Here is a 47736-nt window from a genome sequence, read left to right on the forward strand (position 1 = left end):
GTGGCATTCCCAGCCGGATTAAAGTTGTAAACGAGAAGGTGAGCGGTCCGGGAGTCTTCGCGATAGGCGCCGATTCCATCCACCTCATTAGCCTCATTCGCCGCTTGGGTTATCGTTTGAACCGGAATTCTGCTTGCACCTTCCATCCGGCAGCTCAAATTAGCAACATGGGTCCCCACGGGATCTACCCCGCTTGTTCCTCCCCATATACGTTCTGTATTCAAATACCAAGTGGAAAAATAATCGAGTCCGATATCATGCATATGCTTGAACAATCTCGCATCGCTCGCCGCTTGGTAACCCGAAGCTACCGTTCGTGGAAATAGCTCCTTGTCATCTTTTCCCAGCATCAACCTGCCCTCGTCTACGCCGTATTCCAGATCGGTCAAGCCGTTCACTACCGCCCGGTCGCGCAGTAATTGCAGGTTCGACTCCAGGCTGTAAGCGGACATTACCCCTGTTTGATGATCATAATAGGAGAATGTGAGGAAATCGAGCTGAGTGCCCTTCTTGCCGGTGTAGTAATTCGTGCCGTGCGCCACATGGTCAATAAATTCCCTTTCATCCCAGTACCCTTCCCCATTCGTCATGCTGTGGGCGCCAATGTACAGATGCTCCGCGCCGACGACTTCCTCCAATGCGGCAACCGTGTAATCGTACAATTTGAAGTACGCTTCCTTCGTCGTTTGGGGATCCCCGGCGTCGAACCAATCGATGTTTTCGTATTCGACCAATGCCCTCCAAGTCCACGTACGAACTTCTTCCAGGCCGAAGCGGCCGGCCATGTATTGCGCAAGCGCCTTGATGTAGTCGTAGTAAACGCTGTAATCATCCGGCGGTCGCACATTCACGCCGAATGCCCGGATAAGCGGATCAGAGCTGTATTTAAGCGGAACGTTGCCCGTAGCGATATGCGGGATCAATCCCTGCCGTATAATATTTTGCACGGCATCTCCCAGGCGGGTAAAGTTGTAATCGGTTAAATGTCCGCGGTCGCCCGGATTCAAGAACAGATCCCGCAATTCCGTGCCTCCCGTCGAAGTCATGAGCTGAATGCGTTTGACGAACGGGTAGTTCGTTCTAATATAGTCCTCCGGTTGATCCCCGGCCGTCGTCAACCAATCCATTCCTAATTCCCACTGGTTCAAATCCGTAAATTTATTTTCCAGCGTCCGGCCCGGTTCGGACAGGTTCACCTTCAAGCAAACGGCTGTTTGGAAATCGACATTCAGCGTTTCTGCCGGCATTTCTGATAATACATCCCTTGGCATTTCCTTCTGCAAAGCCATGTTCTGTTCCGGCGTAACCATCGTCCTTTCCTCCTCCTGATTCAGCAAGCTGCCTGGGAACATCGCGGCAGTGACGAGAAAGAGCGCCGTGATGCCTGGCCCTACTCTTGTATTTCCGTGCGTAAAAGCAGTTTATTTTTCTGAATTTTCACTCTATTTAGGGCATTGGAGGCATGAGAAAAGAGACCACCTTAGACGTTCGGCATATAACTTTACGTGTGCCAAGGAGGACTCTGTATCACAGTCACAGGCCATTAAAGGCGGGGCAATGCCGCCTTTAATACTGACTTTTCTCGATGCGCTCGATAATGATGTTCATAGCGTTCATAATGTGATGATCGAGCATTTGAATGGACTCCTCATTCTTCTGAATGATCATGTCCGCCAGCTCCCTGTGATCGTCGCAAAACTCCGCAAACGTCGGTCTCGTCATATTGGTGATTTCCAGAATCGCCTGAACGGTATTGGCCATCGTATTCCATGCTACCGTCATCGGGTTATTGTCCGCCATCAGAATCAGGCTTCTATGGAAGGAAATATCCAAATACGCCGTATCGTAGCTGGTAATCTCTTCTCCCTTAGCCTTGTAGGACTCAAGCAATTCCATGGCGTCGAACAGAGGCCTGTACCGGAAAGTAGGACTCTTGAATGTGCTTAGCAGTGCGGTCCGCTCCAGCAGAAGACGCAGCTCGAAAATGTCCCTCACGTCTTTTGCCGAGCACCCGATGACCTCCGTGCCGCCGTTCGTCAAGTTCATAACAAGCCCTTCCAGCGCGAGCATCTGGAGCGAAGTCCGAACCGGAGCGCGGCTAATCCCCATCTGTTCGGCAAGCTTCGCTTCTATCAATCGCGTACCGGGCTTATATTTACCAAGAATAATGTCCTTGCGCAATTGAGTAACGACTTCCTTGGTATGATGCGAACGCGATAGCGAGTCCGTGTAATTGCTCATTAGAATAAGCTTCCTTTATTTGTTTTTTTCGACGGGATCTTGCTCATCGATTGCATTTAGCATAGCAACTGCATATGTATCCTGTCAACATTAGGGATATTTTGAATATCAACTCTACAGTTCAAGTACAATCAGCAAATTACCCCTCGATACTAGCAATCCCTTCGAAAATAAAGGAAAGGTTAACTTGCCCGCAATCAGCAGGTTAACCTTCTTTCCTGGAGCTTTTCTGTCAAAGTCCATCGTATAGCACGCATTATAAGCTTTATTTATAATACTCGTCGACCTTCTGCTGCATGATCTTCGTCAGATTATCCAGGAACGTTTGCGGATCCTCGCTGGATGTTCCGTTGAGAACAGCCACGAAATCCGCTTCGAACGTTTCAGGTAAATCTACCGGCGTTTGCGGCGGGTATTTCTTGACTTTGCTTAAAATATCCAGAGCCAGTGCAAGATACGGATCCGATTGCGCCTTTTCCTGGAGGAACGGAAGGTCTTTCTTTGCCGGCATAACGCCGAGAATATCGTTGGAGATTTTTGCCGCGTTTTCGGTCGTTGTAAGCCATTTAATAAATTGGAATGCGGCATCTTTATTTTTGGAAGTCGATACGAGCGAGAACCCATATCCGCCTACCCATAGTCCTTCTTCCGGCATCGGGGTCAAGATAACGTCCATCTCTTCCCTCATCTTCTTCGTCGAGTAGAACGATACGGCCATCTTGTTTGCATCGAACAAATCCGTATTCTCAGGCAATGTCCCTTTCAGTTCATTAATCCGTTCAGGATTGATATTTTCTTGATAGAAGTCCGCCAACCACTCGACAGCCTCAACGATCTTCGGATTATTGTAGCCTACCTTGCGCGTCTTCGGATCGTAAATATCTTCGGCTGTCGCGCCATTGATCAGCGACCACGTCAACATTGCGGTACCACCGCCCCACAGGCTTGATGGATCGAAGGTCGTCATTTCCTGCTTGCCGTCCTTCACGACCCAGAACTGCTTCAGATAATTGCCCAGGTCCTCTAAACTATTCAGTTCCGGTACGTCTGTAACTCCGTATTGATCCAGAATTTTGCGGTTTGAATGAAGTCCGAAATTCGGATCGATGTTCCAGGGCAATCCGTACAATTTATCTCCTACGTAGTATTTGTTGAAGGATGGCGCGTAGAACTGATCAACATTCACTTCCGGATATTGTTCTAAGTACGGCGTTAAATCCTCCAGCAAGTTATCTTTCATAAAATTGGGTTGTGGGCTGTAAGTCATGACCACGTCCGGGCTGTCACTGGCCGCAACCATCGATTGCAACGCCGCCGTGCCTCCAGCGGTTACATATTCCAGCTTTACGTTAGGGTACTGTTCCATGAATGCGATACCCAATGCATCGAACATCGCTTTATTCGGCTGAGCATCTCCCCATTCGCGCAATACCTTTACCGTTCCGGAGAAAGACTTGTTGTCCGTGTTGTCCGCTTCCGGAGTTGTGTTCGGCTTGCCGGAATTCGAATTCGCTGGGCTTGGCGTGTTCTGACCCGCCTCGGGCGCATTGCCTGCTCCGTTGTTGTTACCGGATGAACATCCGGCAAGGAAGATGACGATACTAAGAACCATTAACGATAAAGGCTTGTACAATTTCGTCTTCATTCTTTTTAATCCCCTTCGCTCGTTTTTTAATAACGCTCTCATAATATATCCCAATTTTTTTAATGTCAACAATTTTTATTATTTGTATACTATTTTTATTTTTTTATAAATTTACAATATTTTGTATACATAAAATCACTGCTTATTTTACTCCTTTATTCGACAAGACTCGATTTTTCCACCCCCTGCATAAACCACTTCTGAACCACGAGATATAACAGGATCGGCGGCAGAATAACATAGAAGCTGCCTGCCATCTTCATGGATTCGTTATTGTCGTAGCCACCCGTCGCATACATCATCTCCAACGATTTCCACATGCTGTCCAGAGCGAGCGAAAGCGGCATATATTCGCCCCTTAGGAATAAACCGGTCAAATAAGTTTCATTCCAATGCCATACGAATGAGAAAATGAACACAATGATGATCGCCGGCTTCGCCAATGGGAGCATAAGCTTGTAAAAAATCCGGAAAGGACCCGCACCGTCGATATTAGCCGCTTCTTCATAAGCCTTGGGGATGGTCTGAAAAAACTGTCTGAAGATGATGACGAACAGCGCTCCCCGTATCCCGTGCCCAAATAAAGCGGGGCCGATTATGGCAATTGGCGAGCCGAGTAATCCAAGCTTGCTGAATAATATATAGAGCGGCAGCGTGAGCGTCGTCGGAGGAACCAGAAAACAAACGATGAGAATGCCAAACAACAGGTTCCGCCCGGGAAAGTTGAATCGGGCAAAACCGTAGCCGGCAACGGAGCAGGATATGACATGAAAAATCGCCCCAAACCCCGCGATAATCAAGCTGTTTATTAACGTCTCCGAGAAACGCATTCCGTACATGGCTTTCTCAAGAAACGAGAAATCGATCGTTCGCGGAATCCACCTGACCGTAGGGTCAAGAAGATCGGCCGTGCTCTTCACCATTGTCGAAAACATATAGAAGAGCGGATTTAAATACAGAAATACAATGTTCAAAAGCACGAAATAAATCAATAAGATTCTGAGCATGCCCAGCCGTTCGCTGTTTCCCAGCAGGGCATTCTTCACCGTTCTGATCACTTTAGGCATCCTGTCATCCCCTTCCTCTGGCCCCGCCAAGTCTTCTAAAGATGAAAAGAAAACCCATAATGATCATGAACACGACAAGAAAGTAGATCAACCCTATCGCGCTGATAAAGCCGAAGCCTCCCGTATTCATATTTGCAATCAAATAGTTCATAATGCCGTTAAATGGAAAGGTCGACATATCGACGATTGAAAAAATGATACTCAACAGGATGAACGGCTTCAGTCCGGGCAGCGTAATCTTCCAAAAAGTCATCCACATGGTCGATCCGTCGATGCGCGCTGCCTCGTAGACATGGGCGCCTATCGTTTGAAAGCCTACGAGAAACAGCAGGACTTGAACGCCTGAATACCAGAGAATAATAACGATCATATTCAATACGTTGAGAAGAGGATCGGCCAACACCTTCGGAAAATTCGCAAGAATAAAACCCGAAACATCGTATTGCTCCAGTACTTCCAGACCGCCCGCTCCCTGGAAAAAAAGTTGATTCAATACTTTTCCCGTCGAGAAGATGACCGGAAGGAAGAAAAAAGCCCGAAATACCGATCTTCCCGGAAACTTGATATTCAGCAGCGTCGCAACAAACAGAGCGAACATCACAATGAGCGGTATCGCAATAAGGGTCCGAACGAGCTCCTCTACCAGCAGGATCGGGAACTGATTATCCTTCAGAAAGGCATTGGTCAAATTTTCGAATCCGACCCATTTCATTTGAAGGCCCAAATTCGTGACTCTAACCTCATTAAAGCTCATGTAGATGGTAAACAGCAGCGGATAGGCAACGAACACGCCAAGACCGATCAGCCAGGGGGCGATAAAGAGATAACCGGAAAGGGCCTCTCTGCCGTTGATCGATATTCGATGTGCACGTCTCTTAAAGATCCAACGCATTATGACCGCCCCTCCTTCTCTACGACCGAATAGTTCTCAGGCTCAACGCTAACGCTATCCGCCACGTAAGGCTTCTTCGTATAATTGACGATAACCTTCGTTCCATTTTCGTAAGTCGTTTCAAACACGTCTTTGGCTAATTCGCGGTGGTTCACGATCATTTGATTGCTCAACCTGCCAAGGGACTTCTCACGCTCCGTATACTGGGCCGCAACTTGCTCCTTCCATTCCTTGAACTGACTGCTGTATATCCAGCGGCTCAGCGTATCCTTCAAGACGATCGGGTCCTCGAAAGTAAGCAAGTAAGACGGCAGTGCGCCGTACTCGATCGACTTTAAATAACTGATCCTGGGCTCGTCCTGCATATTCTGCGGGATGCCCGAATAGGACACGAGTCCATGAAGGGCGATCAGGTAAAAGGGAACCGTCTTCGCAGTCAGCATATCGTAGCTCGTATCAAATGGAATGCTGCCAATATGATCCGCGTAAGGCAGCACATAGGCGTTGCCATGCTTGACTCTCGCTTCGCCCAATTGCTCGGCTGTTTCTCTTAGCATGTCGCCAAAGATCGCCCCTGTCCGTTTGCGCGAAGTCAGATGCGACGGAGTTTCGTCGGAAAATACTGCTTCCCCGAGTCCGGTGTGATAAAGTCCGTCAATGCCTAGCAAGCGAAAGTCCCCAAAGCTTTCGAACAACATTTCCCTCGATAAATCCGGGTGGATCCAGTACTTCTGAAGCCCCGGCAATTCGACCGAGATCACCTTGCCGTTCAAGTCTCGGACCGCGTCATATTTCGGCTCGAATCCGTCATTAGCGCCGAAGGCGACATTGAAATTATCGCTTAAATACAGCTTCCCTCCGGACTCATGAACACGACCCGCAAGTCTGGACAAGCCTTCGGTACCGCCAAGCGCCTTGCTGGGGGGAAACCGGCCCGGCGTGTTTTGGAGATAGCCGTTTTTCTCCCAGCCCATTAACGTAACGTCAAGACTTTCGACGCCCGATTCCTTGAGAGACTGAACGATTTGTCCCGCCTGTTCGAACGTCGTCGCCGCAACAAGCTCTCTACCCAGCAAGGCCGGCTTCTGATCGCCCCCCATCAAATAAAGATCAAGCGGGTAAGCTGCGTCCTCTCTGCGCGCAAGCCCGTTCTTGTCCATTAAATATTGCCGGTAGGCTTTGGCCATACCCACATAATCCGCGTCTTCGCCGCTCAGGAAATAATATAGAATACGGCGGTCTTCCTTCATCATATTTTCCTGAAAAACATGGAACCCCTCGCCGAAGAGGTTGGTCCGTTTAAAATATCCTTGCCTGTAGACAAATTGAGCCGCAACCCAATTAAACGATGTATACATGCCGCCTGGCGTAGCCGAAATCCGGGACGTATACTCTCCTTCGTCGATGATGCTTACGAAGGCTTGATTGCCGCTTACTATGCCGAATACGGGATAAAGCGAATCGGCCGGGATTTCTTGATTGTAACGGCTGACCTTTTCCTTCTCGTAATCGATAGCCGAGATATCGCTCCCGTACATCTTGGAAGTGTATTGGGACGAATATTTGGTCGTCGGATCAAACGGGATCAGCGCGCCGACGCCATCCGGTACGAACATATACCCGGTGTTCGTCAATCCTTGCATGGCACCAAAGAGAGGCATGACGGAGATGCTGACTACTTTTGCACTTCCTGTTTCGCTGATCCGGTCATAAGGGACCTCAACTTCAAGATGATCGTCCGCCAGTTTTACCAAATAAGAAAATCGGATTTGGACCTTGCTCAAGTCAAATACGATTTCCACGCCGTCCTTCATTTGATGGAAGGATACACTCGTTTCCAAATCCTTCGCATTGGCCGTAATGACCTCCGTACTGATTCCATTCAGATCGATATAATCGATCATGAAAGGAGATTCCAACGAATTTCTCCAGAAGCCTTTGACCGTCTCCGACCGAAGCGCTTCTTCGGATGGATTGCTGAACCAGTCATGCCCGCCGAGATGATCGGTCAGCCGCAGTTGGCCGGCGGCGTTGACGGCAAGAGAAATCCGTTCATTCTTGGCAACCGGCGTATACGCCGAACCGACCTTCAATGGCATCCCCGCAGTAGGCGTAGTCTGAACGGCCGAAGTCTCCGCCACCGGGGTGATGTTGTTATCCGTTTTATTCGCGTTAAGCAGCATGGCTGCGATGAGAACCACCATGCAGAAGGTGACGAATGCAACAACGGTCCACCATTTCCTGTTTAATCTAGACACGGAATTTCAGCTCCTCGAAAATCTGCGAAATAAAGTCAAACAGCTGGACATTCATTCCAAAGAAGATAAAAATCAGTATCCAGAGGGCGAGAGCGAACAACACGGTCAAAATGATGTTGCGGATGGCCTCTCCCAGATCGAAATTATGCGTTTCCTTGATGCATACGACAAACAAAAATCCTGTCCAGCCCAGCACCGCTATTTTCATAAATTGGTAAATGGCCGCTTCCCCGAGTGTAAATCCATTGGATATGATTTCGATGGGTACAGTAAACAGAATATAGGGCAGCATCGCATAGCTGCTTCCGACGACGATGTCGACAAATCGGCCCTGACCCCGGAATATGGAGCTGACCAGGTAATTGGAGATGACCCACGTTGCGAATGGAACGGCCAACGTTAGCAGCGTAACGGCCAGATCGACATGATTCGTTTCCCTCGGATTAAAGATAAAGCTGCTAATCATTTTAGAAGCAATCATAACCACATAGAGTAAGACAAGAAGGAGGATGGCCGTTATTAGGGTGCCTTTTCGTTTAGATCTGAGTTCCGCGAAGCCATCAACCGGATGCTTTAGTATCCGGAGCAGCTGCAGGATTTGTGAGATCCCATTCGCGGACTTGTGAGCCTTGAACCAGTATCCGATACGTTTAGCGAAAAGCCGCCTGCATACAAGGTAAAGGACGATGATGAAAGCAATCGCAATCACGATAGGCTTGAAGTAGGTTTGCATGAAATTTAAACGGATATGCCAATAGGCCTGGGAATATTCGTTCACCGAGCTTGCAAAGCGGAAGTATTTCTTGGCTTCTTCCCATTCGCCTTTGCTGTAATAGGATTTACCGATTCCCTGGTGAGCGCTGTAGTACTTCGTATTCAGATGCAAGACCTCTCTCCAGAGCTGCTCGCTTTCCAGGTATTTTCCGTCTAACGTCAAATTAACGGCATGGAGCACATGAGCTGCGAATTCAGTCGGACGATAAACAAAAATCGCATTCGCGGTGTTATCCACGACGTATATCTTCTGATTCGAATCCACATCGATCGCAACAGGCGCGTTCAATAACCCGAGCTTATGGTAGCCTTCGTCTTTGCGGCCGAAAGCAAAGAGGATATTGCCATCCGCATCGTATTGATAGATCACTCCTGCCTGACCGTCAACGGCTGTAATAATGCCGTTACGGTCGACGGCCAAGTCCGTAAAGAACCTCTCCTGGCCTGAAATTAATTGCCGCTCGCCATACACTTTGTTTCCTAACAAATCGGTACCGGTATAATTGAGTTTCTTCAACTGGCGGGTATCTACCCGCACGCTGCTTGTATAGATCAAGCCTTGTTCATCCAACGTCACGTTGCTGATTGTTCCAGGAAGCTTGTTCCCCTCCAAAGAAAGCTGCGCCTTGGTGAACAGCTTGCGTTTTAACATATCCATCAAATTGAAATTCACCTGGTTCATCCCAAAAAATCCGCGGAATTCACCAGTCCCGCTATCCATCAGCATGAGCCCTTGATAACCGCTCAGCAAAGTGAGATACATGACCCCGCGTTTATCCACGACAAGCTTCATCGGCTCAAATCTGAAACCCTCCGGCAAATAGCTGCTATCGGGCTTCTTGTATTCGCGGACGAACGTCCCGTCGCCGTTGAACAAGGCAATCCGCTTATTTCCCGTATCCGCAACATAGACCTGCCCATCGTCGGTTACGAACACGCCTTCGGGCTTTTTCAATTTTCCCGGCCCATCTTCATCGCCATATATTTGCGTCAGCTGATATTGATTGTCCAGACGGACAACCCGATTACCTTTGCTTTCCACAACATATAAATTGTCTTGGTCGTCAATCATCACGTCCTCGGGGCTGTTGAACTTCAGCTCCCCTGACTCAAGACCGATCATTCGTTCGGGAATATAAGCCGCTTGCACAAGAAATTGCTTGCCCTGGGAATCAAACGAGTAGGTTTCGTAGGGCGGGGCCGCCAGCGCTTGACCCGCCGGCATCAAAGCCAGCCAGCAAATCAAAGATAAACATGCCCATTTGACGCTTCGAGACAAATGAATCCCCCCCTTTCTTTAGCGCATTTATTTAATTCCGGAATGCATCATCGTATCGATGACCTTCCGCTGCAGCAGAAGGAAGAATACGAGATTCGGGATAAACATCAGCAGCGTTGCCGCAGCCGCAACGCCCTGCCTGGCCACAGAGTTGCCAAGTCCGCTCGTCAGCGTCAGCACATAGAACGGCAGCGTCTTCATCGTTTCGTCTTCAATAAAGAATGTTGACGTTTCCAGGTTGGACCATGCGCCCTGAAACGATAGAATAGCAACCGTAGCAACAGCGGGAAGACTAAGGGGAACAATTACGTTCGTTAACAGCCTGAGCTCGTTTGCCCCTTCGAGACGGGCCGCTTCCAGCATCTCATTGGGAATCTGATCGATAAATTGCTTCATTAGGAACACGCCTACTGGCATGGCTACGAGCGGCAATACATGCGCCCAATAGGTATCGATTAATCCTAAATTGCTAATGACGAAATACCGGGGAATCTGGACGGTTTCCGGCGCGAACATGAGCGAGATGACAATCGTTGAGAACAACAGGTTTTTGCCCGGGAACTTTCCCTTGGATAAAGCAAATGCGCACAGGATGCTGAATAAGGACGCGACAAGAACCGTCAAAGACGTACTGATGATGTTGTTGAACAAATAACGCGTTACCGGCACGGCAGACGACTTCGTCGCAAGGATCAAATCGCTGAAGTTTTTAAGCGTCGGATGATCCACCATAAACGTCGGCGGATATTTGAACAGCTCGCTGGCCGGTTTAAACGCATGATTGAACAAATAGATGATCGGCAGCATCATGAAAATGGACAGCAGCGTAAGGAACAAAATCAAAAAGACTTGAAATCCTGTCATATTCTTAAGCTTTCTCCACAATGGGAAGCGCAGCAGCCGCTTAGTCATCCTTTTGCCTCCCCTTCAGAGCCAAACAATCTCCAGCACAATCGGCTTGTCGCGTAGATGATAATTAACAAAACGACAGAGATCGAGGAGGCGTATCCCATTTCATAACGAATGAAGCCATAGTCATCGATATGGTTTATCAATAAGTGCCCCGCATATTGCGGAGTCGGATTCGCTCCCGTCAGCTCCACGCTGATTGAGCCGGCCCGCAATGTTCCTACTACGGCCATAACCGCGCCGAACAGCATCTGCGGTTTCATCGAAGGAATCGTAATGTACCAAATTTCTTGAATTCTTGATTTGATGCCGTCAATTTTCCCCGCTTCATAGAGCGTCTTGTCAACGCTCTGAATGCCCGCAAGCATGGCCAGGAACCCAACGCCCATACTTGCCCACAGGCTGACGATAATCATGATGTTCATTAAATACTTCGGATCCGTCACCCAAAGCTGCGGTTTTTGAATGATGCCCAGCTCCAGCAGGAAGCTGTTCATGTACCCTAAGCGGTCTCCGCTGAATATGACGATCCATACGACAGCCATCGCAACCCCTGCGGTCAACGAAGGTGCATACATCGCAAGCGTATACCAGACTCTCGTCTTTGCAGGCAGCTGCGTGATCAGCCAGGCCAGACCGAAGGCCAGCAAATAACCGATCGGTCCGACAATAATCGCAAACTTGAACGTATTCGGGATGGCATGCATCCAGAAGATCAAATCTTGTGTCAATAAATTAATGAAATTTCTAAACCCGATAAATGCAGGAGGCTCAATCGCATTGAAAGAGGTAAAGGAAAGAACGATTGCAGCAATGGTCGGCAAAAGGATGAACAACAGAAACACGATGCAAAATGGAGCAACGAATGCATACATTAACCAACTGGACCTGATTTCTTGAAAGAGCCGGCCCATTCTCACCCTCATCGCAATCAATGCTGATCCCTTCCTTCCCATTTTTCATCGAATTGGGGAACTTGCAGAGGGCGAATCATGTCTCCCTTGTCATCTACAAGACCAAATTCCTGCAGCTTTCTTCGCATTTCCCGATTGATTTCCAGTATCGAGCTCTCGAGCGACTCCCGATAATTCATATCTCCCAGAACCGTGCGGTTCCATGCGAAATTCAATTCTCGCGGCGTAAAGTAGAACCCCGGTACGATCGGCATTTCTTTAAACCAGCTCAATTGCTCGAACAACGCTTGCGCATCGGCTTTGGGCCACGGCAAACGTTTCAATGCCTGCACGTTCGCGGTATTCCACCGGAATTCGGTGCCGTTCAATTGCTCGATATCCGTACCGAACCGGGATTGTACGTCCTCAGATACCCACCATTGGAGAAAATCCCATGACTCCTCCGCCCGTTCGGTAGTTCGAAAGATCATTCCGGCCTGTACGGCTCCGCCTGCCCATCGTTCTATCTCACCGTCTTTCAGAACGCCTGGAATCGGATAGATTGACCATAAGCCGGCAATTTCAGGGGCTGCTACAAGCAATTGCAAATACGTATTGTAATCCGATATGCCGATCGGCATATCCCCGTTGCGGAAATGCATATAGAAATTCGGCACCTCCCTCGGAAAGCCGTACACTTTGAATAGATCCGTCCATTGCTTAAACGCAGCAAAGCCTTCGGGCGTATCCAGGCCTGACTTCATCCCGTCTTTGGAGAAGAAGTCCGCGCCGTTCTGCAGGACAAAGGGCAAATAATTCGCCGGTGTCGTAAAAAAATCATAGCCTCTTTGCTGCAAATCGGGGAGCAGAGCGTAAACTTCCTCCCATGTCTGTGGCGGTTCAATGCCAATGCCTTCGAATAGGTCATTGCGGACGAACATAATATTCGGAGACAATGTTTCCGGCAAGCCGTATTGCCCTCCGTCATAGCTCAGCTGCAGCCGAAGGCCCGGGCTGAAATCTTCTGCGGCATTGGCGTAGTCAGCAAATTGCCCTAAATCCAGCAGCGCATTGCGCATCGCGAAATCGACGATCGTTCCCGGATCGATACTGAGTGCAACGTCCGGCTCCCGTCCGGCAGCGTTGCTCAAAATCAACTGCTGAGGATTCGGCATCAAATTAATATTGACCTTTATCCCGGTCTCCTGCGTAAACTGCTCATCGGCCATTTGCTGCATGAGGTTGACATAATCTCTGCCGCGGTTCACCCATACCGTTATGGCATCCTCGTCTTCCCGTCCGTAGTAATTGTAATCACCCGAGAAAGTGTCGAAGAAGCCGCTGACCGTATTCCCCAACCGCTGTCTCCAATTCGGGATGACACTAGGCAGCTTCGCGTCCGGCTTGGAGACGATGATCAGATCCAGGTCCAGCGGCTGCTCCCGCAGCTCCGTCATGAACGCGGCAAGCGTTTCTTGAATGGACATCAGCATCTCGGGCCGCTTCGGCAATAAATTCGGATTTTTTTGCAGCTTCTTCAGATCGGATAAGCCAGAGCGGATACCGTCCGAGCCCGATATTTTTTTGCCATATACCTCTTCCAGTCCAGCCAGCTGCTGTTCCAGTTGCTCGATCAGCGACGTATAGCGATCCACGATATCGGGAATATACATCGCCAGGTTCCAGTCCCGGTTGGCATCACCCATCAACGGATCACGAACGCCCGTCACAAGCCGCACCTCCCGGTTCAATTGTTGAATCTGCGAGACGACCGCCTGCATGGATGCGATGATGCCTTGCAGCGGGGAATGCGTCGCCTCAAGCCTCAGCGTATGGTTGCCGGCCTTCAGGTTGAAGCGGTAGGGAACTCCGTCCGCATCCTCAAGTCCGGTTAATTTCCATTTGCTCGCGTATGGGAAAGGGAAGGCCTGCATTTCGGCAAAGGGCAGCTTCCCGTCTATTGTTACGTTGCGAAATACGGAGGCGTCCAGGCGATACGCTTGGGAATATTTCAGATGAATCGTGTATTCGCCGTCCTCCGGCACTTCGAATTGCCACTCCGCCCATTGGCCGCCCCGCTTCCACCGGTCTCCCCCGACCATGTTGAACGTGATCTTGCCTTTGGACTTTGGAGAAGTCAGGTCATCCATGGAAGAGGTCATCTGCAAAGATGAATCCGACTTGCTCGACATGCGCTCCGCTTCGATAACGGTATACCAATTGGACGCCTCACCCTTGTTCGCCTCTCCGCCAGAAGGCACATCGGCTCCGGCTATGTCCCGATAAGCGGCCGCCGGAAGAGGCGCGGTGAATTCCAGCTTCGCCAGAAGAACCGGATCGTATAACGTTTGCACGCGAATAAGGTGGGTGCCCTTACTCAGCATCCAGCGAAATGCTTCGGCATAGGAAGCGTTCGAATCCACGATTTTTTCCGAAGTCCACGCTCTGATCTCTTCTTGCAAGGATCGAATCTCGTTCCCCTTCCCATCTTTAGAAAGCGGAAACTGCTTGTCTCTCCACGTTCTGTCCAAGTCGACGGCCGCCGCCTCCTGGAACGGATACTCCCCGTCTATCGTGATTCCCATCTGAATGGGCCCGAAGGAACCTGCCAGCGGGTAATACTCCATATTCAGGTTATAAAATCCCGCCTGCTCGACCGTAAATTCATATTCGACCCATTCTTTCTCTTCATACAAGCCAATCGCTCCGCTCTTCCCATCCGATTCCGCTTGCCGCTTGTCTTCATCCTTCAGCCGCTGCGGTTGTCCCGAGGCGGAGGCAAAGCCGTTGGCCTCGATTTCAATAGGCTGGCTCGCCGCGTCCGTGGCCCCTTGCGCTTGCCACCCGGACAAAACACGTTGATAAGAGCTGCCTTCGGATAAATCTTCAGATAACAGCGACTCCGCTTTTTCGTCTGATTGTGGATCCGCTTTCAGAACAGTTCCGGCTTCCGAACCGTCAGCCAGGGGAGAGAATGCCAGCACGATGATCAACAGCAAGGCAACTGCCTTCGGCAAGCTTCGATAGTTCCTCATAATAGCCTCCAAACCCTTCCATTACTTTTAACGAACGGCCACTCCCGTCTCGGGATGAAAAAAATTCATATGTTCAGGTTTGAAGACGATCTCAAGCTCGCTATCGTCACCGAATCTCTCGTGAGAGGTCGCTCTCATCGTGAACCGGTAGTCACCCGTCTCCAGATGTACGAAGCGGTCGGCACCGACCAATTCCGTAAACCGAACTTTTGCCTTTACCGCTGAACCCGTTTCCATATCCCGTTTCTGGACAATATGTTCCGGACGAATGCCCATCACAATGGCGCGATCGATGAAATTGCCGGCTGCCAGCGGTTCGTTCAAATCTTGCGAGATCGGCAAAGCGAATCGTTTCGTATCAAAAAAACAGCCGGATTTCTTTTCGATAATCTTGCCTGGCAGGAAGTTCATTGGAGGGGAACCGATAAAGCTGGCTACAAATTGATTCGCAGGTGAGTTGTAAATGTTTTCCGGCGTATCGACTTGTTGAATGATGCCGTCTTTCATGACGCAGATGCGCGTCCCCATCGTCATGGCTTCGATCTGGTCATGCGTCACGTAGATGAAAGTCGTCTCCAGCCGGCGATGCAAACCGATAATCTCCTCCCTCATCTGAACGCGAAGCTTGGCATCCAGATTTGAAAGCGGCTCATCCATCAGAAAGACCTGCGGTTTGCGGACTATCGCTCTGCCAAGCGCGACACGCTGACGCTGTCCCCCAGACAGCGCCGATGGCTTCCGCTCGAGCAGATGCTCGATTTCAAGCGTACGGGCTGCCGATTTCACCGTTGACTCGATCACGTATTTCTCCACCTTGCGGATCCACATACCGAAAGCCATGTTCTCGTAAACATCCATATTGGGGTACAAGGCATAGTTTTGGAACACCATCGCAATATCGCGGTTTTTGGGCGGAACATCGTTCACAAGTTTATCGCCGATGTAGATTCCGCCCTCGGTAACTTGCTCCAGTCCGGCGATCATTCGCAGCGTCGTCGATTTCCCGCAGCCTGAAGGTCCGACGAACACCATAAATTCTTTGTCTTTGATCTCCAGACTGATCTTCTTAACGGAAAGCTGGTCGCTTTTCTTGTAACGCTTGGATACTTCCTTCAGGATGACCTCCGCCACACAAGTTCCCTCCTATAAATCAAACATGACCTTCAATGCTGAAATTTGACATCGAGCTCCTTGATACGTCGCGGACTCCGCCCATTCGCCTTGTTCGAAGTCACGCCCCCGTATGAGCACCTGATCCTTGTAGGCTTCAACGTAATACCCTTAGCAGCCGTCCAAACCCGCTTCAGGTGAAATTCCATTAACCTGAGCATTCTTTCACTCGCCGCTTGAATCTTCTGTCAATCTTCGATTCCATTCTTCGAGAAGTTTCAATTGATAAGCACGTTCATTACGCCCGGTGACCGTGCATGTCGGCTGCGGTTCATAATCGTACACCCACAACGCCGATAACGGAACGTCCGCCTTCTCCAAGGAATGAACCATTTCCGTAAACCGGGCTTTGGCCAATTCATGATCGATGCGGCCGTCTTCCACCGTCTCACTAACTCCGAACTCCCCGATAAACAGCGGTTTCCCCCGCTCGGATGCCGCTTCCTGCATGAGCTGCATCGACCTGTCCATGTCTTGCGGCCGGTTGAAACGGTCCCCTTCATACAAATAATAATGCGTGGAAATAACGTCGAATGGATCCGGGTTATCGAGTCCCAGCATGATTTTGAACTGATCTTCCGTATCCTGCTCAAATTTGCCGTGCTCCCGCTGGTTCCATTGGCTCGGTCTTGGGATGCTGTTGCCGCTGACGATCATGCGATGGTTGTCATACTTTCTTACTTCCTCCGCAAATAGTCGAAGTGCGGTATACACATGGTCGCTCGACAGATCGTCCTGGTCCGATCGTTGCTCGGGAGTCCCCATATGCGGTACAACCGGCGGACGATGATCCGGGGCACTCGGAAGGTCTTGCTCCAGGTTGTATTCGTTACCGAATTCCCATCCCCAGATTGCGGGAGACCGCTCATACCGGCTTACAACCTCGCGGATGTATTCCCGCATGAATCCAATCGTGCGGCTGTTCGGGTCTCCCCAGCTATTGCGGGGCTCTCCGGCCAAATCCGGAACGTTGGAATGGTACCAGAACAAGGAAGGAATCAACCCGATTCCCGCTTCTTCAGCCGCCTTCACAAAGTCGTCCATTAATGCAAAATAACCAGCCTTATCCTCGAGATACAACCGGTTGTCGTTGGGCCAATACCCCCCCGCCATGAAGCGGACAAACGGGATCCGGTATGAGGCCAGCTCCTTGAACCCCTGCAGATAAGACCTATCGGAAGCATTCGCCAGCCTTCTCGCAAAGGCATTGAAATAGTTGACTCCTACGCCTTTATAGGGTTTGTCGTCCTTCATCAGCCGACCTTCCCGAACGGATAATCCATAGGTTTTTGACATGCCATTCATGTAAGCGCCCCCTGTTGAAGTAAATATGAGTTAATATTATTAACTGACTTTTAATTTGTCAAAGGTTAATTTTTAGTTAATTTTTATTTATAATTTGCTAGAAAATGTCCATATCCCATGTTAGAATGAGTTCGATTTTAGAGAATATACCCTATTTGAGGCTTTTCACTCTATCAAAACGAGGCGCTGCCAATGACTAAGAAAGTCACGCTTTATGATATTTCCAAACGGCTAGGTCTATCTGTCGCCGCCGTATCCAAAGCTCTGCGGGGCCTGGAGGGGATTAGTCCGGACACCCGTAAAGCCGTCATCGAGACGGCCAAAAAGCTGCGCTATAAAAGTTTCTCCGAGGATTTCCCCGGATCATCCGGAACCGAAGGCCGCGTGCTGTTCGTGGTCGACTCGCGGTTCATCACCGATCCGCACACCTTGGCCTCGTATTATTACGTCGACAAAGCGCTGAAGGAAATCGGCTTTCGATCCGCACTGCACGCCATATCCGCAGCGGATGATGATATCCCGGAAGAACAGATCGGTCAAGACGGCGATATCCCGGCGCTTTTTCTGTTCGGGAGAATGACTGCCGCAAAAACGGAGAAGCTGAGCGCGCGGAGCAAAACGATCATCATGCTGGATCACGAATTCCCTTACTCGAATATCGATTCGGTCATCGTCAACCATTACGAGGGGGCCTTCCTGGCCGTAAGGCATTTCGTGCAGCACGGTCATACGCGAATAGGTTATATCGGCGACAAGCGATTATCTTCGGGTTTTTTGGAAAGATACCGGGGCTTTTGCGATGCATTGAATTTCTGGGGGGTGGAATTCCGTTCTGAGTATATGTACGACCTTCGGTTTGAAGATTTGTTCGGCGATGTCCATTTCAACCTCTTGACCGACAAATTGAATTACGGGAACTTGCCGACTGCTTTTTTCTGCGCTAACGACCCGATTGCTTTTGTTCTCAATCATGCGCTGACAGCACAAGGAATCCGAACGCCAGAAGATGTATCCATCATCGGATTCGATAATCTGGACTCGTGCCAATGGCAGTCGCCACCGATCAGTTCGCTCGACTATCAGAGGGAGCAAATCTCCGCTCAAGCCGTCAACCTCATGCTCTGGCGCATGAACAATCCCGATGCCCCATTTAATAAAATCGCGGTTAAGCCGAGCCTTGCGGTCCGGAATTCGGTATCTTCAATCAAATAATATTGTAGACATATTTTTATTTTTGTGTACAATTATGATTAGGACATGCAGTCAGGAAAATCAAAGATAAATTCGATGAGGTGATTTACGATGACAAAGTCGGACATGCAGTTGGTTCAGTCCATTTTCCCGTTTACAGAAACGCAGCGGATACCGATCTCATTCGAATACGACGGAAAATCATATAAGGGTATTCCGTCATCCTTCCGGCCGAAGGTGACTAGAAGGCTTATTAGCGCGAACATTCAACAGGTAATCGTGACAGGGAGCCACGAAGACGGCCTGGAAATCCGCGCAGAACACTTGCGTTACTTGGACTTCCCGGTTACGGAATGGGTGGCGTTCGTCACGAACAATTCCGAACAGCGCTCCAAGATCGTTTCGAAATTACGCATCATTGACGATGAAATCGCCGGTTCGAAGCCCAGATTCACGTACAGCAATGGCGACAATATGAACACCTCCGGTTATGAGGTTTTCGAACTTCCCGTAGGTAACGAAGCCATTGCGCTCTCTCCGCACGACGGAACGTCCTGCTGCGGCGCCTCTCCATACATGAAGCTTTTGTTCGAGGACTACGGCGTTCTCATCGGAATAGGCTGGCCGGGAAAATGGTCGTCCGCCGTGCAGGGCTCGACGGAAGGCGTTCGCCTCAGTATTGGACAAGACCGGATGCACATGGCATTGAACAGCGGCGAGACGATTCGTACCCCACGTGTCAATTTTCTCGGATTCGAAGGCGGGGACGATCATGGCCGCAATCTGTGGAGGCGTTGGTACTTCAAGCATATTCTGCCGAAAGAGCACGGCGACCCGATTCCACCGAAGCTTTGCCTGCACGATTGGCGGCCCGACGGAAAAGAATTTACGGAAGCCACCGAAGCCAAACAGATTCTCGCGTTGAACCAATACGTAGATCGCGGTATGAAGCCGGACGTTTGGTGGTTCGATGCCGGGTGGTACAAGAATGATAATTTCTGGCCGTACACCGGCACTTGGGAACCGGATCTTGAACGGTTTCCCAGCGGACTAGCTCCCATTGGGAACCGCTGCAAGGAGCTCGATATCCAATTCCTGCTCTGGTTTGAGCCCGAGCGTGTGCATGCCGGCACAGCGCTCGATACAGATCATCCGGATTGGCTTCTCTATCCGAGCGATCCAAACGATACGAACCGGGTGCTGAATTATGCCAACCCGGAAGCGCTGGACTGGACGATTAACCACATCGACGGATTGATTAAGGAATACGGCGTGGAGATTTACCGTCAGGACTTAAATTTCGATCCGATGAAGTTCTGGCTTGAGCACGAAAGCGAGGATCGAATAGGCGCCATTGAGAACTTGCATATTCAGGGCTATTTGAAATACTGGGATGAGCTTTTGCACCGTAATCCCGGATTGTTGATCGATTCCTGCGCTGCCGGCGGCCGCCGCAACGATCTGGAGACGATGCGCAGGTCCCTTCCTCTTCACTATACGGATGTAGGTTACGGCCATCATCCCATCAAGCAGAAGCAGCATCGCTTCATGTTTGAATGGATTCCGTATTTCCGGGCACACACGATGAGCTGGGACAATGACGAGGGGACCTATGAACCTGCAGGGAACCAGCCTGTAGACAAATATGCCTATCACGTGGCGATGGCGCCGAGCGTGACCTCTATGATCTTCTTCGACGATGGCGAGGAACTCTTCGAACTCGGCAAGCAGATGCACGGTGTCTGGCGGCGGGCAGCAGAGATCATGCTGAGCGCCGACTATTATCCACTAACCGAAACACGCAAAAGCGAAGAGGATTATTATGCCATGCAGTTCCATCGTCCCGACACGCACCAGGGCTTCTTCCAAGTCGTCCGCAATACCCGGGCGCCGGAAGAGACTTTTATCGTATATCCCGCGGGAATAGAGCCTGAGAGGACCTACGTGTTGGAAAATGCCGAAACCGGCGAGGAACTGCTTCTCACCGGCGGGGAATGGATAGAAGGATTCTCTGTGAAGATTCCAAGAAGGACCGGGCAGATATGGTTTTATCGGTCTCAAGTTTAATCTGGTCAATATATAACGCACCCCATCTGAGATAGGGTGCGTTTATACATATATAATAGAAGGAAAAAAAATCGAACCCTTGCGGTTGCAGGGGTTCAGAAGCTCAGCCTTTCAAGAAAAACCGGGTACTTGATCCCCCGTCGACGGTCACGACCTGCCCGGTCACAAAATCCGCGCCGGACGAAGCATAGAATGCGACGACTTTCGCAACGTCGTCCGGATAACCGATTCGCCCCATCGGGATTTGTTCGCCGATGACGTCCTTATCATGCTCTGGATCGGCTTTCGCGAATTTCTCGACCTCTGTCGCGCCGGGAGCGATCGCGTTAACCTGAATGTTGTGCGATGCCAAATCCAGTGCAAGCTGTCTCGTCAACGCGTTGATCCCGCCTTTGGAAGCGGCATACGCCGCATACCGCGGCATCGTCGTCATTCCATGTACAGAACTGATATTGATTATCTTGCCGCCGCCCTTCTTTATCATATCCGCAGCACAGGCCTGTGCACAGAAGAACGTCCCCTTCAAGTTCGTGTCGATTACCTGGTCCCATGCCTCTTCAGTCACGTCCAGGAAATTTTCCCTTGGGTCGACTGCCGAATTATTGACCAGGATATCCACGCCGCCCCAGCGATCCCGAACTTCCTGCACCATCCCCCGAATCTCGCGGACCTTGGACACATCGGCCCGGATGGTTAGCGCCCGGCGGCCCATCTCGCGGATTCGCTCGGCCGTCTCCAGCGCCTGACTTTCACTGCTTCTATAATTGATAACGACATCCGCGCCTTCCGACGCCAGCCGAAGCGCGATGCCTCTTCCGATTCCGATCCCTGCGCCGGTCACGAGCGCAATTTTCCCCTCCAACAATGACACGGGTACGACCTCCTCTACACAATTAGAAGCTCTCCTTGTCTGAACAGAAACGGAATCGTCAAAGGAGCCATGCTTTTAACATTATTCACGAATACCAAAGGATCTCCGCCTGAATTGCCCGGCAGCATCCAGAAGTGGCAAGGCGCAGCTATAGCAGGATTTATGAGGGAAGCCGCTTGGGCAGCCTCCGCTTCGTTCATATTCCCGTATTTGCCGTTAATCGGTACCAACAGCAGATCGACCTGCATGTCTTTCACACTCTCGCGGAAACAATCCTCGCGAAGGCAGGTGTCCCCCATGTGGTAAATGGCTTTCCCTTCGGCCCGGACAATGATGCCGACAGCATCAGGCGCAAGCTCCCCGTGATCAGCAAAAACAGCCGATATCGTCATCTCTTCGAGCTCATGCGAGCACCCCGCCTTGAGCGAATGGCAGCGCCCCTCCTCGACCCCTAGCTCCTTAAGCATGCGTATGGTCTCGGGAGGTCCATAAAACGGAAAATCCCGCGATTTCATCGCGGTGACGCAATCCGCATCCAGATGATCTTCGTGATGATGAGTCAAGAGATACGCTGCAATCGGCAATCGGTCCAGTTCCTCCGGAGTAATAACCGACGGCATGAGCCTCTTGAATTCGTGACCGAGCCGGCGGGCGCTATAATCCGTTATGTAGGGATCTATCAGCACCACTTGGCCGGATGGTAACTTGCATGCATATCCCGCCTGCCCCAGCGACCAAACGGCGATAGATCCTGGAGCTACAGCAGTATCTTGCAGTTCATGCAGCAGAGAAGTCAAGGTTCGTACACCTCCCTATTCTTCATCCACAGTCTTGAACGATTTCCCCCACTCATTCACGCGCTGATCGTACACCGGATTGGCGCCCGGTTCCGGAAGTCTCGACCATACGGTAAAGATGATCAGCTCTTCCGTATCGCTCCGATTGGCGATCGCGTGCATGGCGCCGCCCGGAATAAACACTACGTCCCCGGCTTCCAGCTCATGCTCGACCCCATCCAGCCGGACCATCGCCCGGCCGCTTTGGATTAAATACACTTCGTCGTACTCTGGCTTATGATTATGATCGGAATGTTTCGCTCCGGGGGCAACGATTCCCATGTTGATCTGCACGTTTTTTGTAAGCGAATTTGTATGGTCGATCAACATTTTTGAAGAGTACGTTTCGTCGACGTACAACGTCTTGACATTTTTGGCATGTATAACGGTTCCCTTAGCCATTCGATAACACTCCCATTATTCATTTAGATGATACCGGTTAATTCGCTATTCCAATTCGTGATGGAATGACGGAATCGGTTCAGGGCCGTGATAAGCCGCGTAACCGCCGTCCACTTGCAGCACGGCTCCCGTAATAAACGACGCCTTGTCGGAACAAAGAAAAAGTACAGCTTCGGCGATATCTTCGGGCGCCCCTAAGCGCGCTTGCGGCGTCCGGCGAATCATATCCTCCTGATTCAACACGCCTTGGGCGAACGTTTCACGCATCGCTTCCGTCATGATATAACCAGGTGACACGCAGTTGACACGTACGCCGTCCAATGCCCATTCGCATGCCAACGTCTTGGTGAAGCTCTCGACCGCCGTCTTGCTCGTAGAATAGGGGAGCCGTCTGCTGATCCCCCCAAGACCATGGATAGAGGATATGTTTACGACCGCGCCCTTGCCGCATTTCAACATCATCAAGCCGGCTTGTTTTGCGCACAGGAACATCGATTTGATATTCGTATCGAATACGAAGTCCCATTCCTCCTCTGTAAACGACACGATCGGCTTACGAATCGTGGAGCCGACGTTGTTGATCAATATATCCAACGCGCCGAACTCCTGCTTAATAAATTGAAACAACTCATCGATCTGATCGCTGCAAGAGACATCCGTTTGGTGCCAGACGGCTTTTCCGCCCGACAACTTTATTTGATCACATACCGCTTCCGCCGCACTCCCATCAATATCGACGACGATTACAGTCGCGCCCTCCCGTGCAAATCCTATCGCGATGCCGCGCCCGATGCCGTTCCCGGCTCCAGTCACCAATGCGACCCGGTTTGCGAATTGCATGCCAATCCACCCTTCCGCTAATAACTGCATTAGCCTGTTTCTTATTTATATTCAATATCCAACTTATAATTTTAGTATACAATTTTATTATATTGTAGTCAATATCATCGTAACTGATTACTTTCCATTAACAACATGCTTCGGCCGACCTCCTGTTAATACCCGCTCGACCTCCAATGCGGCGTATTCTTGAAGCCGAAGCATGGAGTCTTCAGAGTACCAGGCCGCATGGCCGCTTAGCACGCAGGATTCCAAGGCCAGTATAGGATGCCCCGCCGGGAGTGGCTCCTGCTCGAATACGTCCAATCCGGCACCGGCGATTTCTCGATTTTCCAGCGCCCAGACCAAATCCTCCGTATGTACGACTCCTCCCCTTGACGTATTCACCAGTATCGCGGTCGGTTTCATGCGCGTGAAAGCATCCCGGTCAAATAAATGCTCTGTTTTCTTATTCAAAGGCAAATGGGACGAAATAAAATCGCTTTCCACGAGCAGCGATTGAAAGTCAACTCTACGAACTCCTGTCTGCATAAACACCTCATCCGCTACGAACGGATCGTACGCGATCACCTGCAGATTAAATCCTTGGGCTCTGCGGGCGACTTCCCGCGCAATATTGCCGAACCCTGCCAGGCCCAGCACTTTATCGCGCAGGCCTAAGATAGGACGAATCTCGTCGATCTGCCAGTTGCCGTTCCTTACGTTCCGGTCCATAGTCGGAATTTTGCGGACCGCACTGAGCAAGAGCGTGAACGTATGGTCGGCCACTTCCTGTATGCCATAGTCGGGAACGTTGACGACTGGAATGTTCTTGGCCGCAGCTGCCTGGATATCGACGTTGTCGAAGCCGATGCCGTAACGGACGATGATTTTGCACTTCTCCAGCCGATCGATGGCTTCCTTCGTAAAAGGTGAATGATTCGTCAGAATGGCATCCGCATCTTTGCAAAAGGCAATGACCTCTTCAACGGTATTGCAGAAGCGTATTTCCAATGAGGAAGACAGAGGCTCCAATATTCGCCTCTCGTTGCTATAATCAGGAAAACCCGGCTCCGTTGCGGCTATCGCGATACGAAAATCCATTTTTAAACCTCCTCATAGTACTGAAATATTAATCAGTATACAATATATAGTTTATGTATTCAATATCATGAAGGAAAATACATGCCGGAGCGCTGATTCCTACGAGCAACCGTTGATTCTTCAGTTGTAGTCCCCGGAATAGAAAAAAACCGGATCCCCCTAAAGCTTCCCGCTCTCAGGGTTGATCCGGTCCTGATTTCTGTTTCGTATCTGCGCATAATTATTCCGCCCTTGCTTCTCGCGTTTGCTCGAGGACGAGCACCCAATCCTGAAAAATCTTAAACCTGCCGCTCCACCAGGAACCGTCCGCATCCGGCGTTACCGTTCCCAAGTCGTATTCATCACCTGTAGCCGGATCGACGAACCGCGCACGGTAACGGTCTCCCGTCTTCAACTCCCTTACCGTAATACCGGAGAACGAATAATGCAAAGGGGCGAAGATGACTCTGACCTCGCCCGGAATTCCCGCTGCGTACGCTCTGGAATAGACATCCGCATCTTCCCCAAGGGGGTCCAGCCATTCGGGATGGGGCTGGAACTCCCACCAGCGGTACTTCTCCAGCAGCTTCTTCGCCATGCCCACTTGCCTGGATCCCGGCAGCTGCGCCGCTTCCTTCCAGAACCTGTGACCCCATGAGATTCCGGTTGGTGATTCGCCATAAGGGCGCTTCTCATCGTTTACCTGCCAGATTCCGTTGGCGCCATACGTATGCCCGCACGCTCCGTTAAGCATGCAGTTCCAGAAATTCATCCGTTGAATCTCCTCATAGCTTGTACCGCCGATGCCTTCGTAACAGACTTCGGAGTTGATAACCGGCGTTTTGGGCTCCCGGGCGACGGCCTTGCGGATCATGGGTACCGTCCGTGCTACGGTCACCGTCCCGGAATGTCCGGTTTGAAGCATATCCAAGTCAAGCACAGCAGCATCCTCTACCATGTTGTGTCCATACTCGGTCGGGTGAATCGTGACCGCCCTCCCGAACGGATCCGCCGTCTTGATGTAGGCGGTAAGCTCCGTCCATTCTGCGCGCATTCTCTCCACATAGGCTTCCCTGAGCCGCGGATCCGAGAAGGAATCCCATTGATAATACGCCATGTTCGCCTCGCCCGAAGCACACCACATGACAGGGTAAGCTCCATATCGGGCAATCAAATAGTCCCAATGCTTCTTTAAGACATCTTTGCCTGCGAAGTCCAGGTAATACCCCCAGCTGCCGACGATACATGGCAGAAGACCCGACTCTACCATCCATTCGATTTTGGGATCCGCGGCGTCGAAGAAAGCGGGATTGATGCCGGTGAATTCCGGCTCCCAGGACTGCCCTCCCTCGTTAGCGCCTCGTTCGTCGAAAGGTCCCATATCGGGATAAAGACCGGCGACAATCTGAATCGCGGTGAATCCTTTCTCTGCCCGGTCCTTGGCCAGCCATTTGTAATCCTCTGGCCATTGCAGACGATTCGTCAGTGCCATCCACCACGTATCCGCGAGCCACAGGAACGGGGTTCCGTCTTCGTGCTGCAGATAAGCACGGTTCTCGGATGCGTGAACGGAGCCATGCTTGTAGAGCGGATTATCCCCTTCATAGGGGCCGACTTCCACGGTCATGCTCTGCCCATGCAAGCCGGAATCGTCCGGGTCCGAACAAACCGTACGGAACCTGTGAACGCCCGCTTGGGAAGAAGAGTAACGGAGCTTCCATGCATTCCCTCCCGCCCAGAAGCCGGGAATGGTACGCTCGTTACCATCGGGCGCCGTCACAACCGCCCCGAACGATAGGTCGTTGAAAGGATCAGAACTGTTTTTTGCCGATTGGAACGCCCACTCGGTGACGCCTCTTAGCTTCGCATATCTATTCAGTGTGGATCCATCCTTTCTATGATTTGATTGCATGCCGTGCGTACAACGCACTCTGATCTAACCAACCTGGGAAGAGCGTGTACTATGGCACACTTCTTCCGACGCCAGAATAGAGCCAACACCGGACTCTCTGGGGATTATCCGCATCAGGATAGCGCTTTCATCTATCTCGTGCAGCTTCCCCGCAAAGGAGCCCACGCGTATAATTGTCATGCCCGGCGGAATCCAAGGCACCTCCTGCCTACGGGAGCAAACCGTTTATAATCGAAGCTTACCACCAACTGAGCCCGGTATCCAGAGGTTATACATTCTTTAATCCAGGATTAACACCGTCCGCCATTTCACGTAAATTCCACTTTATTCCACTTTCTCGCGAGCAGACCATTAAAAAAACCGCCCCTTTAAAAATCAGGGGCGGTTTTTATATTTGTACACCTTTTTTCAAGGCTTTGAGATCACCGTTTGAATTATTGAGCGCCGGCAGCATCTTCATGCTTTTTACCATAGGGGTATGACAGACATGACAAGTCGGTACATACTCGAAAGCGAAATTATCGCGCATCCAGCTCTTGCAGTCGTCCTTCGGACAGGACCAGATAACTGTATTTTCTTCAGGGATATCCTCTAACGGTTTTTTCCTGTTGTACAAGATGATTCCCTCCTTTGATAGAAAAAAACCACCCTCAACACATGTTAAGGGCAGTCTTTACCTGCAGCTTGTTAAAGACTACAGTTTTACAACGTTCTCAGCTTGTGGACCACGGTTGCCTTGAACTACGTTGAACTCAACGCGTTGGCCTTCGTCAAGGGATTTGAAGCCGTCGCCAACGATTGCACTAAAGTGTACGAATACGTCGTTGCCGCCTTCAACCTCGATAAAACCAAAGCCTTTTTCTGCGTTGAACCATTTAACTGTTCCTGTTTGCATGGGTAAAACCTCCAAAAATAAATTAACATGTACCTTTTTATTCAGAGAAGCAAATAAAAAATTCACACATTGAAAAAGGAATCATTCTTACAAATGCCAACCCTTTTCAATAAGTGAATGAAGGTTCTTTGTTTAAGAATATCCTTATAATAGCACAGCTCTTTCTATAAAGCAAATCATTAGACACATTTTTGTCTAATTTATTTTTGGCTCCTGTTTCACCGGGAAGAAGCATATTTCACTCCCCCCGGTTTTATCCCGGAAGCGTTGAATCATGGGGACTTCTTCCACTTCCATATCTCCACTCTTCCCAGCTGATAATCAAAGAAATCCTTCTCCTGCTTCAGCCTCTCAAGCTCTCGAACGGGACCGGTTACCACCGCGCCGTAGACCTTCACGCCATTCTGCTTCAAATAAGCGAGCCTCACCTTATCCAGGTCAAGCCCGTTGTAGCTTCCGTTATCCGCAAGCCAATCCATATCCGTAAGCATTTGATCAACCGACTCTTTCAACCCGGCCGGATCGTTCAGCGATGTTAATCCCTTCGTGCCCCCATCGAAATACACCATGTAAGGGCGCAGCGTCAGATGCGATACAAAATTCAATTCGCCATTGCTCGAATAGGAAATACGCTGAAGCCCCTTCTCCCGCAGCTCCCCGGAATAAACCGGCATGCGCAGCACCTTGAGGTCATATTTGTCCAGAATCTGCCGCAGCTGCTCCGGATCCATTCCCCTGACAGTCGAAAAAGCCAGCTCCGCCACATGACCGCTGTCGATATGAGCCGTCTGATTCCATACTGTCGGCTGCGGCGACACCTCCTGCTTGCGCTGCGGATCCCCTGTTGTCAGGTCGGGCGGAACAGCAAACGAGAAGCGGTTGTTGGTATAAAGGTACTGCTGATCCTCCTTCACCGTGTAACTGACATAGCCGAAAATGTTCTTCCGGGCGGTTACTTCGCCGGTGACGACGTCCCAGTCTCCCACCTGTCTAAACAGATTCAACGTTGCTTTCTGCGTAAGGAAAGGGCTGACTTTAACCGTGTGCATAAATTTATCCACATTAACCCCTTCCTCGGTCTCCACCAGGGCGCTGACATACCTTACGAAATGATCATTCCGCTGGTCCATAACAGCCTGTACGATCATCATGTAAACCATATATAGAAACCACACTGCCAGCAGGGAAGCGGCCACGCTGCGCGCCACCGAGAACCGCGTTCGCCAGATCATCCGTTTAAATTTCTTCTCCTCCCAGGCGGGAGGCCGTTCATCATCCTTCCATCCGGCAAGCAGATCCACATCTTCCGTTTCCTCACCGCTTATGCGGGCATCCTTGCGATCGTCACTCATCATCGTTCATCCTTTCTTCCGTCCGGGCGAGCAGCTGCCTGAACTTCTCTCTGCTGCGGTGGAGATTCACCTTCACGCGGCCCAGCGGAATGTCCAGCGTTTCGCCCAGCTCCTCATAAGAAAAACCCTCGATCTCCCGCAAATATAAAATACTGCGGTAATGCTCGGGCATCATGGCCATCGCCTCCGAAATCGTCCGCCGCTCTTCGCCGATGCTCAGCGCTTCCTCCGGGGTGCGGAAGCTGCTTACGCCGGTGGACTGACAGGCAACTGCCTGGATCATGGCCGCCTCGCCGCTGCGCTTGCGCAGCCAGTCGATGCATAAATGCCGGGCTACTTTATACAGCCAGGCTCTTGCATATTTCATGTCCCGGGCACGGAGGGAGAGCATCGCGCGATAAAAGGTTTCCTGCAGCAGCTCTTCCGCCGTTTCCTTCGACCCGCACATCCGGTACAAATACAGGTACAGTGGAGGCTGAAATTGCCAGAACAGCTCCGTGAACGAATCCTTCCCCACGTTTATCCCCCTCTCCGCCTGTTATAACGTTTGAATGATGATTATGTTACAGGGTGCTGACAGTAAAAAAACAAAATAAAAACACCCGCACAACCCTGGCAGGCTTGTGCGGGTGCCTTGACACCCAAATTTTATGGTTGAAACTTGCCGTTGTTATTCCGCCTTATCGATAGCAGCCGGAAGTCCCTCTGTCGGCGCCTGGTCTCCAACTTGCAGCATTGGCAGCCCCTCCGAAGAATTGATGGGATTGATAAGAACACTTTCTTTGGCTTATTCGCTCCATAAGGGCGGTCAGCGTGCCGGATCCGCCGCGCTGATTTGCTTCATCAGCTTCTTGATCTGCTTGTTCAAGCCCGTGATCTCCTCGGCCGGCAGACTGCTGGAAGCAAATAGCGTTTGAGGAATACAGACGGCCCGCTCCTTAAGAGCAAGACCACCGTCTGTAATCCGCACGACAACGATACGCTCATCCTGTGTCGATCGCTTGCGCTCCACCAGCTTGGCGCTCTCCATACGCTTGAGCATAGGGGTCAATGTGCCGGAATCCAGGTCAAGCGTTTCACTGAGCTCCTTCACCGTACTTTGGTGTCGCTCCCAAAGCACGAGCAGAACCAGATATTGCGGATACGTAAGCCCAAGCTCATCGAGCAGCGGCCGGTACATCCGGGAAATCGCCCTGGATGCGGCATATAAAGAAAAACATAATTGGTTATCCAGCTTTAAATATTCATCTTCCATCTGACTCATTGTTATTCTTACCCTCTCTGATGTCAAATTAATTTGTGTACAATTAAATTTGATGAACCAATCATAGCTCAAACAAGGCCGGGGTGTCAATGTTAGACACGCCCGCCCCCATTTGAAGATAATAGCTCTGAATCAATCCATCATCTGCCTCCGGCCCTGAACTCCTCCGGCGTTACGCCAACGACTTTCAGGAAAGCCCGGTAAAACTGGCTGGTGCTGGAGAAGCCCACATTCAGGCTCACCTCCGTAACGGTCTTCCCCCTGTGGAGCAGCTGCTTCTTAGCATCCTCCATCCGCAGTCCCAGCACATATTGATAGGGGGTCATATACGTAAAAGCTTTGAACGAGCGTATAAAATGAAAGCGGCTCTGCAGCGCAATCGCAGACAGGGTATCGATGCTGATCCGCTGGGTGTAATTCGCATGGATATAATCCAGCACTCTGGCCAAATGATGCTCCGGGGCTTCTTGGTCCCCCGATGCCCGGAGGACCGCCAGCTCCTTGCCGGAAAGCGTATGGCTGCCCCTCAAGCTGTAGTACAGGAAGGAAAGTATGCGCGCTTCCGTCTCATCCACGGCAAGCGGATCAGCCGGGTCGCTCCGGAACAATTCGGACGCCCATTGCTGAAACTGCTTCGTGATCATTTGGGGGTCAAATTTCTGCTGCAGGGCAAATTCAATATTTTGTCCGCGAAAGAAATCGCCCGGACGGTTATTGCGTATCTGAATAATAATGACCCCGGAATTCCCCCCGATTTGGAAGCTGTGCTGCTGGGCCGAATATTGCAGCAGACCGTGACCATCCGTCAGGCCGTAATCCTTGTTCTCCTGCGTCAGAAAGCAGGTCCCCTTGATCGGAATCGTGATTTGCAGCCGGTCCTCATGGGCATGTGGCAGATTGAAAAAATCCTCTTCTATCCGCCACAGCTCAAGCTGCGGCGTCTCGATAATCATTTTCATCCCTCTTCACCTGATGCCTATTATAGCAATTATTGCTCCTATAGAAAGCATTTTTCACAACGACGGCGCCCTTTTCCCTCCGGTAATATTAGGACAAAGCATAAGGGGTGATGAAGCATGTCTCAAGCCAGTATCCAAACAGCGGCACCAGCTCCCAAACCAAATACCCGTTCAGCGTTCTATATCCTGCTCGGCGTTAGCCTGGCCCATCTGCTCAATGATGCCATGCAGTCCGTTGTATCGGCCGTGTTCCCTCTGTTCCAGCAATCGATGCATTTGAGCTTCGCACAAATTGGCTGGGTGGCATTCACGTTAAGCATTACGGCATCGATTTTGCAGCCTTTGATCGGTTATTATACAGATAAGAAACCGATTCCTGCCCTGCTTCCGGCCGGGATGGTATTTACGCTGCTCGGCATGGTCGGGCTGGCCTTCTCTACAGAGCTGTGGATGCTGCTGACTTCCGCCACGCTGATCGGAATCGGCTCGTCAGTCCTGCATCCCGAATCCTCCAGAGTCGCCCATATGGCGGCTGGCCAAGGCAAAGGGCTTGCCCAGTCAGTCTTCCAGGTCGGGGGCAATACCGGCCAGGCGCTGGCTCCCCTGATGGTGGCATTTGTCATTACACCCCTGGGACAACCAGGCTTCTTGTGGTTCACAGGGCTCGCCGCTTCCGGCATCCTGGTGCAGCTTGCCATCAGCAGATGGTATAGCCGGCAGACCCGGGCCATTAAAGCAGCGCCTCCAAAAGCACTTGACGCAAACTCGCCGCAGCTTGCCAGAGGAGCCGTTGTATTTGCCATCAGCATTCTCATTCTGCTGCTTTTCTCCAAGTTCGTATATATTGCCAGCATGACCGGCTATTATGCTTTTTATTTCATGGACCAGTACCAACTGCCGCTGGAGCGCGCCCAGATATGCCTATTCGCCCTGCAGTTCGCAGGCATGATCGGCACACTGTTCGGCGGCCCACTGGCCGACCGCTTCGGCAGACAGCGGATGATCTGGTTCTCCATTGTCGGGACAGCGCCGTTCTCGATGCTGCTTCCTTATGCCGATGCGTTCTGGTCCGTGGTGCTCTGCCTGTTCATTGGCGTCATTCTCATGTCCGGCTTTTCCGTCATTATCGTCTATGCGCAGGAACTGCTGCCGGGGAAGGTAGGGACGGTATCGGGCTTGTTCTTCGGCCTCGCCTTCGGACTCGGGGGAATCGGCTCCATCGTGCTCGGCTGGCTGATGGATGTGACCAGCGTATCGCTTGTCATTCATCTATGCGCTTACTTGCCTTTGCTCGGGATATGTGCCTTCTTCCTGCCTAAAGACCGGCGGGCCAGGCAAGTTACTTGAAACTTTGCGCGTTACACAAGGGGAGGAAGGTATTATATGGAAACGGTGATTGATATGCAAGGGGTAAGCTGGAAAAGAGAGGATCGTTTCCTCCTGAACGAGGTCAACTGGACCGTTCTGCCCCGCCAGCACTGGGCCCTGCTCGGCTTGAACGGTTCCGGCAAAACCACGCTGCTCAACATGATTAACGGCTATCTCTGGCCGACAAAAGGACGCATCCAGGTGCTTGGCCGCACACTCGGGGACACTGATGTCCGCCATCTGCGGCAAGCTATCGGATGGGTCAGTTCCTCTCTGCAGGACAAGCTGTACGGCTCCGATACAGGCGAGCGTATCGTCCTGAGCGGCAAATTTGCTACGATCGGGCTGTATGATAAACCCTCCAGGGAAGAGGTCAGCTATGCCTATAGCTGTATGGAGGCGCTGCAGTGCACAAAGCTGTGGAGCCGTGAATACCGCACGTGTTCCCAGGGCGAGAAGCAGAAGCTGCTGATCGCCCGTGCCCTGATGGCCAATCCGCAGCTGCTCATTCTGGACGAGCCCTGCAACGGCCTGGATCTGTTTTCGCGCGAGAGCCTGCTTTCAGCTATCTCCGCCCTGGCATCACGCGCCGATACGCCGACTTTAATCTACGTCACTCACCATACCGAAGAGATTCTGCCTTTATTCAGCCATATCCTGCTGCTGCGGCGCGGGCAGGTTGTCCAGGCCAGGGAGAGGGAGTCCATTATGAATGCGGAGGTGCTCAGCGACTTCTTCGAGAACTGTGTCGCAGTGGAGAACCATGCCGGGCGGATTTATCTCCGCCCTTACCCGCAATAATCTTGAGAGGACTGCCGCCCCGTTATACGCCATCTTAGTGCCCATAACCGTCCGTCCTTCCTTTAGCCCGGAGGCTCGGCGTTGTTGAACAAAGTGATTCCGAGCGCCAATTGATTCCATAGCAGCTCCTTTACTTTATCCGTCTGATAATCCTTGCATTTGACCATGACAAAAACATCGATCCGATTGTCGTTTAAGGTTTGCCTTTTATTCTTCCGGGTTTTGCGGGTATGCCAGCGGTCCACTGCATACCCCATAAGCAGGCCGAACACCAGACCGATCAGCGCCCACAGGATAGGTCCCCATTTCAGCACAAAACCATAAATCCCTCCCAGCAGCATAAAGACGGTCCCCAGAATAGCGGAGAGATCCACAAAGCTCTTTCCGTCTGCGAAATGAATGGTATCCAGGGTTTGAGGCATATCCACTCTTTTGTCCAGAGGAAGAATCAGGATAGACTGTTTGGAGATGCCCAGCTGCTGCATTTCGGCGACCGCAAGCTCAAGCCGTCCGGAATGTTCAAATGAGGCAATCACATACATACCCTATCCACTCCATTCCTTTGGGATACTGATCGAAAGCAATCCGGTGCATTCTGTTATCTATAGCGGCATGTCATAGCCTGCATGCTGATATTCCTGTTTGAAATAAGCGGCCTGTTCCTTTTTGAACAAGCGGTTATATTCCACGGTATTCACATAGGCATCATAGGCGACAAAGATATAAATGGATGGAATATTCAGAAACCAATGGAGGTTTAAATCCGCTTTGGCTTCGGCAAAATGGAGCTCCATCGTTTCATGGATTGCCGGAAGCACATGGGAGAAATGGATGATGACCGCAAACCAGACAATGAAAATAACGGCTGAGGGCAGACGGCTGAGATAGAGATGACCCAAGCCCGGGGCAAGAAAGGACCACAGAATCGCCATCAACGGATTTCTTTTTCCCAAATTGTTTCTTTCCAGAATAGAAAGATTGTCCGATCGGACAGTAAAACCATCTGCGCAGCTCAGCATATAATCATGATTGAGTTGTACCGCCTTCTTGTAACCGTCCCATATGGAAAAAAGATAGGCCGTTATATAGAACAGAAACCATCTCTTGTCCGCCGATTGAATCGCACGCTCAAATTGACCGGTCATGGAATAATAGATCGCGCTGTTGATCCCTGCCTTATAATTTACGGCAAATTCCCACATGATCAATATGAAAGCAATCATATATCTGTTCATCATCATATGCCCGAGTCCCGGAAACGCAGCGGACCACCAGGCGACAACCCATGGATTCCGGAAATGCATATAATTGATGGTATAAGCGCTGATATAGGCGGAGACATAACGCTCGGATGGTTTTGTCTGATGGCTTGAGGGCATGCGCAGGTCGACTCCTGTTGGTGTAGATCGAATAGCGTTATCTTTACCACGGGACTGTGAATATATCCCTTTCCACCCATAAAAACATGTACCGTGATTCTGTTAAGCAGCCCCTTGCGGGAAGGAAAGGGAAAGCAGCATCAAAGAAGAGGCCGCGACTCCCGTCATGGCCTCTTCTCATCTTCCAACTTATGGTATTATTCGGGAAGCGCTTCTTCCTCCGGATGATTGCCGACGCCATTGAGCAGGTCCGTGCCGTGGAATTCCTCCTGCGGGGCAGCCGGGTCTACCGGACTATCGTCGATTTTCGCCTCCGCCTCGTCTACCCTGTCTTCGTCCGCTTTGAGGACCGCATCATACGGATATACCTCAAGCAATTCATCCGCGGCGCCTTGGATCACATTCTCAGGCACCTCGTCCGTAAACAAACCGGCGTCTTTATCAATATCACGCTGCGTGACCAGATCTTTATCTTCATTCGCATTCTTGTCCATGAGAGTTTCCTCCTTAACAGGTATAAGCGATCGAGTATATATTACCCCGTTCCTCCTGTTTCGAACGCCTGCGGGCAATTTCTCTTGGACGGACGTCATCCAGCACTCGCAAGCGGCTTTACCGGACCGGCCCCAGACTCGCATCTTGATGCGTTATATTATAAAATCAACCCATCACCTGATATTTAATTTCAGGCGGATCCATCTTGTCATTGCAGAATCGGAGGTAAACGACCATGATTATTCGCCCATCCGTACCGGAAGATGCCGGGACGGTCATTCCGCTGCTTTACAGCGCCATCGGCAGCATTGCATTTCTGCTGACAGGGACAAGCGAACCGGAAACAGCGCTCAGCGCTATGAAGGAATGGTATCAACGGAGCGGCAACCGGCTGAGCTATGCAAATGTGCTGGTGGCCGAGAATGAAGGAAAACCGGTAGGGGCAGCATTATTTTACCATGGGAGCCAAATCGCGGAGCTGGACAGGCCGCTGCTGGAACGGCTGGCCGCCAAAAACGGCTCGGCTCCATCCAGCTTCCCGGTGGAAGCCAAGAAGAATGAATTTTATCTGGATTCGCTGGCGGTCAGTCCCGAATGCCAGGGCAGGGGAATCGGCAGCCTCTTGATGAAGGCGTTCGAAGCTGAAGGAAAACGCCGCGGTTACGAACGTGTCGCGCTAATCGTCAGTTCCGATAAGCCCCGTGCCAAAAAGCTGTATTCCGATCAAGGATACGCAGTGGACGAACAGCTTGAAATTGCCGGCGCCTCTTACGATCATATGGTGAAACAGCTCTGAGGCAATTATGAGGCCGCTCTAAACCCAGCTTATTGATCAAAACCATTCAAGCTAAGAAGCACCTTCATTTCTTTCCCGGGAGCCCGATTCAATTTATCGAACCAGAACGCCCCCTCATTAAGCCCGGCAACAGTCAAACGGTCCCCTAGACCGATTTTCTTGGCGGAGATCCATTCCAGTGCTGTTTGGAAATTACTTTTGGAATAAGCAAAGGAACCAAAGAGTTTTATTTCACGACGCACCACGTCATTAATATCCAGATTAGTATCTGCCTGATGTAATCCTGTAAATACGACCTTTCCTCCGTTGGATACGGAGGCCACGCACTGCTGACGCGTTATGGCGGAGCCAACCGCATCGATGGCAGCACTAACGCCTTTGCCGTCCGTTAGATCGCGGATATACGCGTCTACATCCTGCTCGCGCGGATTGACCGTATGCGCACCTAAACCGGCTGCGACTGCCAGACGATCGCCGCTAAGATCGACCGCTATAACACGTTTCGCCCCCTGGTGCAGAACGGCCTGCAAGGCAAACAAGCCAATAGGCCCCATACCGGTAACCAGCACCGTATCTTCGGACCCGGCAGCTGTGAGCTCCGCAACTCGCACACCACACGCGACGGGCTCTGTCAACGCGCCATTTTCTAAAGAAACATGGTCTTGAAGCGGATGAACGAATTCAGCGGGTACCTTGACATACTCGGCATTACTGCCCGGCAATGCTGCGCTTAATAGTTTACGACTAAGGCAGAGAGATTCGACACCCCTAACGCAATACGAACACTTGCCGCACGTAATCAACGGATTGGCAGTTACCCGCATACCTTCGCGAAGCCCGAGGGACTGACCCCCAGTTTCAACGATCGTGCCGGAAAATTCATGTCCGAATATCAGCGGTGGCTTGCGCAGCGCATTGTGGCCTAAATACCCGCTGAGCTCGGACCCGCAAATCCCTGAGAAGGCTACCTTAATCAGCACTTCACCTGGATCAGGAACCGGCACGGGCACATCCATCATTTCCATTCGTTCAGGCCCTAAATACACGAGTGCTTTCACTTCTATACCACCCCTCCTGTTATTTCAAAAAGTCTCTTATCGCCGAGCGGCAGGACTATTTCACTTTGCCTCTCGCAGCAATTGTCCAAACCTCCTGTACATGACCGTTTTCGGCGATATATAACTCATCCAACATATTAACAACGGCACAGCAATGCACCGGAATGATCGCAAGCTTATCTCCAACCTTTAGCCCTTGTTCTGACGGCGGCAAAGTTAGAACGCCATGCTCCTCATTAAACCAGGCTACTGTAACCTCCGGATGACCGACAACATATCCTCTTCCCGTACCGATAACGGAATCCTCGCCATCCATAGTGAACACCTTTGTTCCCGCATCGATAACTGCCCGATCGGGCGCAGGCCGGCTAATGACTGTAGCCAGCACGGTTAGAGCGCACTGCTCGATGTCCAATGCTTGGGTCTTCACCTGTGTTAAATCCCCGAACACATACGTGCCAGGGCGAATTTCCGTAATGCCATTCATGGAGGAGGCAAAGCGGCTAACCGGTGTTGATCCTGCGCTAATCGTTGCAATAGCAAACCCCAAGCGGCGGAGTACATCTGCGGAATGGGAGGCGATAGCCGCTTCTTGTGCTGCTACTTCCTTCCGCTGCCCGTCGCTCGTTGCATCATAGGAATGACCTGCGAATACCAGTACACCCGTTATGCGAATTCCTTTCAGCGGGATCAATGATCGTGCTAATCGTTCCAATTCATCCCCTGGCTGTACACCGACTCGGCCATAGCCCGGATCAATTTCGATCCAAACGTTGATGACGATGCCCGCATGTAAGGCAGCTTCAGATATACCCCGCGCCACCTCGTAGCTATCGCAGGCAACTGCAAGCTCCACTCTTCTGGCAAGCCGTACTAATCGTTCCAGCTTCGCGCTTCCGACGACGGGGTAAGCAATGACGATGTTGCGAATGCCGCCATCCGCCATGACCTCCGCTTCTCCGATCTTCGCTACGGTCACGCCGACCGCACCCGCTTCGATTTGCAACCGGGCGATTTGCGGGGTCTTATGTGTCTTGGCATGGGGTCGAATAGCAACACCTGCCTCGTCGGCAACCCTCTGGTAACGGTTAATATTGTCCAGCATTTTAGCTCGATCGACTACAATACATGGTGTATCCAGGTCATATTGGTTCATTTTATACGCCCCCATTCTTCCTCGCTATGCCAGTTGACCTCCATCCACAACGATACACTCGCCATGGATGAATGCAGCATCGTCCGATGCGAGAAAAGCAAATACCCCCGAGATATCTTGCGGCTTGCCTACACGACGAAGCGGAATATAGTGCTCTATATAATGGCTGACGAATTCCGGATCATCGATGGCTTCCGACATCGGTGTCTGGATATAGCCGGGGCATACGGCATTCACGCGTATTCCTGCTGCTCCCAGTTCAATCGCCATTGTCTTCGTAAGCAATACGATAGCACCCTTCGATGCGTTGTAATGAGCGTATTTGGCTTCGCCTGCCAGACCATTAGTGGAGGACATGTTAATGATAGAGCCGCCGCCCTGCTCCTTCATATGACGGGATACGCGCTGTGCGACATAAAACATGCCGTTCAAATTCACGTCAATCATTCTCCGCCAATTGTCATCCTTAATATCAACGAACGGCTCTTCCCAGGCGATGCCTGCATTATTGGCCAGTATATCGATGGCTCCCCGCTCTGCCACGATCCTTCCGACAACGTCATCGACCTGCTCGGGCCGGGAAACATCCAGAACCTGATGAGATACTGAGTATCCGGAGGCTTGAAGCGTTTCCTCCGCTTTAAGCAGCAACGATTCCTGAATATCTGCAAGGATGACATGGGCGCCTTCCGCTGCGAACCGCTCTGCGATCGCATACCCGATTCCTTGCCCTGCACCAGTCACTAGCGCTGCACGATTAACAAAACGTTGCATGGCACACCCCTCATTCCGTCTTACAAACAATTGCATCGATTTCAACCTTTATTCCGTCTAACCCGGCCTCCACACAAGTCCGGGCAGGAAGCGGGGAGTTGAAGTAGGTCTGATATACCGCATTAAACCGGTCGAAGTCAGCGAGGCTGGCCAAATAAACACCCACCTTGACGACATCATCCATCGTATAGCCTCCCGCTTCCACAATAGCTTGGATATTATCCATGGTCAGCTTTGTCTCGGCTTCAATCGTTCCACTCACGATGTTCCCCGCTGCATCAAGCGGCCCTTGTCCTGATATGAAAACCATGTTTCCCACTGCTACTCCTTGCGAATAAGGCCCACTCCCGATTGACGCATCCTTCGTGTTAACAGCCCTTCTCATCGTCTTCCCTCCTGACGAAATCTATTATGGATTCATTAGGTCGACCGCCCGCACCAGCGAAGCATGGAAGTGGCATAAATCTCAACAAGCACAACCAGGCTGTCCAAGTCTACAAATTCACCCGGTGCATGAGCATTACCACCCGATGGACCCAGAATCAGCGCAGGCGAAGAACCATATTCATTAAATACAAAAGCATCGCAGGCGTATGGCGCTCCCGTCACTTCGGCCTTCCGCCCCGTTGCCGATTCGATTTCCTCAGCCAGAATGGGAAGAAGCGGAAAGTCCGGCGCAACCGAGCAGCCTGGCAGAAACCGAATCATCTTATTAAATTCAGGACGTGCAAGTCCTTGCTCATAGCTGCGGCCGCTGAAACGTTCATAACCAAGCAGCAGCTCTTCCCGCAGTTGATCTTCACTCACGCCAGGGTAACACTCCACCCAGATGTCGACGTGGCATTCAACGGGACCGACATCACATAAAGGCGAGCTAAGATCCCCCGCCTCCAGACGCGTCACGATAATAGGAAGCTGCTCCTTGCGGTCTGAATACCAGGGCGCAGGTCCTGCCAGATCAGCACGTTCCTGCTCATGCTTCTCCAGAAACACGATGAATCGGGCTGCATCATTCGCAGGGTTCTGCATAACCTCCCCGCTGAACGACAGCCCGGTTGTTCCCCGGAAGGTTACACGCCACAGGGCGCCTCCCCGTGCGGCGGGATATAATGCGAGATTCGTTGGCTCGGGAATGATGACTGCATCAGCAGTTACACCATGGGCACGACCAGCAACCGTACCGTTTGCTCCGCCAAACTCTTCATCGACGACGGACTCTATCAGCACATCTCCTTGCAGCTTAATGCCAAGTTCCATTAGACATCTCGCTGCCATCATCGAAGCGGCCAGGCCGCCCTTCATGTCATAGGAACCAAGTCCGAACAGCTTATTGTCTTCAACGAACGGTGAGAAGGGGTCGGTTTCCCAGCCCGGAGCAATAGCTGCTGTGTCGATATGACTGGAGAAGAGGAGGGATTTCCCCCCTCCTGTTCCTCTCCACTTGGCACTTACATTCGGCCTGTCGCTATAGTCTTTGCCCGGATAATAAGCAGGATGCTCATGAAAGCCCGGCACTTCTTCAGGGTAGTACAGTTCCGCCTCCAGCCCAAGCTCCTGCATCAATTCGTGCAGTTTCTGCTGGCATTCCTTCTCTGTCCCGGTAACAACACGGTTAACCGTGTCATATCGAATGAGCGTGGATAACAGGTCCGCCATTCGTCCACGATTCAATTGGATCCAATCCCGGATCAACACCGGGATATTCCGTTCATTCCCGCTCATCTCTATCACCTTTCCTTCCAAGCTGATGCCATTACTGCGAAATCCGGCTTGGTGTCGGCATATGCTTATAGAGGTAACAATCGACAAGGCCTTCCTGCCCTTGGAACAGGAGCCGCTTCTCTTCAAGTTCCTCCAAACGATCCACGTTGCCTGCAAGGTACGACGAAATCCGTTCAATGGCCGTATTAAGGCTCATGAACAGCCCGCCATAACGCAAATCAATTATGTCCCAACCGAATGGTTTGTTCACGACATGCCAACGCTCCATATGATAGGCGCGGAGCTTCTCTACCCTGGTGCGGATTTCTGGAAGGGTCTCTTGGGCAATTCGTGCTAATTCCTGCTTATCCCCGCCCAAGTATGCATCCGTAATCCGAATCCCTATGTCTGCTTTCAGGATCAGCACATTACAAAGACGTTCCAGCACTTCAAATACGAAACCGTATTCGCCGTTACGGGTGGCGAATAGAGCCATCTGCTTCTGAAGCTCGGTATAATGCCCTGCCATGTCAAGTCCGCGCAAATTTTCGTCGAACAAACCCATCATCACATTCTGCCAGAGCATATAGCGGGAGGGGTTATACGTCTCGTGATTCATCGGTTGAATACCAGGAGGCTCGTCCACGTTCTTAATCGCCATGAAGTCTTCCATCCGCCCGCCCGTACAATATTGGAAACGGCGGCTTAACTTGTCCTCATCCAATTCAAGCGCATAGCCATGCTCCGCATATAATTGAAGTCCGAGCAATGCGGAGAACCAATCACATTCCGTGCCATCGTCTCCCCAAAGCGTTACAAATACCTCCCGCACGCCTTCGCGCTTGCACACATTCAGAGCCGCATTAGTCGAATCGAACGTTGCTCCGTAGTTCAAGACAAAACCCTTCCAGTTCCATATTCCTCCCGCGAAGATCGGTGTGGAACCGAAGGTCTTGTGAGTACGGACAAAATCCGTGTAGAACCCTTCGTCATAATGATAATAGTCCCAATAAACAAACTGAATGTTCTTCGGCATTCCCGCGATAACTTCATCAGAAATAACAATATTCCTATCATAATATTCGCCTGACGGTGAGCTTCCACGGAAATACATATCACTCCACATCATGGGAACCAAGTCAAGCGACTCGACGATCTCCATCACTTTCTTGAGGTGAATGTTCATAATATCCGCTTTGGATTGCAGTCCGTTCTGGACTAAATATTCACCAAGTCCCAATTTCCAGGCTTCGTCCATCCCGATATGAATACGCTTCGAACGGACCGGAGCTGAAGCAGCAACCAGCATCTGCTCGATGAACTCATAGGTGCGGTCATAACCGACCAGCATCGTCTCATGATCATCGCGAAGATCTGCGAATGCTTTCCATTTCAGCACATCGGCCAGATGGCCCAGCGTCTGGATACAAGGGATCATCTCAATGCCGAATTGATCGGCGTAATCGTCCATCTCTCTGATCTCATCCTGGGAGTAACGGCCTCTCATATAGCCGAAGTACGGCTGCTCTTTCACGTCGAAGCTATCCTCGGTATACAGCATAATCATATCCAGGCCCATCAGTGCCATTTTCCGCAAAAACGCTTTAATCGAGTCCGTGCGAATGACAGCGCCTCCTTGGGAGACGTCGAACATCGGCCCATTCATATCGAATTGAGGCTCTTCCTCAATGAGAAACGTACTGCTCTCCCGCAGCGCTTCAACAAGCAAGCCAATTGCCCGGAAGAAATGGATTTTTCTTTGATAGGCAATACGCAGACTGTCACCCTCCGCTTCAACGATAATCCGATTGATAGAATGGTTCACAACCTCGACCACCCGACCTTCGGAAGAAAGCTCAATGCCTGCTTCAGCCGCTAATAATTGTAATCCATCTTTTAAACCGTCCAGATCACCCATAAAGTTTAATTTCATTTCTGAAGAACCTCCTTTTTCAACTGAAAGAAAAATGATTTAATATAATGAATATTATAGCATAAAATTTTCCCTAGAGCTGTAGAAAATAAAACTATTTTGTTTAAATTAAATCATAAATGCTGCAAATATTGCGATTTTTCGAAGAATATGGTTTAATGAATCTATTGATCGATTTTCAGTATATCGAAAAGGTGTGGCAATATGAAAAAACAATACAGTGTACCTGCCTTAGAGAAAGGCATGGCCATTATTGAGATGCTAGCCAGCTCCAAGGACCCGCTCGGCGTTACCGATATCTATGAACAAAATGGACTGCCCAAATCCTCGATTTTCACGATCTTGAGCGCACTGGAGGACCTGGGCTACGTCATGAAGACGGAGGAGGGAAAATACCAGCTAACCTTGAAGCTGTACAACGTCGGATTGGAGAGACTATCCAAGCTCGATATTCGTCAAGCGGCACAGCCGGAAATGGAATGGATCGCAGCGAACATGAAGTTCACCGTGCATCTTGCCATTCTGGAAAACGACAGGGCCCTCTATATCGATAAAGTTAACGGCCCCGGGTTCGTCCAGTTCTCTACTCATATCGGGCAAACCCAGATGCTTCACAACTCCGGCGTCGGCAAAGCGCTTGCGGCCTACCTAACGGATGAACAGTTAACCCATGCGATCGAGAGGCATGGAATGCCCAAGACCACGGATCATACGATGACCTCGCTGGAAGACTTCAAGTTATTCCTCGCCAGCGTGCGTGAGACCGGTTATGCCATCGAGGACGAGGAAGGCGAAGTCGGCATTCGCTGCATTGCCGTTCCGATCTTCAATCACAAAGGAAAGACCATCGGCGCTCTTGGCATTACCGCTTTAAGAAATGAGCTGCCCAGCATTTCCTTCCATGACTTCGGCAATTTACTTAAGGATAAGGCATTAACCGTTTCCCGGAAGCTGGGCTTCAATAGTTAAAGATAAGCGGGCCTCTTTTTTTTCAGAGCCCGCTTATCTCGCTTTATCATCCTAAGCGACTGGGTTCCAGACACTTCGCAAGCAAGTTTCGGGTAATCACCTGCACCCTGGAATCAACCCCCTGCGGCCGACCAAATGTCCCCATTGCAGGAATATGTCCGGGAGGGCTGCTTAATCCGTTAGCCCACCAGATTGTTCCTGCATTAAAGACCCAATTGCCCAGCGATCCAGGATAGATAACAGCGCCATGCCTGCCATGTTCCGGGTTTGGACGATCATCATCAGACTGCGCAGTTCCAACCAAATGATTCGCAGCTACGACCTCCAGGCCTTCAATATCCTTGAACGGGGCTCCATGGTATTCCCAACCGATCAATCCTGAAATGGAATCCCCCTGCCTCATCCCCGTCCCCTCGAATAACCAATGCTCCGGCTTCGTAACCGTCCAATCCCCATAACCCGGGCCGAAGGAGGATGAGCCCATCAGCTCATGCTCATCCATAAAGCGCTTGTGCCGTGCAAAGGAACGAAACGTTCCGCCTGCTCCCCCGTAAGTCACGATCTCGTGATACAGAGCATTGCCGGACAAGAACAACAAGCTGACTCCCGCATCTCTCATCGCTGTGGCATTGTCATACATTTGTCTCGTCCAATACTCATCATGCCCGACAGATAAGAATACACGGCAATTGTCCGCCAACGCTGAATCCCCATGCAGATCCAGATTCGAGCAGTAAGCCACATCATAACCTTCGCTCTCCAAAAAATAGGTCAGCGGATATTCCCATAATAGAAATTCACCCGAACCACATGACAGCGGAGCCTCCATAATCTGGCTGTACTTGGAGTACGGACGCTCGAAGCTGACTCTTACGTTCGTTCCCTGATACCACAAATAGGGCGTTCCATCATCATAAAGCGAATTAACGCCAGGCCATTTGTTGTAGGACTGCCAGGTCAGGTCGCTGACCTGCACGACGATATCAGCAGGGCCGCGCCTCTTCACAACGAAGATGATATAGCTTTGCGCAGGCTGCGGTTCTTCCCTTGACAGCTTGGCCAAATAAACGCCGCTAGGCCAATCTTCAGGTATAACGAGAGATGCCCCCTTCTCCCAGTTGCATTCCCTTAATCGTTCAATCGTCTCCATGGGAACAGCCTGAACAGTGCCATCCAGAGGGCCGATCTGCCGGTAATGCCGGCCGCCTTTTCCCCCGTAATAACCCATTCGATAAATATCAATGGTATAGGCACCCGCAGGATTCATGCTTATCTTGAAATCGATCTGCTCGCCCGGATAGACACTCGTAGCTGAAGCAAAACCTTCAATAGCAGGAGAACGGAGACCTCTCGTAAGGGGTAATCCCATTGTCGATTCCGGATACTCGTATATATAGCGTGTAATCTGCCAATCCAACGTGCCGTTAAGCTTATTCTCCTCAGCAATTGCGTTAGTCATCAGCATTCCTCCAGAGACTCCCTATTGGTTAGCAGACCAATCGACTGCTCTTTTCTGCAGATCGTCCAGATATTTCTGAATATCCACACTCTTCCCATTACGAATATCACTGATAAAGTTGTTCACTGCCGGAATAATATCGCTATATAAGAACGGCGTTCCCTTAGTAAGGAAGATTTCACTTGTAACCTCCGCAATCTCAAGCGCCTTACGGGTATACTTGTCCTCCTGGGATACAAAATCAGCATTCACGACCACTGGCGTGTACTGAAAGTTCTCATACATATGCTTTTGCGTTTCATAGCCGGCCAGAAACTTCATCACTTCCCATGAGGCTTCAAGATCCTTGGGCTGCTTCGCCATAACAATCGGATCAATCGCCACGAAACCTTTTTGAAGAACGGGCTCATATCTTTCCAGCAAAGCCTGATCCTTCGTTTCAGCGAAGGCACTCATCATGGTGTAGCCGTTAGAATTCAAAGAAATGGCAATGTCGTTATCCTCAAGCCCAAAGGTCTCGGACCCTTGCCCGTTAACAAAGGCTGTAGGAGGAATGGCAGCCGCCTTAGCCATCCATTCGAATACCTTCACCATTTCAGGCGTGTTCAGCTCCCACTTAATATCCTTCGCTTTGTCCACCGTGCCTTCCCCGCCGCCAGCGCCATATGCATACGCAAGAGCGAAGAACGTGGAGGCACTTGCATCATTTCCGCTAAACCACAGACCGTAGTTCTCCTCGCCCGTCTTCGGATTTTTACCGGTCATTTTTAATGCTTTCTCCAAAATTTCTTCGGGAGTGGGGCTGGCAGACAACGGCTCGACTCCCCAATCCTCGAATATTTTGTTATCCATAATCGGCATTCTCTGTCCAAGCACAGATGGAAGTCCAATATGAGACTGGCCATCGGCAGACACGATGCTATACGATCCATCCCATATCCCTTGAGGGTACATACTCTTATCAAAGGCCGTGTCTTTCTCAACCAGATCATCAATACTTCTTGTTAAGCCCTGCTGGTGGAAGTTGGCAGACCAGCCGCCCGCTGTATACAGAATATCCACATCCTTGGAAATCAGCATCGAGTTCTGCTTTGCCAAAGCATTCTCCCAAGGGACCTGTGTAACTTCTAATTTGATATTCGGATACTGCTTCTCGAACGTTTCCTTCAGGTACTGGCTTAAGCCGACGGTTGATTTGCCGGTAACGGGATCGATTCCATTCTCCAGAGGCCATCCGGCAAGCGCTACCCGGACCACCCCGGCAATGTCCTTTGTTTCTGCTGATTCTGCTGTTTCTGCCGTTTCTGTTGTGCCCGTTGTTTTCGTTACTCCCTGTGATTCACCAGGCTCCTTGGAAGAGTTAGAACAAGCTGCAATAACTGAAAATGTCATAACGAGTATCAAGACTAGCATCCATCTTCTCAAAATAAATGCCCCCAATTCGTTGAATAGGTTTGAATATCCGAACACCGTGATCAGCAACGTCTTTGCACAACTTATTCATCGAGGAACTTAGGCTGCAGGGTTAAACTATGAAATAACCCTCATTATTGAAATAGGATGGCGCGGCAAGGAGCGGCGCACACATTCGGGATGTTTAGCGGCAGAACCATCAACGTCCACGGCCCTGTGCCAGCTTCACGCAGCTGCACAAGGGGGGCAACCATCAACCGGTCCTTCGCATAGTAGCTCATCAATAAGGTCATTTCACCGCCAGGCTTGCGTGGATCTTCTATGGATGTAATGTCCATTCCGAGTAGGCTGACATCATGATCAATAATCCAATCCATCGCTTCAGGTTCAAAATAAGGGCTCGATTCCGTGTACCCGGGCTGATTCCAGAATGCATCCCAACCTGTCGCGATCAACAAGCCATCGCCTGGAGCAAGCACCGATCCGACCGCCTGCTCCAGTTCTTCCGCTGTAATCGCTTCAAAAGGCTGTTTATCCGGAAGCTGCGCCACCCACGTTCTCACCATCAGCCGATCCAGACTAATGTCTCCAAGGCGCTCCCGATCAGCGAATAGATGGTTAGCTGTCTCCAGATACGTCCCTGCAAGCGAGTGCAGTTGGAAAGCATGACCCTCATAGCCGTGAGTTGCAACATCTGCAACTTGATCTACAACAATATCAGGAAACGGATCTCCGTAATTCCACATTCCATTCTCCAATTTGCCAGTCAGATCGATCCACTTCTTCATGCCAGATCCTCCATCAACCATATTGATAACCAAGCAGCGTTTCACTCACCCGATTCTCATCAGACGGCAGCAGCGGCAAGCGCGTCTCCGCGCTCTTGAATAGACCCAGATGGTGATACAAGGCTTTGGTCGTTGGAATCTCGTCTCCAGGACCGAACATATGGATGAACGGCAATATTTTACTTGAGAAGACAGCAAAGCTTTCCTCCCGTTTCCCCGCCCGGTACAGATCCCAGCCTTCCTTGAACGCCTTCGGAAAGATGATCGGGGCAATAATCATATTCCCATCAATCCCCGCCTCTATGGCACGGAAGCAGATGATGTCATCGCCTCCGAATACCGCGAGTGAGGTGTGCTGTTTCAACGCCCGGATTTTGCCCATGTTATGGTCGGTCATTTTGATCGCCTTAATCGCTGGAACGGCTTCCGCCAATTCGATCAGCTGCTGCGCGGTATAGAGGGTATTCGTCGTGACCGGATTGTCATAGAAAATGATCTGCAGACCCGTCCTCGCCGCAAGACTGCCC

The 47736-nt window shown here is 50.8% G+C and carries 43 protein-coding genes (1 of these 43 only partly in view); 6 read left to right on the forward strand and 37 right to left on the reverse strand.

Annotated elements, in window-relative coordinates; all coding sequences use genetic code 11:
• The 12 genes from IEY46_RS29620 to IEY46_RS29675 all read right to left on the reverse strand — a co-directional run.
• Nucleotides 1-1310, reverse strand: the 5' portion of a protein-coding gene (locus IEY46_RS29620; protein WP_188997923.1) for a GH39 family glycosyl hydrolase. 379 nt of this gene lie to the left of the window's left edge; the window shows 1310 of its 1689 coding nt (coding positions 1-1310); the start codon lies at nucleotides 1308-1310; the stop codon falls past the left edge of the window.
• Nucleotides 1311-1566: 256 nt separating this feature from the next.
• Complete coding sequence (locus IEY46_RS29625; protein WP_188997925.1) at nucleotides 1567-2241, reverse strand: GntR family transcriptional regulator; 675 nt, start codon at nucleotides 2239-2241, stop codon at nucleotides 1567-1569.
• Nucleotides 2242-2506: 265 nt separating this feature from the next.
• Entirely contained in the window at nucleotides 2507-3886 is a 1380-nt protein-coding gene (locus tag IEY46_RS29630; RefSeq protein WP_188997927.1) for an extracellular solute-binding protein, read from the reverse strand.
• 155 nt (nucleotides 3887-4041) lie between these two features.
• Nucleotides 4042-4953 (reverse strand): carbohydrate ABC transporter permease, encoded by a 912-nt coding sequence (locus tag IEY46_RS29635; RefSeq protein WP_188997928.1) that lies wholly within the window; start codon nucleotides 4951-4953, stop codon nucleotides 4042-4044.
• A gap of 4 nt (nucleotides 4954-4957) precedes the next feature.
• The gene (locus IEY46_RS29640) at nucleotides 4958-5845 is read right to left on the reverse strand and encodes a carbohydrate ABC transporter permease (protein ID WP_188997930.1); all 888 of its coding nucleotides are present in this window, start codon (nucleotides 5843-5845) and stop codon (nucleotides 4958-4960) included.
• A complete protein-coding gene (locus IEY46_RS29645) occupies nucleotides 5845-8103 on the reverse strand; it encodes a DUF5696 domain-containing protein (protein ID WP_188997933.1) in 2259 nt (752 codons plus the stop codon). Before IEY46_RS29645 ends, IEY46_RS29640 begins: the two co-directional genes overlap by 1 nt.
• On the reverse strand, nucleotides 8096-10156 hold the full coding sequence (locus IEY46_RS29650; RefSeq protein ID WP_188997936.1) for a YIP1 family protein: 2061 nt from the start codon (nucleotides 10154-10156) through the stop codon (nucleotides 8096-8098). The genes IEY46_RS29645 and IEY46_RS29650 overlap by 8 nt, the downstream gene beginning before the upstream one ends.
• Before the next feature lie 27 nt (nucleotides 10157-10183).
• Entirely contained in the window at nucleotides 10184-11068 is an 885-nt protein-coding gene (locus IEY46_RS29655; RefSeq protein ID WP_188997939.1) for a carbohydrate ABC transporter permease, read from the reverse strand.
• On the reverse strand, nucleotides 11065-11991 hold the full coding sequence (locus IEY46_RS29660; RefSeq protein WP_229750638.1) for a carbohydrate ABC transporter permease: 927 nt from the start codon (nucleotides 11989-11991) through the stop codon (nucleotides 11065-11067). The genes IEY46_RS29655 and IEY46_RS29660 overlap by 4 nt, the downstream gene beginning before the upstream one ends.
• Nucleotides 11992-11996: 5 nt before the next feature.
• On the reverse strand, nucleotides 11997-14993 hold the full coding sequence (locus IEY46_RS29665) for an extracellular solute-binding protein (protein WP_188997944.1): 2997 nt from the start codon (nucleotides 14991-14993) through the stop codon (nucleotides 11997-11999).
• A 27-nt stretch (nucleotides 14994-15020) separates the two neighbouring features.
• A complete protein-coding gene (locus tag IEY46_RS29670) occupies nucleotides 15021-16124 on the reverse strand; it encodes an ABC transporter ATP-binding protein (RefSeq protein ID WP_188997947.1) in 1104 nt (367 codons plus the stop codon).
• A gap of 204 nt (nucleotides 16125-16328) precedes the next feature.
• Nucleotides 16329-17468: a cellulase family glycosylhydrolase gene (locus IEY46_RS29675; protein ID WP_188997950.1), complete on the reverse strand. Its 1140-nt coding sequence runs from the start codon at nucleotides 17466-17468 to the stop codon at nucleotides 16329-16331.
• 192 nt (nucleotides 17469-17660) lie between these two features.
• Between IEY46_RS29675 and IEY46_RS29680 the strand changes: the two genes are divergently transcribed.
• The gene (locus IEY46_RS29680) at nucleotides 17661-18680 is read left to right on the forward strand and encodes a LacI family DNA-binding transcriptional regulator (RefSeq protein ID WP_188997952.1); all 1020 of its coding nucleotides are present in this window, start codon (nucleotides 17661-17663) and stop codon (nucleotides 18678-18680) included.
• A gap of 90 nt (nucleotides 18681-18770) precedes the next feature.
• Nucleotides 18771-20726 carry an alpha-galactosidase gene (locus IEY46_RS29685; protein ID WP_188997955.1) on the forward strand — a complete coding sequence of 652 codons (1956 nt, stop codon included), beginning with the start codon at nucleotides 18771-18773 and terminating at the stop codon, nucleotides 20724-20726.
• 103 nt (nucleotides 20727-20829) lie between these two features.
• Here IEY46_RS29685 and IEY46_RS29690 read toward each other — a convergent pair whose 3' ends face one another.
• From IEY46_RS29690 to IEY46_RS29750, 12 genes are all read right to left on the reverse strand, one after another.
• A complete protein-coding gene (locus tag IEY46_RS29690) occupies nucleotides 20830-21597 on the reverse strand; it encodes an SDR family NAD(P)-dependent oxidoreductase (protein ID WP_229750627.1) in 768 nt (255 codons plus the stop codon).
• Between the two features lie 14 nt (nucleotides 21598-21611).
• Nucleotides 21612-22394, reverse strand: coding sequence for an MBL fold metallo-hydrolase (locus tag IEY46_RS29695; RefSeq protein ID WP_188997957.1), 783 nt, complete (start codon nucleotides 22392-22394; stop codon nucleotides 21612-21614).
• A 15-nt stretch (nucleotides 22395-22409) separates the two neighbouring features.
• A complete protein-coding gene (locus IEY46_RS29700) occupies nucleotides 22410-22835 on the reverse strand; it encodes a cupin domain-containing protein (protein WP_188997961.1) in 426 nt (141 codons plus the stop codon).
• Nucleotides 22836-22880: 45 nt separating this feature from the next.
• On the reverse strand, nucleotides 22881-23675 hold the full coding sequence (locus IEY46_RS29705; RefSeq protein ID WP_229750628.1) for an SDR family NAD(P)-dependent oxidoreductase: 795 nt from the start codon (nucleotides 23673-23675) through the stop codon (nucleotides 22881-22883).
• Between the two features lie 117 nt (nucleotides 23676-23792).
• Nucleotides 23793-24758 (reverse strand): C-terminal binding protein, encoded by a 966-nt coding sequence (locus tag IEY46_RS29710; RefSeq protein WP_188997969.1) that lies wholly within the window; start codon nucleotides 24756-24758, stop codon nucleotides 23793-23795.
• 220 nt (nucleotides 24759-24978) lie between these two features.
• Nucleotides 24979-26649, reverse strand: a complete 1671-nt coding sequence (locus IEY46_RS29715) for a glycoside hydrolase family 140 protein (RefSeq protein WP_188997972.1) — start codon at nucleotides 26647-26649, stop codon at nucleotides 24979-24981.
• Between the two features lie 388 nt (nucleotides 26650-27037).
• Complete coding sequence (locus IEY46_RS29725) at nucleotides 27038-27265, reverse strand: cold-shock protein (RefSeq protein WP_188997979.1); 228 nt, start codon at nucleotides 27263-27265, stop codon at nucleotides 27038-27040.
• A 78-nt stretch (nucleotides 27266-27343) separates the two neighbouring features.
• Nucleotides 27344-27544, reverse strand: coding sequence for a cold-shock protein (locus IEY46_RS29730; protein ID WP_040951936.1), 201 nt, complete (start codon nucleotides 27542-27544; stop codon nucleotides 27344-27346).
• 272 nt (nucleotides 27545-27816) lie between these two features.
• A complete protein-coding gene (locus IEY46_RS29735) occupies nucleotides 27817-28896 on the reverse strand; it encodes an anti sigma factor C-terminal domain-containing protein (RefSeq protein WP_188997982.1) in 1080 nt (359 codons plus the stop codon).
• Nucleotides 28889-29413: an RNA polymerase sigma factor gene (locus IEY46_RS29740; protein WP_188997985.1), complete on the reverse strand. Its 525-nt coding sequence runs from the start codon at nucleotides 29411-29413 to the stop codon at nucleotides 28889-28891. The genes IEY46_RS29735 and IEY46_RS29740 overlap by 8 nt, the downstream gene beginning before the upstream one ends.
• 291 nt (nucleotides 29414-29704) lie before the next feature.
• The gene (locus IEY46_RS29745; RefSeq protein WP_229750629.1) at nucleotides 29705-30160 is read right to left on the reverse strand and encodes a MarR family winged helix-turn-helix transcriptional regulator; all 456 of its coding nucleotides are present in this window, start codon (nucleotides 30158-30160) and stop codon (nucleotides 29705-29707) included.
• A 140-nt stretch (nucleotides 30161-30300) separates the two neighbouring features.
• Nucleotides 30301-31119: a helix-turn-helix domain-containing protein gene (locus tag IEY46_RS29750; protein WP_188997988.1), complete on the reverse strand. Its 819-nt coding sequence runs from the start codon at nucleotides 31117-31119 to the stop codon at nucleotides 30301-30303.
• A gap of 117 nt (nucleotides 31120-31236) precedes the next feature.
• Here IEY46_RS29750 and IEY46_RS29755 point away from each other — a divergent pair, with 117 nt between their 5' ends.
• Nucleotides 31237-32466 (forward strand): MFS transporter, encoded by a 1230-nt coding sequence (locus tag IEY46_RS29755; RefSeq protein ID WP_188997990.1) that lies wholly within the window; start codon nucleotides 31237-31239, stop codon nucleotides 32464-32466.
• Between the two features lie 36 nt (nucleotides 32467-32502).
• The gene (locus IEY46_RS29760; RefSeq protein ID WP_188997993.1) at nucleotides 32503-33288 is read left to right on the forward strand and encodes an ABC transporter ATP-binding protein; all 786 of its coding nucleotides are present in this window, start codon (nucleotides 32503-32505) and stop codon (nucleotides 33286-33288) included.
• Nucleotides 33289-33350: 62 nt separating this feature from the next.
• On the opposite strand, the gene IEY46_RS29765 is transcribed toward IEY46_RS29760, so the two are convergent.
• From IEY46_RS29765 to IEY46_RS29775, 3 genes are all read right to left on the reverse strand, one after another.
• On the reverse strand, nucleotides 33351-33830 hold the full coding sequence (locus IEY46_RS29765) for a hypothetical protein (protein ID WP_188997996.1): 480 nt from the start codon (nucleotides 33828-33830) through the stop codon (nucleotides 33351-33353).
• 60 nt (nucleotides 33831-33890) lie between these two features.
• Nucleotides 33891-34667 carry a hypothetical protein gene (locus tag IEY46_RS29770; RefSeq protein ID WP_188997999.1) on the reverse strand — a complete coding sequence of 259 codons (777 nt, stop codon included), beginning with the start codon at nucleotides 34665-34667 and terminating at the stop codon, nucleotides 33891-33893.
• A gap of 197 nt (nucleotides 34668-34864) precedes the next feature.
• Nucleotides 34865-35161 (reverse strand): hypothetical protein, encoded by a 297-nt coding sequence (locus IEY46_RS29775; protein ID WP_188998001.1) that lies wholly within the window; start codon nucleotides 35159-35161, stop codon nucleotides 34865-34867.
• Between the two features lie 236 nt (nucleotides 35162-35397).
• Here IEY46_RS29775 and IEY46_RS29780 point away from each other — a divergent pair, with 236 nt between their 5' ends.
• Complete coding sequence (locus IEY46_RS29780; protein WP_229750630.1) at nucleotides 35398-35958, forward strand: GNAT family N-acetyltransferase; 561 nt, start codon at nucleotides 35398-35400, stop codon at nucleotides 35956-35958.
• 29 nt (nucleotides 35959-35987) lie between these two features.
• Here IEY46_RS29780 and IEY46_RS29785 read toward each other — a convergent pair whose 3' ends face one another.
• The 6 genes from IEY46_RS29785 to IEY46_RS29810 are packed head-to-tail and all read right to left on the reverse strand — an operon-like array spanning nucleotide 35988 to nucleotide 42580.
• The gene (locus IEY46_RS29785) at nucleotides 35988-37016 is read right to left on the reverse strand and encodes a zinc-dependent alcohol dehydrogenase (RefSeq protein ID WP_229750631.1); all 1029 of its coding nucleotides are present in this window, start codon (nucleotides 37014-37016) and stop codon (nucleotides 35988-35990) included.
• A 55-nt stretch (nucleotides 37017-37071) separates the two neighbouring features.
• Entirely contained in the window at nucleotides 37072-38172 is a 1101-nt protein-coding gene (locus IEY46_RS29790; RefSeq protein WP_188998007.1) for an alanine racemase, read from the reverse strand.
• Nucleotides 38173-38196: 24 nt separating this feature from the next.
• Nucleotides 38197-38946 (reverse strand): SDR family NAD(P)-dependent oxidoreductase, encoded by a 750-nt coding sequence (locus tag IEY46_RS29795; RefSeq protein ID WP_188998010.1) that lies wholly within the window; start codon nucleotides 38944-38946, stop codon nucleotides 38197-38199.
• A 10-nt stretch (nucleotides 38947-38956) separates the two neighbouring features.
• The gene (locus IEY46_RS29800) at nucleotides 38957-39331 is read right to left on the reverse strand and encodes a RidA family protein (RefSeq protein WP_188998013.1); all 375 of its coding nucleotides are present in this window, start codon (nucleotides 39329-39331) and stop codon (nucleotides 38957-38959) included.
• A 35-nt stretch (nucleotides 39332-39366) separates the two neighbouring features.
• Nucleotides 39367-40668: a M20 family metallopeptidase gene (locus IEY46_RS29805; protein ID WP_229750632.1), complete on the reverse strand. Its 1302-nt coding sequence runs from the start codon at nucleotides 40666-40668 to the stop codon at nucleotides 39367-39369.
• A gap of 31 nt (nucleotides 40669-40699) precedes the next feature.
• Nucleotides 40700-42580: a beta-N-acetylhexosaminidase gene (locus IEY46_RS29810; RefSeq protein ID WP_188998017.1), complete on the reverse strand. Its 1881-nt coding sequence runs from the start codon at nucleotides 42578-42580 to the stop codon at nucleotides 40700-40702.
• A 204-nt stretch (nucleotides 42581-42784) separates the two neighbouring features.
• Here IEY46_RS29810 and IEY46_RS29815 point away from each other — a divergent pair, with 204 nt between their 5' ends.
• Nucleotides 42785-43549 carry an IclR family transcriptional regulator gene (locus IEY46_RS29815; RefSeq protein WP_188998020.1) on the forward strand — a complete coding sequence of 255 codons (765 nt, stop codon included), beginning with the start codon at nucleotides 42785-42787 and terminating at the stop codon, nucleotides 43547-43549.
• 46 nt (nucleotides 43550-43595) lie between these two features.
• Here IEY46_RS29815 and IEY46_RS29820 read toward each other — a convergent pair whose 3' ends face one another.
• The 4 genes from IEY46_RS29820 to IEY46_RS29835 all read right to left on the reverse strand — a co-directional run.
• Nucleotides 43596-45008 (reverse strand): N,N-dimethylformamidase beta subunit family domain-containing protein, encoded by a 1413-nt coding sequence (locus tag IEY46_RS29820; protein WP_188998023.1) that lies wholly within the window; start codon nucleotides 45006-45008, stop codon nucleotides 43596-43598.
• Nucleotides 45009-45029: 21 nt separating this feature from the next.
• Nucleotides 45030-46433, reverse strand: a complete 1404-nt coding sequence (locus tag IEY46_RS29825) for an extracellular solute-binding protein (protein ID WP_229750633.1) — start codon at nucleotides 46431-46433, stop codon at nucleotides 45030-45032.
• A gap of 122 nt (nucleotides 46434-46555) precedes the next feature.
• A complete protein-coding gene (locus tag IEY46_RS29830) occupies nucleotides 46556-47209 on the reverse strand; it encodes a cyclase family protein (protein WP_188998026.1) in 654 nt (217 codons plus the stop codon).
• A gap of 13 nt (nucleotides 47210-47222) precedes the next feature.
• A partial coding sequence (locus IEY46_RS29835) for a dihydrodipicolinate synthase family protein (protein WP_188998028.1) occupies nucleotides 47223-47736 on the reverse strand: 514 nt, incomplete at its 5' end.

The sequence above is a fragment of the Paenibacillus nasutitermitis genome (assembly GCF_014641075.1).
GTDB lineage: Bacteria > Bacillota > Bacilli > Paenibacillales > Paenibacillaceae > Paenibacillus_Z > Paenibacillus_Z nasutitermitis.

Coding starts and splice junctions, on each gene's coding strand:
- IEY46_RS29830 (WP_188998026.1), bottom strand. CDS start 47,209: ATGAAGAAGTGGATCGATCTGACTGGCAAATTGGAGAATGGAATGTGG.
- IEY46_RS29655 (WP_188997939.1), bottom strand. CDS start 11,068: ATGACTAAGCGGCTGCTGCGCTTCCCATTGTGGAGAAAGCTTAAGAAT.
- IEY46_RS29745 (WP_229750629.1), bottom strand. CDS start 30,160: ATGAGTCAGATGGAAGATGAATATTTAAAGCTGGATAACCAATTATGT.
- IEY46_RS29675 (WP_188997950.1), bottom strand. CDS start 17,468: ATGAATGGCATGTCAAAAACCTATGGATTATCCGTTCGGGAAGGTCGG.
- IEY46_RS29760 (WP_188997993.1), top strand. CDS start 32,503: ATGGAAACGGTGATTGATATGCAAGGGGTAAGCTGGAAAAGAGAGGAT.
- IEY46_RS29810 (WP_188998017.1), bottom strand. CDS start 42,580: ATGAAATTAAACTTTATGGGTGATCTGGACGGTTTAAAAGATGGATTA.
- IEY46_RS29765 (WP_188997996.1), bottom strand. CDS start 33,830: ATGTATGTGATTGCCTCATTTGAACATTCCGGACGGCTTGAGCTTGCG.
- IEY46_RS29780 (WP_229750630.1), top strand. CDS start 35,398: ATGATTATTCGCCCATCCGTACCGGAAGATGCCGGGACGGTCATTCCG.
- IEY46_RS29705 (WP_229750628.1), bottom strand. CDS start 23,675: ATGCAATTCGCAAACCGGGTCGCATTGGTGACTGGAGCCGGGAACGGC.
- IEY46_RS29820 (WP_188998023.1), bottom strand. CDS start 45,008: ATGACTAACGCAATTGCTGAGGAGAATAAGCTTAACGGCACGTTGGAT.
- IEY46_RS29660 (WP_229750638.1), bottom strand. CDS start 11,991: ATGAGGGTGAGAATGGGCCGGCTCTTTCAAGAAATCAGGTCCAGTTGG.
- IEY46_RS29815 (WP_188998020.1), top strand. CDS start 42,785: ATGAAAAAACAATACAGTGTACCTGCCTTAGAGAAAGGCATGGCCATT.
- IEY46_RS29795 (WP_188998010.1), bottom strand. CDS start 38,946: ATGCAACGTTTTGTTAATCGTGCAGCGCTAGTGACTGGTGCAGGGCAA.
- IEY46_RS29625 (WP_188997925.1), bottom strand. CDS start 2,241: ATGAGCAATTACACGGACTCGCTATCGCGTTCGCATCATACCAAGGAA.
- IEY46_RS29630 (WP_188997927.1), bottom strand. CDS start 3,886: ATGAAGACGAAATTGTACAAGCCTTTATCGTTAATGGTTCTTAGTATC.
- IEY46_RS29735 (WP_188997982.1), bottom strand. CDS start 28,896: ATGAGTGACGATCGCAAGGATGCCCGCATAAGCGGTGAGGAAACGGAA.
- IEY46_RS29775 (WP_188998001.1), bottom strand. CDS start 35,161: ATGGACAAGAATGCGAATGAAGATAAAGATCTGGTCACGCAGCGTGAT.
- IEY46_RS29750 (WP_188997988.1), bottom strand. CDS start 31,119: ATGAAAATGATTATCGAGACGCCGCAGCTTGAGCTGTGGCGGATAGAA.
- IEY46_RS29640 (WP_188997930.1), bottom strand. CDS start 5,845: ATGCGTTGGATCTTTAAGAGACGTGCACATCGAATATCGATCAACGGC.
- IEY46_RS29730 (WP_040951936.1), bottom strand. CDS start 27,544: ATGCAAACAGGAACAGTTAAATGGTTCAACGCAGAAAAAGGCTTTGGT.
- IEY46_RS29800 (WP_188998013.1), bottom strand. CDS start 39,331: ATGAGAAGGGCTGTTAACACGAAGGATGCGTCAATCGGGAGTGGGCCT.
- IEY46_RS29790 (WP_188998007.1), bottom strand. CDS start 38,172: ATGAACCAATATGACCTGGATACACCATGTATTGTAGTCGATCGAGCT.
- IEY46_RS29685 (WP_188997955.1), top strand. CDS start 18,771: ATGACAAAGTCGGACATGCAGTTGGTTCAGTCCATTTTCCCGTTTACA.
- IEY46_RS29805 (WP_229750632.1), bottom strand. CDS start 40,668: ATGAGCGGGAATGAACGGAATATCCCGGTGTTGATCCGGGATTGGATC.
- IEY46_RS29665 (WP_188997944.1), bottom strand. CDS start 14,993: ATGAGGAACTATCGAAGCTTGCCGAAGGCAGTTGCCTTGCTGTTGATC.
- IEY46_RS29635 (WP_188997928.1), bottom strand. CDS start 4,953: ATGCCTAAAGTGATCAGAACGGTGAAGAATGCCCTGCTGGGAAACAGC.
- IEY46_RS29715 (WP_188997972.1), bottom strand. CDS start 26,649: ATGCAATCAAATCATAGAAAGGATGGATCCACACTGAATAGATATGCG.
- IEY46_RS29710 (WP_188997969.1), bottom strand. CDS start 24,758: ATGGATTTTCGTATCGCGATAGCCGCAACGGAGCCGGGTTTTCCTGAT.
- IEY46_RS29770 (WP_188997999.1), bottom strand. CDS start 34,667: ATGCCCTCAAGCCATCAGACAAAACCATCCGAGCGTTATGTCTCCGCC.
- IEY46_RS29700 (WP_188997961.1), bottom strand. CDS start 22,835: ATGGCTAAGGGAACCGTTATACATGCCAAAAATGTCAAGACGTTGTAC.
- IEY46_RS29680 (WP_188997952.1), top strand. CDS start 17,661: ATGACTAAGAAAGTCACGCTTTATGATATTTCCAAACGGCTAGGTCTA.
- IEY46_RS29755 (WP_188997990.1), top strand. CDS start 31,237: ATGTCTCAAGCCAGTATCCAAACAGCGGCACCAGCTCCCAAACCAAAT.